At 58.3% G+C, this 46,237-nt stretch carries 36 protein-coding genes and 3 pseudogenes; 21 read left to right on the top strand and 18 right to left on the bottom strand.

Annotation, left to right across the window (positions count from 1 at the left end; genetic code table 11):
* Window positions 1–364: 364 nt before the first annotated feature.
* Window positions 365–1,075 carry a hypothetical protein gene (locus tag E7T06_RS16155; RefSeq protein ID WP_136366803.1) on the bottom strand — a complete coding sequence of 237 codons (711 nt, stop codon included), beginning with the start codon at window positions 1,073–1,075 and terminating at the stop codon, window positions 365–367.
* Window positions 1,076–2,085: 1,010 nt separating this feature from the next.
* Here E7T06_RS16155 and E7T06_RS16150 point away from each other — a divergent pair.
* Window positions 2,086–2,589 carry a GyrI-like domain-containing protein gene (locus tag E7T06_RS16150; RefSeq protein WP_136366802.1) on the top strand — a complete coding sequence of 168 codons (504 nt, stop codon included), beginning with the start codon at window positions 2,086–2,088 and terminating at the stop codon, window positions 2,587–2,589.
* 260 nt (window positions 2,590–2,849) lie between these two features.
* Here E7T06_RS16150 and E7T06_RS16145 read toward each other — a convergent pair whose 3' ends face one another.
* On the bottom strand, window positions 2,850–4,079 hold the full coding sequence (locus E7T06_RS16145) for an amidohydrolase family protein (RefSeq protein ID WP_136366801.1): 1,230 nt from the start codon (window positions 4,077–4,079) through the stop codon (window positions 2,850–2,852).
* 97 nt (window positions 4,080–4,176) lie between these two features.
* Here E7T06_RS16145 and E7T06_RS16140 point away from each other — a divergent pair, with 97 nt between their 5' ends.
* Window positions 4,177–4,683: a MarR family winged helix-turn-helix transcriptional regulator gene (locus E7T06_RS16140; protein WP_136366800.1), complete on the top strand. Its 507-nt coding sequence runs from the start codon at window positions 4,177–4,179 to the stop codon at window positions 4,681–4,683.
* Window positions 4,684–5,084: 401 nt separating this feature from the next.
* On the opposite strand, the pseudogene E7T06_RS21905 reads toward E7T06_RS16140, so the two are convergent.
* The 3 genes and pseudogenes from E7T06_RS21905 to E7T06_RS16130 all read right to left on the bottom strand — a co-directional run.
* Window positions 5,085–5,186, bottom strand: a pseudogene (locus tag E7T06_RS21905) (IS6 family transposase); the annotation flags it as partial.
* 92 nt (window positions 5,187–5,278) lie between these two features.
* The gene (locus tag E7T06_RS16135; protein ID WP_136366799.1) at window positions 5,279–6,112 is read right to left on the bottom strand and encodes an ergot alkaloid biosynthesis protein; all 834 of its coding nucleotides are present in this window, start codon (window positions 6,110–6,112) and stop codon (window positions 5,279–5,281) included.
* Complete coding sequence (locus E7T06_RS16130) at window positions 6,109–6,549, bottom strand: nuclear transport factor 2 family protein (RefSeq protein ID WP_136366798.1); 441 nt, start codon at window positions 6,547–6,549, stop codon at window positions 6,109–6,111. The genes E7T06_RS16135 and E7T06_RS16130 overlap by 4 nt, the downstream gene beginning before the upstream one ends.
* A 151-nt stretch (window positions 6,550–6,700) precedes the next feature.
* On the opposite strand from E7T06_RS16130, the gene E7T06_RS16125 reads away from it, so the two are divergent.
* From E7T06_RS16125 to E7T06_RS16085, 8 genes are all read left to right on the top strand, one after another.
* Window positions 6,701–7,342: a TetR/AcrR family transcriptional regulator gene (locus tag E7T06_RS16125; protein ID WP_168733590.1), complete on the top strand. Its 642-nt coding sequence runs from the start codon at window positions 6,701–6,703 to the stop codon at window positions 7,340–7,342.
* A 214-nt stretch (window positions 7,343–7,556) separates the two neighbouring features.
* Window positions 7,557–7,736 carry a hypothetical protein gene (locus E7T06_RS21900; protein WP_240741113.1) on the top strand — a complete coding sequence of 60 codons (180 nt, stop codon included), beginning with the start codon at window positions 7,557–7,559 and terminating at the stop codon, window positions 7,734–7,736.
* A 256-nt stretch (window positions 7,737–7,992) separates the two neighbouring features.
* Entirely contained in the window at window positions 7,993–8,169 is a 177-nt protein-coding gene (locus E7T06_RS16115) for an HU family DNA-binding protein (RefSeq protein WP_346763216.1), read from the top strand.
* 325 nt (window positions 8,170–8,494) lie between these two features.
* Entirely contained in the window at window positions 8,495–8,755 is a 261-nt protein-coding gene (locus E7T06_RS16105) for a response regulator transcription factor (RefSeq protein ID WP_136366794.1), read from the top strand.
* A 350-nt stretch (window positions 8,756–9,105) separates the two neighbouring features.
* Complete coding sequence (locus tag E7T06_RS16100; RefSeq protein ID WP_136366793.1) at window positions 9,106–11,451, top strand: UvrD-helicase domain-containing protein; 2,346 nt, start codon at window positions 9,106–9,108, stop codon at window positions 11,449–11,451.
* 380 nt (window positions 11,452–11,831) lie between these two features.
* Window positions 11,832–12,944 (top strand): Ig-like domain-containing protein, encoded by a 1,113-nt coding sequence (locus E7T06_RS16095; protein WP_136366792.1) that lies wholly within the window; start codon window positions 11,832–11,834, stop codon window positions 12,942–12,944.
* Entirely contained in the window at window positions 12,941–14,992 is a 2,052-nt protein-coding gene (locus tag E7T06_RS21895; RefSeq protein ID WP_240741112.1) for a S8 family serine peptidase, read from the top strand. Before E7T06_RS16095 ends, E7T06_RS21895 begins: the two co-directional genes overlap by 4 nt.
* Before the next feature lie 71 nt (window positions 14,993–15,063).
* Window positions 15,064–16,290 carry a secretin N-terminal domain-containing protein gene (locus tag E7T06_RS16085; protein WP_136366791.1) on the top strand — a complete coding sequence of 409 codons (1,227 nt, stop codon included), beginning with the start codon at window positions 15,064–15,066 and terminating at the stop codon, window positions 16,288–16,290.
* A gap of 333 nt (window positions 16,291–16,623) precedes the next feature.
* Here the strand turns inward: E7T06_RS16085 and E7T06_RS16080 are convergent, their stop codons facing one another.
* Together E7T06_RS16080 and E7T06_RS16075 are read right to left on the bottom strand one after the other, a co-directional pair.
* Complete coding sequence (locus E7T06_RS16080; RefSeq protein WP_136366790.1) at window positions 16,624–17,070, bottom strand: hypothetical protein; 447 nt, start codon at window positions 17,068–17,070, stop codon at window positions 16,624–16,626.
* 6 nt (window positions 17,071–17,076) lie between these two features.
* Complete coding sequence (locus E7T06_RS16075) at window positions 17,077–24,507, bottom strand: polymorphic toxin-type HINT domain-containing protein (protein WP_240741115.1); 7,431 nt, start codon at window positions 24,505–24,507, stop codon at window positions 17,077–17,079.
* Window positions 24,508–24,951: 444 nt separating this feature from the next.
* On the opposite strand from E7T06_RS16075, the gene E7T06_RS22110 reads away from it, so the two are divergent.
* Complete coding sequence (locus E7T06_RS22110) at window positions 24,952–25,077, top strand: hypothetical protein (RefSeq protein ID WP_276605579.1); 126 nt, start codon at window positions 24,952–24,954, stop codon at window positions 25,075–25,077.
* A 6-nt stretch (window positions 25,078–25,083) separates the two neighbouring features.
* On the opposite strand, the gene E7T06_RS16070 is transcribed toward E7T06_RS22110, so the two are convergent.
* The gene (locus tag E7T06_RS16070) at window positions 25,084–26,277 is read right to left on the bottom strand and encodes a transposase (RefSeq protein ID WP_136366788.1); all 1,194 of its coding nucleotides are present in this window, start codon (window positions 26,275–26,277) and stop codon (window positions 25,084–25,086) included.
* Between the two features lie 142 nt (window positions 26,278–26,419).
* Here E7T06_RS16070 and E7T06_RS16065 point away from each other — a divergent pair, with 142 nt between their 5' ends.
* Window positions 26,420–26,743, top strand: coding sequence for a hypothetical protein (locus E7T06_RS16065; RefSeq protein WP_136366787.1), 324 nt, complete (start codon window positions 26,420–26,422; stop codon window positions 26,741–26,743).
* A gap of 25 nt (window positions 26,744–26,768) precedes the next feature.
* Window positions 26,769–27,203, top strand: a complete 435-nt coding sequence (locus E7T06_RS16060) for a hypothetical protein (protein WP_136366786.1) — start codon at window positions 26,769–26,771, stop codon at window positions 27,201–27,203.
* Between the two features lie 98 nt (window positions 27,204–27,301).
* On the opposite strand, the gene E7T06_RS16055 is transcribed toward E7T06_RS16060, so the two are convergent.
* From E7T06_RS16055 to E7T06_RS16045, 3 genes are all read right to left on the bottom strand, one after another.
* A complete protein-coding gene (locus tag E7T06_RS16055; protein WP_240741111.1) occupies window positions 27,302–28,306 on the bottom strand; it encodes an IS110 family transposase in 1,005 nt (334 codons plus the stop codon).
* A 355-nt stretch (window positions 28,307–28,661) separates the two neighbouring features.
* On the bottom strand, window positions 28,662–30,050 hold the full coding sequence (locus tag E7T06_RS16050; RefSeq protein WP_136366785.1) for an ISKra4 family transposase: 1,389 nt from the start codon (window positions 30,048–30,050) through the stop codon (window positions 28,662–28,664).
* A complete protein-coding gene (locus E7T06_RS16045; RefSeq protein WP_136366784.1) occupies window positions 30,019–30,687 on the bottom strand; it encodes a plasmid pRiA4b ORF-3 family protein in 669 nt (222 codons plus the stop codon). The genes E7T06_RS16050 and E7T06_RS16045 overlap by 32 nt, the downstream gene beginning before the upstream one ends.
* Window positions 30,688–31,037: 350 nt before the next feature.
* Between E7T06_RS16045 and E7T06_RS16040 the strand changes: the two genes are divergently transcribed.
* The 6 genes from E7T06_RS16040 to E7T06_RS16015 all read left to right on the top strand — a co-directional run bounded on the left by E7T06_RS16040 (window position 31,038) and on the right by E7T06_RS16015 (window position 36,636).
* Window positions 31,038–31,508, top strand: a complete 471-nt coding sequence (locus tag E7T06_RS16040; protein WP_136366783.1) for a site-specific integrase — start codon at window positions 31,038–31,040, stop codon at window positions 31,506–31,508.
* A 470-nt stretch (window positions 31,509–31,978) separates the two neighbouring features.
* Window positions 31,979–32,338: an HU family DNA-binding protein gene (locus E7T06_RS16035; protein WP_136366782.1), complete on the top strand. Its 360-nt coding sequence runs from the start codon at window positions 31,979–31,981 to the stop codon at window positions 32,336–32,338.
* Between the two features lie 102 nt (window positions 32,339–32,440).
* Window positions 32,441–32,641: a DUF2945 domain-containing protein gene (locus E7T06_RS16030; RefSeq protein ID WP_136366781.1), complete on the top strand. Its 201-nt coding sequence runs from the start codon at window positions 32,441–32,443 to the stop codon at window positions 32,639–32,641.
* Between the two features lie 396 nt (window positions 32,642–33,037).
* Window positions 33,038–34,969: a bifunctional diguanylate cyclase/phosphodiesterase gene (locus E7T06_RS16025; protein ID WP_136366780.1), complete on the top strand. Its 1,932-nt coding sequence runs from the start codon at window positions 33,038–33,040 to the stop codon at window positions 34,967–34,969.
* Window positions 34,970–35,063: 94 nt separating this feature from the next.
* Window positions 35,064–35,918 carry a hypothetical protein gene (locus E7T06_RS16020; RefSeq protein ID WP_136366779.1) on the top strand — a complete coding sequence of 285 codons (855 nt, stop codon included), beginning with the start codon at window positions 35,064–35,066 and terminating at the stop codon, window positions 35,916–35,918.
* Between the two features lie 64 nt (window positions 35,919–35,982).
* Complete coding sequence (locus E7T06_RS16015) at window positions 35,983–36,636, top strand: hypothetical protein (protein ID WP_136366778.1); 654 nt, start codon at window positions 35,983–35,985, stop codon at window positions 36,634–36,636.
* Window positions 36,637–37,245: 609 nt separating this feature from the next.
* Here E7T06_RS16015 and E7T06_RS21305 read toward each other — a convergent pair.
* Window positions 37,246–37,413: a hypothetical protein gene (locus tag E7T06_RS21305; protein ID WP_168733588.1), complete on the bottom strand. Its 168-nt coding sequence runs from the start codon at window positions 37,411–37,413 to the stop codon at window positions 37,246–37,248.
* Between the two features lie 373 nt (window positions 37,414–37,786).
* Between E7T06_RS21305 and E7T06_RS16010 the strand changes: the two are divergent.
* Window positions 37,787–38,500, top strand: a pseudogene (locus tag E7T06_RS16010) (IS6 family transposase).
* A 155-nt stretch (window positions 38,501–38,655) separates the two neighbouring features.
* Here the strand turns inward: E7T06_RS16010 and E7T06_RS16005 are convergent.
* The gene (locus E7T06_RS16005) at window positions 38,656–39,399 is read right to left on the bottom strand and encodes a superoxide dismutase (RefSeq protein ID WP_136366777.1); all 744 of its coding nucleotides are present in this window, start codon (window positions 39,397–39,399) and stop codon (window positions 38,656–38,658) included.
* Between the two features lie 498 nt (window positions 39,400–39,897).
* Window positions 39,898–40,971 (bottom strand): alkene reductase, encoded by a 1,074-nt coding sequence (locus tag E7T06_RS16000; RefSeq protein WP_136366776.1) that lies wholly within the window; start codon window positions 40,969–40,971, stop codon window positions 39,898–39,900.
* 127 nt (window positions 40,972–41,098) lie between these two features.
* Between E7T06_RS16000 and E7T06_RS15995 the strand changes: the two genes are divergently transcribed.
* Entirely contained in the window at window positions 41,099–41,446 is a 348-nt protein-coding gene (locus E7T06_RS15995; RefSeq protein ID WP_136366775.1) for a MerR family transcriptional regulator, read from the top strand.
* Window positions 41,447–41,790: 344 nt separating this feature from the next.
* Here the strand turns inward: E7T06_RS15995 and E7T06_RS15990 are convergent.
* From E7T06_RS15990 to E7T06_RS15975, 4 genes and pseudogenes are all read right to left on the bottom strand, one after another.
* Window positions 41,791–42,450: pseudogene (locus E7T06_RS15990) on the bottom strand (IS6 family transposase).
* 384 nt (window positions 42,451–42,834) lie between these two features.
* Entirely contained in the window at window positions 42,835–44,478 is a 1,644-nt protein-coding gene (locus E7T06_RS15985) for a Na+/H+ antiporter (protein ID WP_136366774.1), read from the bottom strand.
* Window positions 44,475–45,488, bottom strand: a complete 1,014-nt coding sequence (locus E7T06_RS15980; protein ID WP_168733587.1) for an NAD(P)H-binding protein — start codon at window positions 45,486–45,488, stop codon at window positions 44,475–44,477. Before E7T06_RS15980 ends, E7T06_RS15985 begins: the two co-directional genes overlap by 4 nt.
* Window positions 45,489–45,519: 31 nt before the next feature.
* A partial coding sequence (locus E7T06_RS15975) for a DUF5131 family protein (RefSeq protein ID WP_136366772.1) occupies window positions 45,520–46,237 on the bottom strand: 718 nt, incomplete at its 5' end.

Here is a 46,237-nt window from a genome sequence, read left to right as displayed (position 1 = left end):
TGACCTCAAGACCCTCAAGGGTGATGGTAGCTTCGACGGCAGAGACAGGAGCGGGGGGCATAGTAGCACTCTACCGTTTCTCTTGCCTAAGTACAATTAGGTAAGAGAACCAATCAACCACCCCCTAAAGCCGCAGGACCGATCAGACTCTCGCTTTACGCGTTTCATCACAATCCCCACTTTGAAGTGTCGCGACCACCAGTTGAATTCACCTGCTTGGAACTGGAGCACAGGCTACCTTCGCGTGAATTGGCGCTGGACCCCACGTATGCACAATCGACTCACCGCCAAGGGTCCGCTGTCACTGGATTGATTCCATCGGCTTCGCTCCATGTACCTTACGCCGTGACCTACCTGAACGGGCTTACTTCGGTGAGGCCTGATCTGTTTGGACGTTATCCACGGTGGGGTCGTCCGACGGAAACAAGCGTGAATGCTGCTGGCTGAAACCGGACCAGGCCCGCTGCTGATGACTGAAGTGGAGCGTATTCGACGCGACGAAAATCAGGCTACATATCACCAGCACCAGCGGCGGCGCGGAGTGAAGCCCAAGCAAAATTCCAGCCGTATAACTGGCGATAAGCACGCTGTTAATCACACCGACCGAACCCGCTGTGGTGAGCAATATCTGCCAGGAATTACTGCGCGCCGATCCCTTTTCGGCCAGCACACCCCAATTGTTATCTCGATCTGACTGTACGAAGTATGGCCGGAAACCGGGTTGCAATTGCAGATACAGATGACGGAGGCGGTTGATGCCCAAGGTATAAAAAGCATCCTCCAGTGCCGACTGGAGGACCCGCAAGTAGGTGGCCAGGCCCAGAAAGATCAGAGTCGGAGTCACCACCAGCGCCGTGATGATGAAAGACTGTCCCAACCGCGTGGCGCTGCCGAGCAGGGAGAGGGCCACAAGCATGCCGGAAATGGACGCCAGGTAAAGAGTGGCGCGGCCGCTGGAGTCAGTGATGGTGGCAGCACGCAGTCCCTGAAGAGCAATATGCTCGGTAACCAGCATGGTGATAGTGCGGGGGTCGTCAAGAGGCATCCCGCCGGGATTGGGTGGTTCGGTGTCCATCAGGGATGCTCCAGTAGAAGACGCGAACTTCGGGTCTGGGGTGCCCAAACCCTTGGAGTTTTAAGGCTCCGTCAAGATCAAGCCGAACCGCATTGCGCAGTTAGCTTCCCCAGACGGAATGCTGATTCCTAAGTTCGTACCGATTCCACAGGATCCAGTTGGAGCGGCATGCTGCTCATATGGCGTTGCCAGGCTTCGAAGTTGAAGAGACGAGGGCACCCTAACGGGAAATTGCGACTATTGCAATGATCATCCTGCTCTGGATAGAGCAAAACAGGCGGCTGGGTAAGGTCACGAATCGAGCATTCTGCGCCGTCCTACCCCTCCTACCTCAGGTCAAGGGAGAACAATCTGACCATTGTATTGTACATGGCTGCGCTGCTCAGATAATTATGTATGACTTGCTATGTACCCAGGCTTCTCTCATCATTGCCCAGGCAGCAGAGCATGGCTGTTTTCGTTTTCGTTAGTCTCATCAATCTCCAGAAAGTCCAGTGGTGGGAATAACGTAGGAGCACCGTCATCTCACAGCGTCCGGTAGAGGGATGGTGCTGACAACCTGACCTTGGTATCTCAAGTTGGTGGAGAAAAAACTCCTCAAAGGAGGTGGGGGGAGGCTGTCAGCGGGACTAACCTGTAAGGTTCGGTACAGCTCCCAGGCCAAGTGCCTCTTGAATGCGCGGAGTGCAGCTCATTCGTTGTTCTCTCTTGCTCCTTTTTCGCCACGCATGTCCTGGTGCGCTCCTCACAGCGCAGACGAATGGCGTGCCTCAGCGTAGATCGAGGCTGAACCCCAGGTGTGCGAAACTGACTTACCCTCAGTGAATCGCACCTCACCCACGCGTTATGGCACAGACTGCAGCAATGTCCGGGAAACAGCCTGATGCTTAGGAGTAAGACATACCTGTGGTATATACAGACCGAACGCCATCAGTCGCGAGAGCGATTCGTTGGCGCCGCACCCGGTCACTCGTGGGTGGGCATACCACCTATTGAACAGGGGGTAAACCATGATGACTCATATCCACCACGAAGACGTAAAGGTGCTGCACCTTCCACCTCAACCCACCCTGAGCATCCGGGAAACTGTGCCGCTCCTGGCCCTGGGCGAGGCCCGAGGCCGGATGCTCCGTGTACTGGCCGACGTGCTGACCCGGCGCGGTATCCGGCCAGTTGGGTCACCAGTCGTGCGGTATCACACCTTCAATGAAGTCGAGACGGACCTCGAACTCGCTGTACCCTTTAACGAGCCTCAAGCGGGCGAGGATCCGGTGGTTTCTGGGGAGCTTCCCGGTGGCCCCGTCGCCACGACCTGGCACCTCGGCCCACACGATACGCTGGGGAACACCTACACCCGGCTGAAGGCCTGGTGTCAGGCTCAGTCACGTGAACCGGGAGGCACGGCCTGGGAGATCTACACCTGGATTGACCTGCTGACGTCGGCTGACCCCGGGGGCCGGCCCGCCCCCTCAACATGGTGGACACAACTCGTTCAGCCCCTTACGCACAGATGATCTCGGTCGCGCCTCTGTGAGATGCTCATTGTGAGCAGCCATCTTAAATCTCAAGTCAAAAAGTAACAGATCTTGTGAAAGAGGAACGTCCGACATTAAAATACTGGGTTGTAGACACATGGGTTACAACGTCCACGTCCTTACCTGTGAACGTCATCAAAGAAGATCATCGGTGTGGTGTATCGACAGTCGGTCAAGACGGCGCTCACGTATTATCTTGCGTTGGGTCGCTGCTGAAGATAGAGGAGCTTAGGCTGGGTTTAGGATCGCGATGCGAGGCGAACCCCGCGACGCCAGACATCTCGAATCGACAGAGTATCGGAGATGGTGGTAGTGGGATCACCCTCGACCAGCAACAGGTCGGCTCGCGCACCGGCAATAATCCGGCCCCTATCGGTCAAGCCGAATCGGCGTGCCGGCACGGAGGTTGCAGCACGTAGAGCTTCGACCGGGGTCAGGCCAGCTTTGACGAGCAGCTGCAACTCATGATGAACGCTCGCGCCATGGGCGAGCCCGCCTAGAAACGGCAGCGGTACTGAGACGTCGGTGCCGACTAAAATATCTACACCGGCCCGATGCAAGGCCAGCACAGTCGCCATCACTTCATCCAGATTGCCCTGCGGGTATTTGGCAAAACTGCCGCAGAGGGTGCCCATCCACTCGGGGCTCAACCGCGAACTCACCCGTGGATCGGCGGCCAGTTCCGCACCGGTATTGCCAATGATTGAGGAATTTAGGCAGAGGCAGGGCGTCACGAAAACTCCAGAAGCTACAATGGCCGCCACGATTTCTGGTGTGTGCGGTACGTCCATGAACACGTGTGCCAGCCCGTTCATTCCAGCATCGACAGCCTGCAATGATGTACTCGCGGTGAGAACGTGGGCAATCGCCATCTTGCCGTGGCGGTGCGCTGCTTCTACCGCCGCGACGATGATGTCCTGACTTGGCATTGGCAGGCCGGGGGCACCGAGCACCGTGCCTTCCTCTATCATGATTTTGATGTAATCCGCGCCATTAGCGACCTGCCGGTCTACGAACGCTACCGCCTCAGGCGGGGTAGACACTGCCTGCGGTTCATGCGCATGGCGTTCAATATCCTCGGCGCTGACGCCAGGGGGTGGCCCGTCACCAGGAAAGAGTTCGTGTGGGTGGCCGTCTGGGGCAGTGATGGCTAAGCCGCTGGAGCGCACGTCCGCGATGTCGTCACGTCCGGCGAGTTGCTCACGTCCGGCGCTGGTCCAAGAACCCTGCATCTCTAGTTCTGTAGTGACGCCGAAGGTCAGCGCGGCCCGCAGACCATCCACCGAAGTATGAACATGGGCATCGATGAGGCCGGGCAGCAGTGTGGCACCACGGGCATCAATAATGGTCGATCCGGCAGGCACTGGACCACCCACGGCACTAATTTGATCACCGTCTATAACGACCGTTTGGTCTTGAATGAGCTGCTCGCCGTCGAAAATTCGCGCGTTGATGATCGTGGTAATCATAGTGTCCTCCTGACTGAACAGAGGCAACGAGAGTCGCTGCAGTTGCTTGCAATATAGCATGTAGTTTCGTATATGCAAGTATGTGTAAGATGGTCTTATGTCGAACGATCAAGACAACGGAATGAATGACGCCCTGCTGGACGAAGTTGGAGCAGCTTTCTCGCGGCTGCGGCGACGGACGACCCAAGTTCCGGTAAACCCACCTGTGTCCCGAAAGGATTTATCGCGTAATTTGGTCATCAATCTCGTCGACGATGCTGGCGGTACCCTAACGGTGAGCCGCCTGGCGGAGCAACTGTCTATTGACGTTTCAGTGGCCAGCCGGATGGTGTCCGATGGCATTTCCAACGGGTACCTCATGCGGCTGGCCTCGCAACATGACGGCAGGCAAAGTGTCATTCAGCTCACACCAGACGGATATGCTCTACGGAACCGCTTTCGGAGCCAACAGCGCCAAGCCTTTGAATACATCACTCGAGACTGGCCAGCAAGTGAACGACTCGAATTTGCCCGCCTGCTCCTTAAGTATTCACAGGCCACGGACCAACTGAGCAGTCCAGATGGGTCTGTCAGCTCGCCCGCTATAACGGGAACGAGTGACTGATCGCAAGCTTCACTGCTACCAATTATTGGGAGTCCGTTGACTTCAGCAAGCGGTGAGATGAATACGACGTTTTGCTTGTATCCATCTCGTTGGGCCAACCTTCTCCACTCCTAGAAACAAGGCTGCCAAGACCCATAGGGTGGCAAGTCAACCGTGATCTTGCTCAGGTTTTGTGGTTTTGCTTTTGATACCGCTGACTTATTCAGGCAACTTGTGCGAGAAGGCGTGTGAAGGCAGACACACGAGTTTGGGCGCGGGGACGCCCGTTCAGATGATCCGCGACTTGAAGCAAGTTGAGCGCTGGGGCGGTACAAAATGTTGTAGACGCGTCTTGGCCAGCCCGCAAGAACTTGACCGGCATGCGCCGATCACCCGGACACCGACGGAGATAGTCATTCCTAAACGTCTTGATGCTTGAGGGAAAAGCGGTGATAACGCCAAACCGCATGCTGGATGATGGTCATCGGGAATCGGTGGCGATACGGCTTGGAGTCAGTCGCAACGGGTCAGCCTCACCTTAACCTGATCAAGGCCATACAACCGGTCGAGACGCTGGAATATATATGGGGAAGCTTGGCAGTGATGTGGCTACGGTTCAACGCCACACACTGGCATGACGCGCGGCAAAGGTCTCGAACGACACTGGTTCGCGTCCGGTCACGGATGCAACGACACTGGTCGTGCGGTTCTCAGCACCAGTTGCGATAGCACGGTCAAGGCCTGCCAGCATCCTCGCAAACCCGGGCGGCACGCCCCCTACCTCGAAGCGTGCGGCCTGAGCCGCCTCGCTCAGCCGGATATGCTGCACACTCCGCCCCCGCGCTAAGCCAATGATGGCTGCAGCCTGGTCATAGCTGATGGCCGCCGAACCCGTCAGCAGCAGGTCGGTATTGGGCGCCTGTTCATTCGTTAAAACGCTGAACGCCGTTTCTGCGATGTCGGCGGCGGTGATAAATGGAACTTGGCCATCATCAGTCGCGGAAAAGATCACGTTTTCGTTGACGATAGTCTGCTGATGTGGCCCTTCTGAAAAGTTTTCCATGAACCATGATGGGCGCAGCACCGCCCACTCGGGTGCACGGCGCCGCAGCAGCGCGTGCACGGCGCCCATGGCAGGGCCGCCCTCATCAATGAGCGACGAGCTGAGCAGCACGAAGCGCCGCACCCCCTGGCTCAACGCGCGTTCGATAAAGGGCTCCATCACGTCAATCGGGGTCTGGGAGCCGGTCGGCGCTACCAGATAGATCCGGTCCACCTCGGCCAGTGCCTTGTCATGCCCCTGATCGTCATGCCAGTCAAATGCGACACTCCCGGGTTGCGCGGCTGTACGACTGGCGCTCCTGGTGGCCCAACCTGCTTGATCCAGCCGACGGAGCAAAGGTGTGGCGGTTTTGCCGGTTCCGCCTGTCACGAGAATCCGGCCGCTCATGCGAGTTCTCCTTGGCCCAGTGCCGCACTGCCGCCCATCGCTTGGATGACGACCAGTGGGTTCCAGTAATCGCGGTACACCTTCACCTTGCCGCTCTCCAGCGTGATCACGGCAATGTACTGCATCTCCACCTGGAGACCCGTGAGGAGAGCGGTGGATTCGGCCGCAAACTCCACCACCATCACGTCGCCGCTGTGGTACGTCGCCTGTGGGATAATCCGCCGGATCGCAATCCGCTCGGGGTAGGGCCGGATGTACTCAGCGATGGCGGCCTTGCCCTCGACGCGGGTTGGCATTCCAAAAGGGGCGTAGGGAAATTCCATTACCCCGTCGTCGTGAAACATCTCGATCCACGGTTGGACATCGCCATGTTTGAGAGCGTCGAGGGCATGAAACAAAAGTTGTTCTGCGAGGTGGTTGGTGTTAAGTTCGGTCATTTTGATCTCCTCTGAGAGAATGTTGAGCTTTGGTGATGCTCTTGGTGCATTGAGGTAGAAGTTCGATTTGCTACGGAACGAGACGGTAGCGTTCCGCACCTTATCAGCGTTCGTAAAGGAGTGCAACGCCCAGTCGCCGCTAGAATGGGTTGTGACCTCTGCCCGTTCTGTTCAACAACCCCCACGTGGGGGCGCGCTGCTGCGTCCAGATCGAACCCGGGCCATCTGGCGTGCCGCCATTATTGAACTGGCCCGCGTTGGGTATGACCAGCTGTCCATGGATTCGGTTGCCAAACGCGCCGGTGTGGGGAAGGCTGCGCTGTACCGGCGCTGGCCAAGCAAGGAAGCCATGGTCATCGCCCTCATCTCAGAAATTGAGATCGAAATCGTTGTTGCAGCTGATCTCGGCTCCTTGCAGGCCGACGTGCGCGATTACCTCTCCAAGGCCTTCAAGTTGTTGCGACGCCCTTTGGCCGCCCGGATCCTCCCCGATCTCTACGCCGAGACCAGCCGGGATACAGCGCTCGCGGCAGCGATCCGGATCCATGTCCAGCAGCGCAAGCGGGAGAGCGTTCAGATGCTGTTAGCGCGCGCTGTATCCCGCGGTGAACTCTCGTTCACACCTGATTATGAACTTGCCTTCGACCTCTTGGTCGGACCAATTTACTGGCGTGCCCTGATCACCAAGAGTCCGACCAGTGGGACGGATCTGGAACAACTGGCGGCCGCAACAACAGCGGCGCTCAAAGCGTGGGCGCCTCCAGTCCCAGCCCAGAACCAGAATCTGAAGTAACTCAAGTGCAACGAGAAGAAGAAAGCAGAAGTGCTCCCCCGGTTCCCCGGGAGTGCACCTCAGTTTGAAGAAAGATGTTGACCTTTCTGCGATAATTCCTGCTCCTGTCATAGAAAGGTTGTGTGGCCTTGACTAGCGTCACGGCAAGCCGAGAGCTGGGGCAATTTGAACCTCAAACCGCAACAGCTGCACCGGTTGACCACGTCAGGAACGCTTGTTTCTTCTCACTGCGGCGGAAACACTCTTGCTGCAAGGCCTCACTGCTCAGTACCTGATTCAGGACAGCCATTGGCTGCAAGCAGGCGAAACGGTGCTGGTCCACGCGGCGGGCGGCATGGGACTACTGCTGGTGCAACTGGCCTGGGGTGCAGGAGCACGGGGCATGTTGCCCTGACCTCCAGCCCCACCAAGGCGGAGGCGGCGCGTCAAGGGGGCGCGGCAGAGGTGTACCTGTACAGCGACGACTGGGCGGCCCAGTTGCGTTCCACTGGCAGAGTCAATGTCGCTTTCGATGTTGTAGGGACGACCTCGATGCAGGGTTTTGAAGCCGTAAGAACAAGCGGGCGCGCGGTGTTTTACGGCATCGGGGGCGGATTCCCACCAGCCGATGGACACGTTGCAGACCCTGACCGGGGGCGCTGCTAGAGATTGTGGTGGAAGCCTCAACGCACGGGAAGAGCGTGAGTTTGCCAGAGTTGGGTTCCTTTAGTGCGAATGCGACGCCGGCGCGCACGGGGATGAATTCGAGCACGCTGGAGCGGATACAGATTCCGGCGGGACAAAAAGTTGCGTCTAAGGTTGCCTCGACCTTGAAAAGCAGTCTGTAGATCCAGCAGCCCCCGGGCCGGACGTAATCTGGCTGGATCTCAACATGCCGGGGATCAACGGTCTGGAGGTCTTGAGCGTGCTTAAGGCCCAAGAGCCCTTCGGGTACATTCCAGTGACCATGTTGTTGACGTCACAGGACCAACATGACATCCAACAGGTCTACCAGCAGCGGGCGAGTGCCTACGTCATGAAGCCGTGAGATTCGAGGACTTTTTGCAGCAGGTGGAGAGTGTTGTGGCGTTCTGGGACAGAGCTCAGCTGGTGACTCAGCGCTGAAGGGGGAGCTGCATAGCGTCAGCTGGTCAGGTCGTGTACGGTGCCGGGATGACGACATGGCCCGTTGAGCTGGCAATTGAGCCAGGTTCAGCGCGGCACGTGCTGGTGATTGAGGACAACATACATGACGCCCTCCTCCTGGAAACCGCTTTGGAGGAGGTGGCGGCTGAGATCCAAGTCACCCGAGTCATAGGTGGCCCGGCAGCTTTACGCGTATTTGAAACTTTTTCCCTGCCCCAGTTGGTGGTGCTTGACCTGCATTTACCGGGCGAACAGAGTGGAGACATCTTGCAGGCGCTGCGCACCTAGGGCGGTGACGCGCTGCAGGTGGTGTGCTGGAGTCGTTGAGGTGGCGGTGATGTGGACGCACGGGGCTGAGCATGATGTGAAAAAACCTGTGGGCTTAACGGGTTTTTTCGCGTTGGCCGAGCACTTGTTGACACTGTACAAGTTGGTTCTGTGTTCGATCACCTGCTGTACCAGTTCAGGGGCCAAGCCGGTGTGTGCACTCACGGCCGTGCCCCTATTCTTTGGGGGTGAACTCAACACTGGCCCTGTCTCAAGGGGAGAATGGTGGAGTGGGCCAGCGTGTGGTTGACGCAGATTTGGCATGCTAGAAGGCAGGTGGTGAGGAGCAGTTCACGGCCAACGAGGAGGCCATGACTAATTTGTCTGTCCGACGAGGCCGACTGCAGGTTCGCACACCCAGCGCCCGTGCCATTCCGGCGCACTTCACCGTGCAACAACGCACCTTCGTCGAAGCGGTTCGTGACACCACACAGCATCTCGTCTTGCGGGCCACTGCTGGGAGTGGCAAAACGACGACGCTGGCGGAAGCCGCCTGGCATTTGGACGCGTCGCGCCGTACGGTATACTTCGCGTACAACAAGCATTCCGTCATGGATGTGGGGCCGCGTCTGCCGCCTCGGGTCTGGGCCAGTACTTTGCATGCATATGGGCGGCGACTCTTGTGTCAGGCCCGGAATGCCCAACTGGACGTGGATGAGGACAAGAGTCTGCGACTGGCCGGACTGGTGTATGAGGGTGAGCGGGTAGAACGGCGTCTGGTGCGGGCAGCCGGACGGTTGTGGGATCTGGCGCGCGAGTATGGTCTGGGTGCCGGAGCGCACGAGGATGACCTAACGGCCTTGGCGGTGAGTGCAGAGTGGCCGGAGGAACAGGGCGTGCCGGCGATGCGGCGGGTGCTGGCGGGCTTCCGGCAGTTGAGTCTGCGAGATTGGCAGAAAGGCGGCCTACCGGACTTTACCGACTTCCTATGGTTGCCGCTGGAATTGGGGTTAGGCTCCGGCATCTTGGGGGCGGCCTTGGTGGATGAAGCGCAGGATCTGACACCCCTGCGCCAGCAGGTTGTCCTTCATCTGCTGGGGTTAAGGGATGATACGGCGGCAATCCCTGGCCGGTTGATTGCGGTGGGGGATCCTGAGCAAGCGATTTACACCTACGCTGGAGCAGATCCATGCGGCTTGTGGCGATTGGCCGAACGACTAAAAGCCCAAGAGTTGCCGCTGAGTGTGTCATTTCGCTGCCCGTCTGCGCACGTTGCTTTAGCTCGGAATGCCAGTTCGTTTATTCAGGCGGCCCCCAAAGCCCAAGTGGGCACGGTGGAACATCTGCCCGCAGAGACGGCGACGTTTGCGCGTGGGGACGTGATCCTTTCTCGCTTGAATGCCCCCTTGATTCGCATGGCCCTGAGCCTGATGACCCGGGAGGTGAGCGTGAATATTCGGGGGCGGGATCTGGCCGCCCGACTGGAGACGGCGACTCAAGAAGCTTTTCCCCAGCCCTTTACCGGAGATGAGGTGCGTGACCGGGTTAATGTGGTGTACGAGCGGCGGGCCAAACCGCTGACCAACCGGGTCAAGGAAGGAGATCTGGCCGCTAAGAAGGCTCTTGGGGAACTCAAGGACTTGTGCGCGTGTTTGCGCTTACTGGCGACCCGAGCGACGAAACTGGCGGGGGGCTGGGCGGATGTGGCAGCCGTGTCTGCCGTGTTGCAAGGGCTGTATCATGAGGATGCCGATGTCCTGCTCTCGACGGTGCACCGAGCCAAAGGATTGGAGTGGGAGCGGGTGACGGTGTTGTACCCGGAGTTGATGCCGTCCCCGCATGGAGATCCAGAAGAGGAGCGGTGCGTGCTGTTTGTGTGTTTGACGCGGAGTAAGGGCGTGTTGCGGTTGGCGTATGGCAAGGAAGCGTGGGCGAATGGGTGGCGCTTGAAGCCTGGCCCGGAGGTGACTCCACCCGTGACTGTAGAGGCAGAGGTGCTCTGGCATCCAGTGATCGAGGCAGTGGCTGGGCGAAAGAATGCACCAGCGCTCCCAGTCGTAGAGGAGATGAGCATGCCTGTGGGCCTCGAAGATGGGGGAACTCAGTCTCCAGGGGTCGTCGAGCCCGCCGCCCCTGTTGCAGTGGCCTCGCCCGTGCTGCCTATTCGCCCTCGTGAAATGCCTCGACCTGACCGGGAGCAGGCGGCGCTGGTCGCGCACGCCCAACGGGTGCGCGCTTCTCAGGTTCCTGCGGTGGTGGAGGATGGGCGCCCCTTGGCCTTGTTTGGAGGTTCGGATGTCCTCGGAGTAGTGGCCTTACGTGAGCGGCTGGACGTGCTCCTCGATGAGTCCCGGCCGGCCTTGCGGGAGTGGGCAACAGGATCCTTAACCTTGCTCCGAACCGTGCTGAGCACGACTGTGCAGCTGGAGCTTCCGGTCTTACTGAGAGTAGAACGCGCAGCAAATCGGGCACGCCTCGCGGTGCCGTTGATGCAGCCGCTGACGAAAAAGCAGGTCGCGCTGGTGGTGTTCACAGAGAGCATTGCGCGGCTTCGTCCGGCGGAGCTGAAGCGTCGGGGCGACCGGGCGTGGCGGGTCCTGTGGCAGGGGGAGGAACGAGTGTTTGACCCACGGACGGGGGAGCTGCTGGGCACCCTATTCACACCGGAAGCCTTGCATCTGCACTTGGACGAGGTGAACAGAGGCGGCAGATCATGACCGAACGACTGCTCTGTTGATCGGTCTAAATTGGAGTGAACCCAAAGTACAGATTCTCCGTCATTTTTGATGACGGCCAATCAAACACCCCTGGGCACAAGGTGTCGGACAAGCAGAAGTCGGTCGACGCGGGCAGTGATCACGGCAGTTGATCCCGCAGGACACGTGATAGACGCGGCATCTCGGAAACCTTCTGAGGAATGATGAAACTGGTATTCCCTGTTGATAGTGCGTTGCTGCTCAGTCTTTGAGGCGACCATCAAACGTGACGCAGAGCCTGTCAGCTGGGGGCAGTCCAAGTTTGCGAGCCCCCCTAAGAGTGGATCCTTTCCTGCTTGGTTTGCGGCACATTTTTTCTAGTGATCCTGCACAATGTCCTCATGCGCTGCGCCCTTGCTGCCACTTTGCTTTTGAGTCTGGTACTCACGGCTTGTCAGGGCGATGGCCCACCGCCCAGTGTCGCCCTCATCACACCCACCAATGACGCTACCGTCAGCGGCACCGCCGCCATACAAGTCACCCTGGGTGAGAAAGATACGAATAGCGAAGTGCGCGTCTACGCCCGCCTGCGCGACTCCACCGAGACCGGCCGCCTGATCGGCACGGTCAATACTTCCCCCTCGATCGTCTCTTGGAACACCACCGCCATGCCCAACGGCGATGACCTGGAGATCTACGCTTCGGCCACCCGCAGCAACGTCACCGGTACCAGCGCTCCCGTCCGTGTACGTGTTCAGAACGCCAGTGCACCGACCCTGGCTTACTTGGTGGCTTACAACCTGCCCGCGGGACTGACTGGTTTGTCTGTGAAAGCCCAACTGCCGGCGGGCGTGGATCCTCAGGCCATTCGGGCGGGGGTCGGCGTGACCTCCACTCCAGAACCCCAGCCCTCCTTGAAGCCTCAAGCCACAGACGGGCGACAACTGGCCGTGGAATGGGCTTGGAATCCGGCCGATGGCGCCAGCGGCTACCGCGTCCTGCAGGCCAGCGGTTCTGTAGCTGGCCCGTATGAGGTCGTTCGCAGTCCCGCCGCTTCCGCGGGCAGTGTGGCCCTGGAGAAGTACTCGCGCCTGCTGAGCGACGTCAACGTCGGCGACAAGATCTACGGCTCAGTGCGCAGCATCCTGGGCGTGGGCACAGAATCGGCCATGTCCAACGCGGGCCGGGCCATTTTTCTCGATGCCCAGCAGGTGGCCAGTCCCGCGCAAAACCAGGTGGTGCCCGATGGCCGTCCGATCCTGACCTGGACGGCACTCTCGGGGGCCGACGGCTACCTCTACTTCGTCTGCGACCGTCCTTGTGCTGAGAACGGCTCCAAGCGGTTGTGGACAAACTATCCCTACACGACTTCCAGCCGCAGCGCCGCCTTTCCCTCGGCTCAAGCCGCGCTGCCCAAAGGCACTTACCACTGGTGGGTGGCTGGCACACGGTCAACTGGGGGCAAACTCGTGTCCCTGAGCTACAGCGAGTCCCGCCAATTGGTGGTGCCTTGAAGTCCTGGCGCGTTGGACTGCTCCCGGCCTTGTTGTTGGTGTCGGCCTGTAGTCAAGAAACCAAGAGCACGCCAGAGACCTACCTGCTCACCACCGTCTTGCCGTCTCCAGCCACGCCCGGCAGTGAAGTCACCGTTTACGGCCGCTTGCCCGCAGGCAGCCGCGGCGTGAGGTTCGGGGAACAGACCGTCACCGGTACCAGTGTGCGGGACGGCATCCAGGTCACCCTTCCGGCAGACCTGGTGGCGGGTCTCACTACCGTGACCGTGCCCGGCGTCACCGGGAGCAGCGTCTCACTCGATGTTGTGCCCCGACTCGACCGGGTGACCCTGACCGGGACCGACGTGCGGATAGAGGGCGCCGGCTGGGGTGGAAAGACGGAGAACGTCCTGATCGAGGTCAACGGCCAACGCTTGGTGCCTCAAGGGGGAGTGGTTCTGACGGCACCCGTCAATCCAGCCCTCGGGGATCCGAACGGCACCGCCAGCGACCTCTACGGGGTCTTCAATGTGCGGGTCGTCGTGGGGGAGCGGGCCAGCGAGACGGTAGCCGTCAGGAAAGAAGCTGGAACTGTGACCGGGCAAGTGGTAAGACCTTTGGGAGGACAGGCATTGATGGTTCAAGCCGTGCCTGCACCACGACCCCCTCAACCCAGTGCCACTCTGCTCATTCCGCTGGCTGCTGAAATTCCAGTCACTGGGTTGCGAAACACGCGGGTGCTGGCTGCTTTGGGCATCGTGCGGGCCCACTATGCGAGTATACAAGCCGCCCAGGCTGCGCTCCAAGTTTTGTCTGCCTCTGGTCTTCACGCTGAGTATGACGCTGCTCTCTCTGTGCAGAGCGAGAAGATGATGGTGACGGGAGTGAATGCGCTCCAGCCTCAAGCCCTCAGTCCTCGGCAGTGGTTCTGGCCCCGTTTGGGCATTCCCGAGGCCTGGACACGCTCGCAGGGAGCTGGCATTACAGTGGCCGTGATCGATACGGGGGTGGCCCTCACCCACCCAGATTTGCAGGCCAATCTCTGGCCCGGACGTGACTATGTCGATGGAGACAAGACCCCGAGTGATGTCGGCGGCCACGGCACCCATGTCTCCGGCTTGATCGCGGCCAACGGCTTGGTCAGTGGTGCGGCCCCGCAAGCCCATCTCTTACCGGTGCGTGTGATTGGCCCGGCTGGCGGGACCACCAGCGATCTGGCCCGGGGTCTGATCTGGGCCGCGGGGCTGGATGAGACCGATCCCAATCCGCATCCGGCACAAGTCATCAACCTGTCCTTGGGAACACCCGAGTACAGCGACGTCTTGACCCAGGCGGTGAAGCGGGTGCTGGACGCCGGGGTGATCGTCGTGGCGGCCAATGGAAACGATGGGGGGCTGCCGTACTCACCGGCCAACATTCCCGGCGTGATCGCAGTGACGTCCATGGGTGGCCCAGAGACGCTGTATCAACCGTCCTATGCCAACCGGGGGCCAGGCACCCGAATTGCCGCGTATGGCGGTGACCTGAACGCCGATCAAGATCGCGACGGCGAAAAAGACGGCATCCTGTCGACCGATCTGGATGGGGGTGGGAAGCCGGGCTACGCCCTGCGGCAGGGTACCAGCATGGCCGCGCCGCAAGTCAGCGGGATTGCGGCGTTGTTGCTCAGTCAGGGGGCGCCCGCCCGTACGGTCAAAGCCTTGCTTGAAGGACAGGCGACCGATCTCGGCGTGGCGGGGATGGACTTGAATACCGGCTGGGGCCTCGTGAATGCCTTGGCGGTGAAGGCGGATGCTCCTCAGACCTATGCCGTCGCTCTGAATACGAATAACCGGGTCATCACCTACACGCGCACGTTGGACAACAAATTTGCCCTGCATAGCCTGCCCCCAGGTCAAGCGGTGCAGGTTGTGGCCGCCACCGATTTGGATGGCGACGGCATCGTGGGGGAAGCCGGGGAACTGCGCAGTGCCGCACAGCCCATCACCGTTACCCCTGGTGGACAGGCCACCGCCACCTTGACCCTCGCGCCAGCAGATGGAACGGGAGCCCTCACGCTGCCGAAGTAATCCTCCCGTTGCCCATCCTCTCTTCTGCTGGGGGCTCTGTCCCTCCGCTGCTCTGTCTTTCAAGGATCCCCATGTTTCGACGTTCTCTGACCCTCGCCTTGCTTCTCAACCTTTCTGCTGCCCTTGCCGCACCCACCCCTGTGACGGTGATCCGGGCGGGCGACACCATCGTCATTCAAGGCAGCGAGCAACTCCGCTACCAGACCGATCCGCTAACCCGCCGTCTGGTCTTGCCCGATGTCGTCTTGGCTCCTGGCGCGACCATTCCTGAGGGCCTGAGCTGGCAGAAGGCCGATGGCACCATCCAGTTCGTTATTCCCGACGGCACAACCTATGCCTTGAGTCCCGATGGCCGTAGCCTGATCCTGACGCCTCCCCTGCGGCAGGCGGTCTCGCCCATTCCCCAAGATGAACGTGCGCCCATCGTGTATCCGCTGAGCTTTGCTGATCCCAGCACGGTGGCGGGCCTGCTGCAAAGCCTGTATCCCGGCACCCGAGTCGTGATTGACCAGCGGCAACGCACCCTGATCGTCGTCGCCAACCCAGCGGATCGCTCCATGCTCTTGGCCTTGCTCAAGCAACTGGATGCCAGTCGCCCACAAGTGCAGTTTGAGGCGGAGATTTTGGAGGTCAACCGGGACACCACCGACAGCCTCGGCATTCAGTACGACTCGATCTTCACCTTCAAGCTGGCCGAAGGAGAAGGCGGCGGCCTACTGAATCTGGGAGCCTTCGGGCGCAGTCCCTTGAGCCTAAGTCTGGGGATCAATTTGCTGAAGACCAATGGGGCAGCGCGAGTGTTGGCTCGGCCCCGGATTACGACCATTGACGGCCTCGAAGCCCGCATCAACTCCACCCAAACAACCCCCGTCGTGACGGCGACGAGCAATGGCGGCACCAGCGTGCAGAGCATTACGACGGGGATCACCTTGCGACTGACGCCGAAAGTGGCTCCGGATGGCACGGTGGAGACGAGTCTGACGATTAGCGTAAGTGTACCGACGGGAACGACGAGTCAGGGCGTACCGCAGTTCAGTACGCGGGAAGCAACAACAACGGTGCGGGTGGGGAACGGAGAACCGATTGCGATTGGGGGACTACTGGAAGACCGGACAGTGACGGGGACGCAGAAGGTGCCGTTTTTGGGAGACATTCCAGTGTTGGGTAAGCTGTTCAGCACGACACGGACGGATACGAGACGCAGTGACCTAATTATTGTGGTGACGCCCCGACTAGTGATGAGTCCCAATGAAGCGCCGACGACGCAGATTCCAGGGGAGGGCTTAAAGCTGCCTTGATTAAAGAAGAGAAAAGGAAGAACCGCCCCACCATCTATGGGGCGGCTTTCAGGTTCCGACTAGGCACTGAATTTTCGTAAGGTTACCATGTTTGGCTTTCTGCTCTTGTTCTGGCGTTCCGGGGGTAATCGCGGATCGCTTGGGCCATACCCATGTGAGCTTTACCATGCAGGTCTACACCCACTTGGATGACGAGGTGCGCCGAACCTTGCGGAGCTGCTTGAATCCAGGAAAGGAGGCTAACGGCGGAGTAGCACCTCAGTAGCACCGCAGACCAAAACAAGGGGGCCGCTCCAATAGCTAGAGCGGCCCCCTTATTACGGATTTTATATGTCAAATTTTGGAGGACAGGATTAAATCTATTACCTTAGGTAGTATGGGTAGCATACGGGGTTTTGGAATAACCATTTCATCTAAATCATAGGTGAGAGTTGTGATTATGTTTTGATTTAAAGAGTTATAATTATTGACCAATTCGATAACACGATTAAATAAGTCCAATATTTTATCTTCGTCGGTTTTTATGCTTTGATTGAAGCTTGGCAGGCATATGCCATGACTGAAGAATGCATGCCTATCGCCGCTAAAAATCACAGGTTTGCTTTGATCAGCCCCGAACATTTCGAGAGCAGTAAATTGATTAGCGAGACACGCTACGCCATCTTTACACATAATCTCTCTAACATCATCCAGGACAGATAATCCTTCTCGACTTGCCGAAATACTTCCATGAATCATTAGAGATTCATCTCTGTCTATCAAAATCAATTTAGCCTTCATCATCACCTATGGGCATACAGTTGCGAGAATTTTATTGATATCTGTGATTGGCTTCAAAGCATTTAATGCCTTATCTTTTACAAGAGCATACCTTAGACCGCCGTCGATGTCGGATACCACACCCAACTCCATACTAATCTTATTTGGATTTGTAACAGTAGTAGCTACCACTCGTGTATAAGGATCACCACCTATACCTGCCATCCCTTTTGCAAATTTCAAAGCATCCTCATAGGACAGAGCAAATTGTTTCCCTTCATAACCCATGCCATAAATCGTCTGAAATTTTCCGGTTCTCACGATTGATTGATATTCACCCTCGCTAACAGCCCGATAAAGGGTAAGAGGTTTAGGGGCATCAGCATTATGAACCAGCCACCCTTGATCCCCCACATAATACGTATGTGCTTCACTGACGGTAAGGTTAAACATCTCCTGCGTCTGCTGGAGCGTGATGACGTTGGCAATGGTGCCGAGGGTGCCGTCCGCCTGCTTGATCTTGTCGCCAATCTTCAGGTGACCTGCACCCACCCAGTTTGAATTCAGGTCAGCGTGGCCTTCGGGGGCCGGACGATGGGATGCATCGACGTTCTTCGACAGGTAGAACGGATGCTCCGGCGTCGTCTCAATGTACTCCGTCTTATTGCCCTGCTCCGGGTCTTGGATGGCCAAGTATGTAATGTCTGGATCGATGTTCTTATGAACTGCAGTGATGGGGTAGTACCCGTTCTCACCTGTCTGCTCGTTGAAGGCGAGAACAGGGGTACCAATAGTGAGAGCACCGATGGCGACCAAGCCGGACAGGCTGCGGACAGGCGTGGAGGGTGCGAATGAGTTGAGATTACAACCGATACCTAAAGAATTCATCTCTTCAAGCATGATAGGTGCCATTACCTGTCTACCTCGAGATGAAGATGGTAGAGTGTATTTGGATCCGGTATTATATCTACCTGTCCTATTGGATAACATGTCTATAGCCATTTTACTTAGAATATCACTTAAGGTAGATCTTCCACCATTCGATAACACTTTTAAATCTATATAAGCATGCTGCATTTCATTAGAAGCCATATCTGATTTAAATTTCCACGTAGGCTTACTTTCTCTAGAACCCGTCCCGGTCATGTGGAGAGCATATTTATAGTATTGGTTCATAGCATGACCATATTTAGACACCTGAGCCATCTCTTTGAAGGAATCTCTACTAATCTGACGATTCCTTATGCCCTCTGATATATCTTTGTACATCTGAATGCGTAATGTTGGAGGCAAATCTTCTACAAATGAGGTGATAGCCGTCCAATCTTCGTAGACGCTGTTCGCTCCCACAGTTCCTAAGCCAACCGCAAGCGATTTAGATTGTTGCTGCGCTTCTTGCCTCGCCGCGTCTGCTTGTTTACCTAGAGCTTCATCTTCAGCTGCTCTGGTTTCAGCTCCCCAATCCACGAGATTTTGCAATACTGATTTGTTTTTATTCCACACATACAAAGTTTGGACGTTATAAGCATAGATGGCATCCTTAAAACCAAGCCCATCATTAAAATCAGCTGAGACCTCTTGAATGAAGACTGGATTGGAGGAAGATTCCTCTGTCTTGGCTTGAGCTAAGCCACCTACTCCCAACTGCACATTGATTTTGCTTTCGGGTGCAGGGTTCACAGCCTGCGGCTTCTTCGGGTCTACTTTTACTGGGGCGTCTTTGGCCTGCACGTCCCCAGCTTTGATCTGACTCGGATCGGGCAAATTGATGCTCGAGAGACTTCCAGTGGTCACTTCCAGCGGATTGATATTCAGCACACTGCTCAGCGGCTTAATCGGGGCATCCAAGGATTCGACACTGGCTTTAACGATGGCAAAGGGCATGGTGCCAGTCCAAACGGTATTATCGGAGTAGCCGTTCGCAAGGCTGTAGGTCGCATCGCGGACTCGGATACTGAGGGAGCCGTACGTGTAACTGGGAATTTGACACTGCGTGCCATTCCCTGTGCACTTATACACAAAGTTCCCCGCCTGTTGGAGAATCAATTGGATTTCGCCGTTGACAAAATGGGCGCTACTCCAATCCCGCCAGACCCCATGTTCACGGTACCAATACGGATCATTTTGTTCTTCAATTTGTCCCGTACTACTCAATACCTGTTGACCAAAAGGGTCATAGCGGAAATCGTTGTAACGATTGCCAACACCGTAACACTGGTAGTTGATGGCGCCACTACAAAAATACGTACTGCGTGCATTATTGCTGCGATTGTCGAACTGGCTGACCCTGTTGTCGGCATCGTATCGTTTGATATACCCGCTGGCTTCACCACCACTTACAGCCAAACGGTTGCCACGCGAATCTAAAGTGTAAGTCGAGGTGAGATACTGATAGTTTGGAGACTCCGGTATAGGACTGAATTTACTTTCAGAGGCGACTGACCCGTTCGAATTATAACTCGCTTGATAAACTTGCGTTTGAACAGGGTACTCAGGCTGGGAGTTTGGATGGGTCCCTTGGCTATCAATTAAATTGCCGTAAACATTGTAGCTATTTGTGGTGGTAGTCACTGGAGTGCCCGTCACCGAACTGGAATGGGTGGTCGTGTACGGCACACCAACCAACGTGCTCCCATTCGAAAACACCGTACTGTTGGTTTTGGTTTGACCGTCTTGAGTTGTGACGTTTTTGGCAGTCAACCCGCCGACCGTTGGGGTGATCACCGAGCGGTAGACCTCACTGCCGCGGATGACACTGTTGGTAATGGTGCCATCAATGCCATAGGTCGTATTGATTTCAGCGTAGGCCCCATTGGTGCTCCGTACCAGTAATTCCCGGCCTCGCTGGTCATATTCCGTGAACTTGTAGGTGCGGTAGCTTCCGTACTGAGTTCCGTCGCCGGCCCAAGCGTACTCACGCTGTCCATCTTGGTAATACGAGTAGGTGATGCTCTTGGTTTCCGTAGTGCCGATGACATCTTGCTGTGGAGGAGTGCCGTTGATCAGAACAGCAGGCAGAGTAGGATTTTGATCAGTAATGACCACTTTCTCCAATTGATCCCGCTCAGTGTAAGTGGCCGTACTGGTCGATACACTGGCTGCCAACACGACGCCGTTGGCCCCCCCGTAGTTCGCTGTTAGCACGTTGCCCGGCACTTGACCCCGGTGGCGAACCTGAATATTGCGCGTTTGAGCAGTTTCCTTGTTCGTTGGGCTGTAGGTGTACACAAATTGGTTCTGAACGAGGTTGCCATCTAAAAACGCTTCGCCACCGGCATCGCTGGGTGTATCCCAACTATTTAACAGGTTGCTGTTGGCATCAAATTTCCAGAGGCTCCAATAATTGGTGTACCCCGTGGCCGCTCCGTTGGCGTACTGCTGCGGCTTATAAATGCCTGGGTTGCCCCAAAATTGGCGGAAGTGACGGTTGCCCAGCCCGTTCACAAAGGTGTGTCGGGTGTATTCCCAACTCTTATTGGCGCCGTAAGAGACCTCACCGATTTGAAGGCCGCGGGCGTAATACCACTTGAAGGTAATGTTGCCCGCCGAGTTGGTCATTCGGGTATCCGAAGGCTCCGTAATATCTGGTGTGGTGGTCAAGCTGCCGACATAGTCGTAGCTCGTTTCTGCGGTCATCGGCCCATCCAGACGATAGGTGCGGTGCTTCCAATTGGTTGAAGTCGCGTCGCCTACCCTTGGACGGCTCTCAGAAATCACTTTACCCAGCGAGTTGGACTTGTACTCTGTGATTAAGCCGCGCTCGTTCTGATAACTAAGGTTACCTGCCTTGTCATAACGGTAAGTGGTGACGAGACCGTTCGATAGGCCTGCCACCTGACTGTCGGTTGTGCTCCCGCTTCGAGCATGCTCCTTTTTTTCGGTGAGGCGACCTGCCCAGTCATACTTGTAGGTGGTGACAAAGCGATTGGCGTCCGTGCTGCTCAAGACCTTGCCCGCGTGGTTGTAGGTCTGAATGATGCTGGCAGACTGATCCGGAGGCAAGGTCGTTTGAGTGGGTCGGCCCTGGGCGTTGTACACGTAATCCGTTCGTGCACCAGACTCCGGACCCGCTGCCGTATTCATGTGGGCCCGGTAGATACGGGCCGGGAGCGAACGACTCCCGTAGTGGCGGTACTCGGTACGGGTATGGGTGCCACTGGGTGAGGTCACATTCACACTGCCATGCTGGGCGGTGGTTCCTGTGTTGTTGTCCGGCTCCCAGACACCGGACAGAAGGCCGTCTGGGGTGTAAGTAAACACGTGGGTGACGTTATTGAGTTCGTTCACCTGGGACTGTACGCCAAATGGATTGTATGTGGTGCGTTTGCTGTTCCCGCGGCCATCGACTTGCTGAACCTGCCGGCCTAAGCCGTCGTACGCAGTGCGTGTCGTCACCCCATCGAAGCCCATGTGCACATACCCTTTGCCAGGCTCATCACCGTTCCACACTTCACGGGTGATGCTGGTGACGTTGCTACTGTTGTCGTAGGTCAACTTGGTATCGTACCCGTCAGCATCTGTCTTCTTCACGGGACGGTCAAAAGCGTCGTACTCCGTGGTGGTCCAGGCCCACGCTCCATTGGCTGAGGACATGTTCTGTGGCGTGATGGTCGCGCCGGACATCAATGTTCCGGTCACGGTCTGGCGGTCGAACTCATCATAGCCGTATTCCGCGTAAGGGCGGCGGGCATCGCTGTACGGACCCCCGACGGTGACCAAGGCCGGATCAAGTTTCCGAATCAGGTTGCCTGCCGTGTCATAGTTGAAGTAGGTGCTCCGGTCACTGTCACTGCTGTTCATGACCAAGCGGTTGTCAGTGATTTTGATAGGGCGATCGAAGGCGTCGTAGTAGGTGCGAACCGACCCTTCAGGGTAGAACACGGCATATTCCCGGCTCGCTGAATCCACATCGCGGTAGATCGTGACCTCATTGGAACCGATGTCTTTAATGATCTCACCGTGAATCTGACCGTCGGTGTGGTATCTCACGCGGCGGTAGGCGCCATCCGGATGGGTGGTCTTGACCACGCGGTCAAGCGTGTCATACACCAGCGTGGTCGTGAAGCCATCGACGGTCGAGGTCACAGCGCGTCCGTAGGTGTCGTACCCCAAGTCGGTCGTGTGATGGACTGTGCTCACTGTCGTGTCACTTCCCTCGCCCGCCTGAACCTTGTTGACTCGGCCAAAGTTAGCGGAAGTGCTGGTCTCGTCGTAGGTGTAGGCCGTGAGGCGGCGCACGCCACCCCCTTCCGTGGGATGTCCCTCAGAAGATGCCTTCAATTCTCCAGTCGCGTAATAGGTCCACGTTTTGTTTTCTTCCCACGCATTGCTGATATTGGGGCCGAGTTGCGAGAGCACCCGGCGCCAGACCTTGTTGCCGAACCCATCGAAAGCCTCGAAAGTCACAAGGAGCCGCTTCGATGGAGTGGCGCCGTCCCAATTTCCCACAAAAGCGTCTGTGGCGTACTGATAAGTCGTGTTCCCTAATTCATCGTAGTGGTAGACGAACGTTTGAGAGTCGATGTTGAGACCGGTCACCGTTTTGCTGTAGACGAGGTCGCCGTAGCTCCTGACCATGCGGGTAGAAGTCCAGTCGCCCCGGCCACCAGCGTCTGGAACAGGAACCCAATTGCTCAGCGCCTCTGGGTTACTCCAGTTATAGCCGTAGGTGACGGCGCGGTAATCACTGGTGTCTGCCCCTTTACGGAGTCGGGTCGCGGTAACGCGGGCCAAGCCATCTATTTCAGTGATGAATTGGCGCCGAGGAGTAGCACTGCTATCCAGGTAACGCTTCTCCTCGATCTTCTTTACCGCCGTGAAACTCTGTCCTGCCACATTGGCAACGTCGAACGGCGTGTACTCAATCCGTCGCTCATCGGTGCCGTACGCCACCGACGTCTCACTGAGGAGATCATTGGCCCGGCCCGCATGACTCGGGGTTGCGGCGATGGTCTCTTTCGTGAGCCGGTTGTCGGCGTTGTAGTCGTAATTGGTTTTGCGAAGGATGGGGCCTCCGTCACTGAGGTACTCCACCCACTGGGTTCTGTTTCCGCGCGTGTCAAACCAGAACTCCTGAGGGGGGCCTTTGGCCGGCTTGATGTAGCGAATCTGATTGAGGACGCTATAGTAAAAGTCTTGCCCATACGTCCGAATGTGGGGGGCTTCCGTTGCGGAGGCACTGAAGACGGGGTTGATGTCTTTGACCGTGATGGTGCGGAGGCGGTTGTCGGTCGTGAAGTGATAGACCTTCTGCTTCTCATTTTGAGTCACTGTGACTTTCGCGCCACCGGCAGGACTGCCGCTTTCGTACAAGAAGGTGGTGTCCGGCTCGCCCAAAGTGTTGATGCTCGACACGCGGTTATAAGCGTCGTAGGTGTAGGTCGTGGTTTTCCACCCCTTGCCTTGCTGCTGGCCTTCACTGCCGTCGGCCAGGACAGGGCGTTTGACCTTGTCCAAGAGAAGTTCCCCGTTGGCTCCTGGCTTGTAATCCAGGTCAAACCAACGCCCAATTGCCTGGTTCTGAGCATTGTAGGTTCGGAAGACCATGTATTCGACAACCCGTTGACTGCCTAAAAGGCCGTAGGTGTATTCAACTCGTCGCCGCCAAGTACTGGCATCGTTTTCGTTCTGGAGCAAGATATTGATGGCCGTGACTGTTCCGGTGTTGCCATCCCACTCATAGGTGGTGGTGCGGCCCCAGTAGTCCCGAACTTTCGCGAGTTGTCCGTTGCCGGCCGCTGTGTAGGTGAATTCGGTGCGGGGAGCGGTGCTGCCTTCAGCGTCACTCGTTGGTTGCCCCGCGACCCCCCAGTACTGTTCGTGGGGAGTCTGCTGATAGTCAGCGTATTGCCCATCGCGCCAGAAAGTGGTGCGGTTGCCATCATGGTCGTAGTAATGAACCACCATTTGTCCATTCGGCAACCGGTACTGGATAAGCCAGGTTTCGGGCGTTTCGATGCCTGTTTGCAGCTTGGAAATAAAGGAAGTCGTTGTCGCCCGGACACCGGCGTACCGCTGATTGATCCAGCTGGGTGCAGCAGCGATCTCCGTGCTGGTGGCGCGCCTGTAAAGTTGAGATCCGCCGTCTCCCACCCCCATGGCCCATTCCTGAGGTGCAGCAGTGACGGTTGGATTGAAGCCCATCAGGCGCAGGACGCCCTTGACGTTAAAGCTGCCGGACAGACTGGTGTTCGGGCTGGTAGCACCACCGACCACGGTGTTGGTGGTGGTGGAGGCTTTGGTGTTGGTGTTGTTGCGGGTGAGCTGGCCTAGGTCCACATAGGCGTTGCCGGTCGCCACATTGATGGCGTCAGCGACTTCTCCGAAGCCGGGATCGCCAAACGCGGTGGCCGGAATCGGAATATTGGTCACCCCTGGCCCGACGAAGGCGAACAGTTGAGGGGCCGCTGCCACCAGCGCTCCCGGCACATAGCTGAGCGTGAGAAACAGAACGGCCATCACGGCACTCGCCGCGCGTCTCCGCCGTTCGCCTGACCATGAGACAGATGGGGCTGACCTGAGGACGCGCGTCATGCCCTCACCTGTACCACATTATGTGGAAGGAACAACGCTAACTTGCCCTGCTTGAGCTTGAAAGTCTTAAGATTAGATTAAGGAATAGATCCAAACTCTTTGAGGTTTGACTGTCCCAACCCGCTGGTCTTAAGCCATGCACTTTTATCTCTAGGTCGCGGCAACATTCCTGATCAGAATGAGCTGTCCGGCCAGTCCGGGTCAGCGAGCTAGTATGCACTTTTGGTCGTTCGAGACCGTGCTCTAGATCTGGCTGATCCGGGCGCTTTCTTGCAGACTGCATCCTAGACAAGGCTCCGAGCCTGCAGATAAGAGACAGTCCAAGCAAAGCAGAATTGGCCTGACCACCCCACTTTTCGAGAGGTTTTTATGGTTGTGATGGGTATCGATATCGGCAAAGACGTGTTTTTTGCCCATCTGCGGGCCGCTGAAGGCGACCCATCGTTGACACCTCATGCCCTGCCTAACGTTGACAATACGGTGCTGATCGCCTGACAGATTTTATGAGGGAGACCGAAAAATGATTTGCCAGCCGACTTCAAGCGTTGCCGTCGGGTGAACCTGAGGGCGTGTTCGTCTTAGCGGCTCAGGATCGGGCCCCCCCTGAAGTGTCAAATTGGAGAAGATGGTTTGACCTCGGCTCAAGGCATATTGAACAGCCCGCAGACCAATTTTCAAGTAACTCAACGCTCGTTGCCAGTGGGGATCGACGACACGTTGATCCCCACGCTGCACCATCTGGATTCCCTCCGAGACCAGCAGCAAGGTTGCGACCGAGAGTACCAGAATCAACCGTTCTAGGCTGTTGGCATCTCGTATCTTGGAGTCCTCCAAGCCAAACAACCCGCTTTTCTCGTCGAGAAAGCCTTCCTCGATCTGAAAGCGTTCGCCGTATTCGGCAAAGGTCTCCACGCTCGTTGGTTCGTCACTGACGACCTGCCACTGCTCTGGCCCGTCCGATGGACGGGCCAGAGCCACGTGAACTGGGCCGAAGTGTCGCCCTGTCAAGGTGATGTTCTGGAAGCAACGGGTCTCTCGTGGCGCCAGGCGGATCTCACTGACCTTGCAGAGTCGCTGCCCATCCGGGGCAGCGAGAATCAGGCTGGATTTGATTCGAATACGGTAGTGCCAGCCGCAGATCTGCAGCCAGCCCATCAATTCCGTATCGCAAAAGCCTCGGTCCGCCAACAGGCGAACCTGACAGATCCCGAGGAAATCGAGGAGACCCTTCACCTCAGCGAGGACGGGAAGGAGGTGGGCGGTACTGACCTGGGCGCTGGAATGTTCAAGGACATGCGAGACGAGCGGCACCGCTCGTCCTCGGAAGAGCACAGAGACACGGATCAGGCAGAACTTCTCGAAGAGCACGCTGGTATCCAGAGCCAGAACGAGAGTGTGTCCTCCCCAGTCGCGGAGAGCCCGGGTGACAAGTGGGCCGTACATGCTGACGGGGTCAATGGCTGGGTTCTCCAGCCATCTCCGAACTCGGCGTTCTGTGCTCTGAGCGAAAGTCGCATGGGAGTGAATGTGAGGAAGCCAGGCAGAGAGCGAGGCCCTTTGGGAAAGCACCAAGCCAGTGACCATCCAGGCGAGGGTGCGGGCATTGCGGGTATCGTTCCAGAGGGAATGCTCAAGATGTGCGAGCACGGCTTGATACATTCGGGGGGCGTCCCCTCGGGTGCTTTCGGTTTTCACAAGCAGAAAGTGTCCCCTACCGGAGACGCTTTCTCATATTTTCTGTCAGGCGATCAGCCCAATTGGCTGAATAGTTCATCAAATATTAATACAATCTACTGAGCAGTTGACATAGCCTGAACCATATTCAAGGATAACGTAAATGCAAATCAAATTTTTGGGGAATATCAACAGACTCATTGCTGCTGCTGCAATGCTCATTCTTTTTGGAATAACGGCATCGGCGAGCAACAATGAAATTGCTGTGTATAAGGATAATCATGTGGTGGTCGTCAACTATATTCCTGGCCCTATGCCTGTACCTACAGGAAGAGGCACAAAAACAGTGTATGATTGTGGTGTTGTAACAAACGGCATCTTCTATTCTGGCTACAGGATCATCACAACAACCTTTTGGTCTGATGGCGGCATTACCGAATCTTCCTCTGGTTGTTTTGTTAGTCAGCCCCCACCCGTTACAGGGTGAGGTTTAAATAAAAAGGATAAATTAGATGAAAAAATTGCTAATCTCTCTTGTGCTAGCAGCGCCTTTTATTTCTGGCGGGCAAAATAATTCTCTGGCCTCGGCATCCTATGTTGAAAATCCAAGTTTATTTACGGCCATAGCCACATTTGAGGAAGCGCGAATGATTGATTGTCCACCTCAAAATGTTGTGGGTTCATTTGAGCGCATATGTTTCATGATTCCCAATGTGATCGACGATCAGGTGCGGGCAAAGTTGGAGAGTCAGTTCAAGAAGCAACTGGCCTATCCTTGGGTGGCAGCGGGTGGAGTGGCCGGAGGGCCAGTGGCCGGAGGGCCGAAAATCTTTCTCAATGCGTGGCTTACGGGTTCGCGGCGCTACCCTATACAGTTGTCCACCGCTGCATCGGGTGCTGATGCCATTCTGGTCTTGGGGCTGCTGGGCAGTGCGGGGGGACGCTAGCACGGTGAAGCTCTGCCCATGGCTCTGCTGAGGGTCGCATCGACGTTTGGTCATTGGATTTGGAACCACAGGAGCAGACCAGACTCACATCTTGCAGTTTAGAGGGAGAGAGCCTGACGGCCTGAACCTGGTATGTCAAGTCGGCGGGGGAAAAGATCCTTAGAGGGGGCTGGGATGGGGCCGCCAACATGGCTGGCCTGCAATGTTCGGTACAACTCGCGAGCCAGGTGGGTCTTGAGTGCTCGAAGTGCCGCTCGTTTCGTTTTTCCCTCTTGTTCCTTCTTGGCCACGAATGTTTTGGTCCGTTCGTCACAGCGCAGGCGCGTCAAAGCCATCAGATGGAGCACCCTGTTGAGCTGTCGGTTGCCACCGACGTTCACGCACCAGCGCGTATTTTTCCCACTTCCCCGCTCGACTGGTGCCGCGCCGCAATCACTCGCAAAGTGATGGACGGTCTCAAACCGCTGGATGTCACCCATTTCGGCCAGTACGGTACCGGCCAGCACCACGCCGATCCCCTGCACCGTTAACAGGGTGGGGGCGACCTGAGCGACCAGGGTGGCCATGGCGTGTTCCAGCTCTTTCAACGCTGCTTCGAGAGAGGTCAGCACGGCCTGAAGGGCCGTGCTCAACGAGGCGGTCGTCGTGTCTGGGAGCGCTTCGAGCATCATCTGATTGGCCTTGCGCTGCTGGGCGAGTTTGTCCCGTGTGCGGGACAACTCTTGCAAGCGGGTGCGTTGCGTGCTGAGCTGGTAGGGCGGAAGTTCTGGATTGGCCAGCAGGACTCGAGCGACGTTCTCGGCATCGACCAGGTCGTTCTTTTTCTTCCCCCGCCGTGCACGGTACTGACTGGTCAGGCTGGGATGAATGTGATACACCACCTGATTCCTGGCGAACAGCAGGGCCAGCAGGGGAGCCACATACCGGTTGCCTGCGCCTTCAATGGCCCAGCAGTGGTCTTCGAACTGCACAGACCACAGCCACAACTGGTGGAGACCGTCGGCGTCGTTCTTGACGTTGAGGCTGTCAAGAACGACGCCCCGAGAATCGAGAGCAACGGCGGTATGGGTCGTTGGGTGGGGATCAAGTCCAAGAATGATCATGGCGTCCTCCAGCAGAACTTTGGCCTCTCACCACCACCCGCGCAGGTCTGTTCTGGATTGGGCCCTGGGGCAGCCTGGGATCAAGCGAAGAGCGGTGATGGAGCGCCGTTGAGGAAGAGAACGCGCAATTCAGGCCAAGGCGATTTCCGCAGACAGAAAGAGGGCGACGCTCTCTCCTCACCTCATTCTGGACATACAGACAGATTTTATGAGGGAGAGCGAAATCTGAGCACCCGGCCGCCTTCCAGAGCGTTGACAGCGCTGACGTGTGATTTCTTGCGATGTGCGGGAGGTGCCGGATCGGCGCCCCCCTGGAGGGTCACCCGACTGAACAGAGGCCACCAAAATCCAGGGGCTAGACCGCTGTTCTGAAGGCCGGGTACCACTGGCGAAACAGGTCTTCAAGTTCATTGTTGAGTACCCGTGTTCTGATCTGAAGCAGGAGATAAGCTCCCCGCGGTGTCCAGTTCATCGACTGCTTCTTGACGAACCGCTTGCTGATCACCTGATTGACCGTGGACTCGACGAAGCCCGTCGAAATACGCTCGCCAGCCCGGTACCGCTCACCGTAGTTCACCATGTACGCTTTGTTGTTGCCAATGTAGCCAATCATCTCCACCACGTACTTCTCCATCTTCCGGAGGCAAACGAGCTCCGCTCGGGATCTGTCCAGCACGCTGGACAGATCCGTTTCTAGGTCGCCAAGTTCCTGACAGCCTTGGCCCACATGACCGTGCCAGAGGTGATGTTTAGCCCGCTCTAACCGCTCAGGAACGTCCTTCAGTGCCTCAATGTCCTTGGGAAGGCCCTTAGCCATCTGACCGAGCACCGTCAATCGCATGGTCACGTGAAACCAATCCAGCACGTGTTCGGCATTCGGACTGAGGTACAGCTGAAGATTCCGGACGTTGTCGCCCCCGTCGGACATGAACGTCACGGTCTGGTTTTGCTGTAGACCTTGCGAGCGCAGCACCTCGAACAGCCGTCGGCCCGGCTTCTGGTCATGGGTCGTGACGAAGGCAAATGTTTTGCTGCTGGGCTGATCCTCAAGTTGATCGCGCCCAAACGCCAGGATGCTCTTCCCGGCAATGACTTCGAACCAGCCCTTCCCCTTGGCCCGAACGAAGCCGCCTTCAATGCCAACTGTCAGTGGGCCGTTTGGCATGGGGAGTGCATCCCACTCCTGCTGACAACCGTCGACGAAGAACGTTTTCTCCTCGCCCAGGGCTTCTTCGGCTCGCTGAGCCACCCGGTGCACATGCTTCCGAACGGTCTCAGCATTCAAGGTCTTGCCCATGGGCAAGACGTCTTCCAGCAAATTGACGGTGGCCCCGTAGGACACCATCGACGCCCATTTCGTCTGCAGAAACAAGAGTTCTGGTGTGGTGTGTTCTGGCATGAGACTGGACAAGGGACTGAAGGTGCCGCTTTGGGTCGCACACGCGCAGCGCCACCAGCGTGGACTGTTCACTGGAACATCGCCGTACACCGTGTGCAGCAGGACATGATGGTGGCCTTTGACGCGCCGCTGGACGCCACATTCCGGACATGGACGGACGTTTTCGAGCTGACGGCTGACCTGCTCTTCGATCAGCACGGCCTGTAAACGGCCCAGCAAGGTTTTCCCTTCTTCCAAGGTGAGTCCGAGCGTCTCGAAGCTCAGAGCTCCCCGTTCAAACTCGCCCAGCTCGTGAACCTCTTCCTGGTCGCCCTCAACCAACGTCACTTGCACTCTGATCTGCATGTTCCACCTCTCGAAGCTGCCGATTCACGGCGGCACGGTTAAACTGGTTCGGGGCGAAGCGCTGCCGATTCCGGCAGCGCTCGAAGGCGTCCAGAACGTCTTCGTCTTCGCGTAGAACGCTCGCGTCCTGTCCATCCACCACACGGAGAACCGCTTCACTGAGCAGCCGCAGGTCGTCCATCGCCTCCCATGAAAGAAGCTCTTCCACTCCCTGCCGGTGGCCCTCGGGGCCACCGCAGTCCTCGGGTGGACACGAATGTTGACCGGCGACGCAGACCGGATACTTCTTCTTTGGATCAAGCGGGAGAACGCGTTCTAGGCGCAGATCGTGCTCCCAGAAATCCCCGAAGTCATATTCGTATCGGAAGCGCTCCCCGGCGCGCAGCTTGAATCCGTCGAGCCGAACCTGCTGCGGATTCGTGCTGAACATGATTCCGCCCTCGTAGGAAGTACCGTAGTCGCGCCCGTGAATCCGGAACTTGTGGAGGTGAACATCCTCCCAGCCCAGGGCTACTTGCACCACCTGATGCAGCAGGGCGATGCTGGTGTCACTCCTGACCAGCACCCGCCGCCAGACGGTCGGCTCGACCTCGCGCAGGACGATGTTGAGCTGATAGATCACCACCTCGGCTGCCATAGACCAGCGTACCCTATGGGCGTTCCGGTCAGGAGTTCGCCAAAGGGCAGAAAGACGCAATGATTCACCCCCATAGCGCCCTGCACATGGATCTGATCTCCACCAAAAGCGAGGGATTGCATGCCGTCATCCGAGAAGGCGAAATCTCAAGTGGTCGCGCAGCTTGTTCGACTGGCTCGCAAAGAGCACCTGAGCTACGAGGAATTCAGCTCCATCTGCCGGCAAGCCCGAAAGAAATTAGAACTCCACAAACCCAAGCGGGAGCAGCGACTACCCCATCTGCTCACGTCCGAGGAACTCGGACGCTTCTTCCGAGCTGTGCGTGAGGGGGCCGCGTCGAGCATGAGATCATGCTTAAACTGCTGTTCTTCACAGCGGTTCGGGTCGGTGAGTTGGTGAACATCAAAGTGGCCGACCTAGACCTCGCCAAGTGCAAGATCTTCGTCGACCAAGGCAAGGGGAGTAAGGATCGTTACATCCTGTTTCCGCAGACGTTCGGTCTTGTCCTTCGGGCACACCTCGCGGCCTATCCACAGCAGGTTCATCTGTTCGAGACGCAGCGGTGCGGACCGTATACAGTCCGCCGGGTACAGCAGATCGTGCAGCGCTACCGAGAAGCCGCCGGGCTGAGCGCCGCAGTGCATCCCCATCTCTTCCGCCACCAGATGCTGACCTTTCTGACGGGCCAGAAGTTGTCAGATGCCCAGATCCAACTGCTCAGTGGCCATGCCAGCAAGAAGAGTTTAGAAATCTACCAGCATCTGTCGTTGGATGCCGTGGACGCTGCCTACCAGCAAGCCGTCCGCTTACTTGACCTCTAGCCCCCGGATTTTGGTGGACTCACGGTATAGCGTTGGAAGCCACACCAGCACTGGGGCCTCCGCTGCAGCTTTAGGCCCGGCTGGCCAACTGGAGGCGGCAGAGGGGGAGGAGTGGAGAGAATGGAGCGCTGTTCAATACAAGCTCAGGAGATGGAGAAGAGGGTAAGTGTTATTTGAGTAATAAAGTGGATGCTTGATCCCTTTCCCGTTCTCACGTTGAGATGTGGCGTGCTCAGGCCGAGGCAGAAGCATAGCGTAAATAGTGTCAAGGATCACGAGATGGCACTGACACTGCAAACTGCAGCATCGACCACACCGCTTTGTTACTCCACAAATAAGTCCTCTCCATTAACACCATTCCACCCTCCCCCGTCGCCCTCCTCTCCCCCACTCACACCCGTATGTTGACTCATCTCCACAAAGCCGCAATAGTCCTTGCTTTTCACCGTTCCAGGCGGCACACTCGCACCATGACGAAGAAAACAGCGAAAACCCCAGCAAAAAAGCCTACTGCTAAAGCGGCACCTGCCCCTCAGGCCGAGATCGCACAGAGCACCAAGCTTGGCAAGACCCAACTTGTTGACTTGATGGCAGACCAAACCAACTTGACCAAGAAGCAGAGCGACGACGTCTTCAGCGGCCTGCTTGACCTGATCGTGGAGGCCTTGAAGGCTGGGAAAACGGTTGGCCTGCCTGGTCTAGGCACCCTGAGCGTCAAAAACACGGCCGCCCGCACTGGCGTACGCCCCGGCACCAGCGATAAAATTCAGATTCCCGCCGGGAAGAAAGTCACCTTCAAAGTCGCCACCACCCTCAAAAGCAGCCTCTAACCTCAACATGCACGCGGGGGCTCTGTGCCCCCAAGAACGTCTGATACGAACCGACAAGCTTCCCGTCTATCACTCGACACTGTACCGCCATAGGAGGCAAGCATGGCATTCCACATCGGAGACCAGGTGAAGTGGCACAGCCACGGCGGCGAAGCGCACGGCAAAATCGTGCGCGTGGCCCATGAGGACGGCGAGGTGAACGGCTTCCACTACCGGGCCACTCCGGAAGACCCCCGGTACATTGTGGAATTGGAGGACGGCAAGCAAGCCGCGCATACCGAGGCAGCCCTCTCATTGGGCTAATTCAGATACGAACCCTCAGCCACCGCAAACGCGGGGGGATCTCCCGTCTGTCTCCTTCTTGATACTGAAAAGACCACTCTCCAGCGCTTCAATTTTATATGGGAAGGAGGTTTACTCACTGTTGTTGCTCTCTTCGACAGCATGTGCTGCCTGGGTTCTATCGAAGTGAATGTGGACTGACTCATCTCGTTTTATAATTTTGGAGAAAAGACTGTACACGATATCTATAAATAGGTGTAAAACTACGCGTGTTTCAAATGGATCTCTAGCCAACCTATAGATAACTTTCGAATCAAGGACTTATTTTTCATATGATCTTGGATTGACTTGACAAAATCGTTGAAAACTCTGTGAAAGGTTTTTGAGAGAGCGGTGAGGTTATACTCCACTCCAGGTATGTTGCCGCCCACAACTCAAGTAGATCAGAAGTCGGCACCGGAGATCGAATGGCGTCGGCCACTGCTGTTCGCATTTCCAGCTGCAGCCCTGGCCTTCCTGATTGGCCTCTTGTTCGATGTACCGAGTGGCCAGGGCACCCTCTACGACCAGATCAGCTACCCGCTGGCGTTGATGCTCCTGCTTGGCTTTTCGGTCGCGCTCTGGCGGCGACCAATACTCATCAACACTACTGTGACCGGCTTGGTCTTCGCTATGAGCGCCTTGTTTCTGGGCAAGCTCGTCTTCATTTTGTTCTTGATGCCCCAGACCCAGCACGTCCAGCTGGAGATGACCGAAACCTTTTTCTGGATTCCCGCACTGCAGGTGCTCTCGTTCTTTATTCCTCACCTGCGCAGTGCCCGGAATGCCTCCATCATCTTTTTCGCGCTTTTTTCCCTTGTCACCCTGGTATACTTGATCAAAGCAGCGTTTGATGGGACATCCCAGGGGATCGTGTATGCCCTCCTCGAACTCAACCTTGCCAATGTGGTGCTGTTCAGTGTGACGAACCGGTTCATCGGGTTCAAGGAAAAATATGTCCGCTCCGCGTCGGAATACGACACCATGCGGCAACTGCTGGGAACCGATCTGCTCACGGGCCTCCCGAACCGCCAGCGGCTGGATGAGGTGATCAAAAGCGCGACTGCAGAGCAGCGTCCCTTCGCGCTGCTGTTTATTGATCTCGACGGCTTCAAGCTTATCAATGACACCCTAGGCCACATCGTCGGTGACCTGGCCCTACAAGAAGCGGCGCGACGTCTGCAACACCCCAGTGACCCCCATCTCTTTGCCGCTCGGTTGAGCGGCGATGAGTTCATCGTGCTCGCTTTCACCGAGCCAACAGACGCACAGACCACAGCCAAGGCACTGCTGAGCTCTTTGTCTCATCCGATCTTGGCAGAAGGACACATCGTGTCCCTCACCGCCAGTATCGGCATCAGCCTGTACCCGGAGGATGCCAGCGATACCCAGGAGCTCATTCAGCACGCGGACGCCGCCATGTACACCGTGAAGAGCTACGGCAAGAACGGCGTCCGCAGGTATGAGAAAGCTACGGATTCGGCCATCGAACGCCTGAAACAGGTCGAGCGGGCGCTAACTCAGGCCATGACCAACGGGGAGCTCTCCGTGATGTACCAGCCGATCTGTTCCCTACAAGACGGCGTGGTGCGGAAGCTGGAGACCCTGCTGCGTTGGACACACCCCACCCTGGGTTCCATTTCCGCGACGGAATTTATTCCTATTGCGGAGAACAACGGACAGATCATCCCGCTGGGCACTTGGGCTCTGCGCGCGGCCTGTCACCAAGCCCGACGCTGGAATGACATTACGGGGTTGCCTATAATCGTGTCTGTCAATGTCTCCCCCCTGCAATTCGCTCAGGCCAATTTCGTTGATGTCGTCCGGGAAGCGCTGCAGGAGGCTGACCTCCCCGCCTCCTCTCTGGAGATTGAACTCACAGAAGGTGCCGTCATGCGCCGGATTGACATGGTGAAGGCCTACCTGCGCGAGTTGCAGGCGCTCGGGGTGAAGATTGCTATTGATGACTTCGGCACCGGCTACTCTTCCCTGGCCTATCTCCGGGATCTGCCCATCAACTGCATCAAGATCGACCAGTCCTTTATTCGTGACCTGAGTACCCCGAGGCGCGCACCTCAATTTGCGCTGGCACTGATTGAAGCGGTGATCGGGATTGCCGATACCCTGGATCTACAGGTCGTGGCTGAAGGCATTGAGACCCGTAAACAGCTGGACATGCTGCGCGACTTGGGATGTGATCTCGGGCAAGGCTATTACCTGTCACGGCCGTTGGCCGAAGACGCGGCGCTGGAGGCGTTTGTGGCGCCCGCCCTGTTTGCGCCTAGGGCCATGCAGAGTCCCCTGAACTAACACAACTCTTACAAGTGATGAAGATGAAGAAATGATGGACTTCATGAAGCTCTTCGTGTAGTCTTCCTCTACTCCGTACCGGAGCAGGAGGCACATGCTCGACCAGACCCACCGGTTCTCACCCGCCCCATTCACTGAGGTGGACGTCACCCAACTCCTGCAACGCATCTGCGTCCGGCCCCCCTATTTCGCTTTAGACACCCTGCGTCTAGAAGGTGACCTCTTTCGCGCCACCGCTGTCGCTCAACGGCACATGTCCAACGAAGCAGGCGCGATGCAGGCCTGCGAGATCAGCCGTCATGCTGCGATCTGTGGGCTGTGCGCCGCCGCTTTGGCGTTCAACGACGACGACCGCCGCTACTACCTCGCGCGGGATGCGGTCTACACCGGCTACGCCAACCCCACACCCTACGGCGCCACAGTCAGCTTCGAGGCTCGAGTTGTCGAGCAGAACAAGCGGCACGCCACAGCAGAAATTACCGTCACAGCGGGCGGAGCAGACCTCGCTTTCCTGCGAGTCACCTACACCATCTTGGGTGACTCATCGTTCAAGCGCCTGTTCCGATCCAAGTATTCGACGGGTTTTACTGCGCTGGCAGGGGATCGGATGCCCGATCCCCCGACGGGCCAATTCAGCAGCGCCGGTCAGACAGAGGTGTTGACCCTCGACAAGGTGCCGGAAGAGGCCTGTGCCGGTCATTTTGAACACTACCCAGCGATGCCGGTGGCGGTGCTGATGGGTCAGCTGGGCTTGGTCGCTGGACGGCTGCACGGCACTCCTTACCGGGTTGAGGCCGCCACGATGACGGCCATGGATTTTTGCTGGGCGGGAGAATCAGCCCGCTTTGAAGTCACGCCGCTGACCGCTCTAGGGGCCTACAGTTGCACCGCGTACGCTTCGGATGAAGTGGTCAGCGAAATGTCGTTAAATCTTGCACCAGTGGAATAGACATTCACGACAACGAGGGACTGATAGGTGGGAAGGCGCAGCCCGACTCGCAGTAAGGTAAAGCGTGCCATTCGACGTTCACCAACACATCTTCAACGCTCGCGGCGAGCTGGACGATGACGCCCGCCTCGCCTACCAACAGGCCCTCATCACACAATTCCACACCTCGCCCGAAGGGCAAGCTTATTTCGAAGGAAACGACGCCCCAAGTACTTGGACTGATGTCTTCCTCACGTACGCCGCTACGCACGGTGGCGCTACACCCCCGCAGATGACTGTGGCTGACTTTGACCACGTCCTCCTCGACATCTTCCCGCGTCAAGTCTCTACCACAGCTGACAGTGCCCCGGACATTGTCGCTGAACTTCAGGCCTTCTGGCGCTTCCTCAGCCGCGAGTACGCTCTGCCTCTGGCACCCGAGATCCTCGAGTTTCTCGACGGTGAGGCGGTCGAGTTGCTGACTCAGGAACTTGACAACCCCGAACATTTTGGGCCTGCCAAAAGGATGATGATGCTCGGTCTGGAGCGCGGCTTCGACTTGACCACCGAGGCGGGCATCCATGCCTGGATGCAGACCTATAACGCTGAGCTCGCTCAGGGGCGAGGCATCCCGATTCCTCTTCGTGGAGAACGCACGGCTGCCGCCAGCAAGGCACACGCCAAGATGCGGCGGAACATGGCCAAGGCCAGCCGCAAAAAGAACCGAAAAAAGAAATAACCAAGAACAACGCAAACTCGCCAAATTGAGGGTTAGTCGGTCAAATCCTAGAAATTGATTGAGTGACCAGCCCCATCATCGCCGTATTAAGCCCAATGTGGCTGTTGTTTTGACCTGTTCGGAGCTTAATTCGAAGCCGATGAGTTGGCATTCGGTGTGAGTGCAGTCGGATATGTTCTGAATGGGTAGCCTTTATTCCTGATCAGCTCTGGCCAGTCTGAGTGTCGTTCGCAGCCGACAGAGCAGTCATATTCACCAGCGGGTCGCAGAGGATCCTTGGTGAGGTTGCCCTTCAGCGTGGTTCAGGTATAGCGTTGCAAGCTCGCCTTTGCAGTGGAAGTTGGGCTGTTCTCAGCTTTAGCCTCAGCGTTGGCTGAGCAAGATGGTGGAAGCAGGGATGACGCGGGGATACTACATTGCTGTACCATCGTTACTCCTCTAATAACTTTATCAACGTGGAAGACATACGTGGCGCCCACGGAGCCACCCCTCGCTCTCCCCTGCCCCCGCAACAAAGGCCACCAGCGTTCCCCGCTGCCCCGCAAACACCATCGCCGCCCGGTCTAAGACTTCCCCACTCAGTACCTGCCCGTGCTGCACTGGCACGTACTATCCCGCCCGAGACGCCCCACTCCCTGGCACGTGGAGCAGTCGCCCCGCGTCCACCAGAGTCGTGAGAATCCCTTCCGCCTCCCGCCCCACCACTTGCCGGGCTTCCACCCGTATCAATCGTCCTGCCAAGACCGCCCGCTCCAGTAGCAGTTCTGCTGCATCCATACACTTGCTCCTTTGCCATAGGGCTTCCTCTACAGATCAAACGAACAAGGTCGGGGGTCTCCCCCCGGCCACGCCTTTGGTTTGCTTTAATCCGCTGCGTTCTCTTCTATCTCTGCGCCTTGGAGCGCCAACGCATGCCGTCGCCGTCCGGGCAATTGAAACTCCGCCCGCACCAAGCCCCACCCACGAAATAAGATCAGCGAGCGGTACTCGAACTCACGCTCCGCCGGCTCCTTGACCTCTTCCGCATCCGTTTTCTTCGCGCCCGGCTGTACTTAATCGCTGCCGGCAACTTCATCTTCTGCGAATCCACCGGCTTCAGCACTCGTTGCGGTTATGTGGCCTTAACTGGGTTAGGGTAGGCTGATCCGCTGTGACCAACCCTCAGCCCTACTGCCACCGATTCAGGGTGACGGTCAGCCAGCATGCCGTTTGGCTGTATCACCACTTTCCCCTCAGTGACCGTGACGTGCAGGAATCGCTCCACCAGCGCGGCCCAACAGGTCAGCCACGAAACCCTCCGCGGGTGATAGATCCAGTTCGGACCCCTCTTCGGAGAAGAACTGCGCCACCGAGAACCCCGGCGGGGTTCTCGGTGGTCCTTGATTGAGGTCTGTACCAGCGTAGATGGTGTTTGCCACTGGCTCTGGAGAGCGGTAGACGAGTACGGCTCCGTGCTCGACATCATGCTCGAGCGGCAACGTGATACTGAGGCCGCACAAACCTTCCTGACTCGCCTCTTGGGTGAATACGATGTCCCAGAGATCATTCATACCGGGTCAGGTGCGGAGTTATAGAGCTGCGATCCGGGAGATTCCGAGCCTCGTCGATGTCAATCACCGGCAGGTGATCTCCACAGCCCGCTGCAACAACTTGATTGAACACTCCCACCGTCCTACACGGTGCCAGGAGTGACATCAACAGGGATTCAAACGGAGGAAACGTGCGCAGGAATTTCTGAGCCTGCACGCGCAAACCTCTGAACCTCCACCATCATTCCCGCACCAGCGTTTCCGCCACGACCAGACGAAAGAATCAAAGACAAGCATTCCAGATGTGGTCAACGGCCGCGTCAGGGGTGGCCTGAATCTTAGGCCACCCCTGCTCTCAGCCTGCCATCACCCCTATGAAGGCCACACACAACCCGAGAGAGTGCTACCCAGCAGGACGAAGAATGGAGCGGTCGAGAAATAAGGTCTCCCGACCGCTCCATTCGGAGAACGGCTCCAGCTGAGCGGCAGATCAAGGGCGCGTGCGAACCACCTCGTACGGGACATCATCGCTCGGCTTGGTGAAGAAGTGCGAGCTGACGACGTACAGGTTGCCGCCGGGGCCAAGATCGGCGGTGGTGGGGATGACGAAATGGTCGTCAGTGATCGTCCGGATGTGCTGGGCCGTGCTGCCGTCCGCCGAGAGCCGGAGTTCGGCGATGCTGTTGACGTTGTGCTGCACCACCCAGAGGGTGTGGCCGCGCAGGAGGAGACCGTCGGCCCCAACCACATCCGTACCCTCGATCTTGATCCGGGTGGTCTTCCCGCTGGGCACGTCCACCCGGTACAGCACGCTGCCCACGCCGTCAGGATCGTTGGTCTGCGCGACGATGAGGGTGTTGGCGTCGAGCGTGACGATCCCGTTGGCGTTGAAGACGCCCTCACCCGGTTTCGCCAGGCGGAAGTCGCCGCTGAGGGGGATCTCACGCGGTGTGCCGGTGGTGCGGCCATGCAGCGGCAGGGCGTAGAGGACGGCCCGCTGCGAGTCGGTGAAATAGGCCGTTCCTGCGGCGACCGTGATGTCGTTGATCAGCCCCGCGTCCGTGACGTCGTACACCGCCACCCGCTTGCCGGTCTGGCGGTCGTAGATTCTCAGCTCGCCAGACGAGGCGCCCGCGACCAGCAGCAGCGAACCGGCGACCTCGACCCCCAGCGCGGACTCGCCGTCGGGCTCGACCAGCGGTCTGACCTGACCCGAAGGCAGGTCGATGCTCACGACTCTGCCGTCCGCGAAGGAGCCGACGTAGGCCGTGTTGCCCCTCACCGCAATCCCTTCGGGCTGGAACCCCAGGTCGCCCGCAACGGCGTTATTGGGCAGCCGGATTGTCCGGGGCAAGGGTGAGGTGGCGACGGCAGATGACACAAGGGCGATGGAGAGGACGACGGCCGTGAGCAGGCGGCGCAGTGAGCCGGGGGCGTTTTGGTCGGTCAGTGGAACAATGGAACTTATGCTGGGTTCTCCTTACAGATGAACGGGAGAGCTTGGTGGACGGGAGAGCTCGGCTCGTCATGAGCGGAGTGCAGTCGAGTGAACGCTGTGTGCTTGCGGGCGGTCATCAGAGTGAGAGCGGAACCGGGCCGCGAACCGCAGGGCACGGTGGGCATGCCCCGGGCATCTGGTGACAGCCCGCAGGCGACGGACAGACACGGGAACAGCTCTCCAGTTGGTCGAACCCGATTCCGAACACAAAATGAAATCAGGTCAGTGAGGGGATCAGTGCTGGTGGCTGGTGTAATTGAGATAGCCCTGGTCGCCGCCCGCGTAGTAGGTCTCCGAGTCCGCTGGGGTCAGTGGCAGGTTGGCCCGCAGCCGTTCGACAAGATCAGGGTTGGCAAGGTAAGCCCGGCCAAAGGCGATCAGGTCGGCCCCCTGGGCCAGCCAGTGGTCGCCGGTGGCCCGGTCCGTGGCGGTGGCCCCCGGATCCATCAGGTTCGACGGATTCACGATCAAGGTGCCTGGCCAGACCCGGCGCAGGGTCAGCAGCAGGTCGTCGTTCGCTGTGGCGGTCAGGTGGACGTAGGCCAGTCCCAGCGGCGCGAGTTCGCTCAGGAGGGCGGTGTACAGCTCGGAGACATGCTCCTCCTCGATCTCCCAAATGTGCGCGCCCGGCGAGAGCCGCAGGCCGAGCCGATCCGCGCCGATGGCCGCCGCCACCGCCTGAACCACCTCGACGGCGAAGCGGATGCGTCCGGCCACTGACCCGCCGTAGCGGTCGGTGCGGAGATTGACGTTGGAGGACAGGAACTGCTGGATCAGGTAGCCGTTCGCTCCATGCAGCTCCACCCCGTCAAAGCCTGCGTCGATGGCGCGGCGGGCGGCTTCGGCGTAGCCCTGCACTTCGCCCGCAACTTCCGCCGTGCTCAGCTCGCGGGGCACCGGTGCGGGCACCATCCCGGCGCTGGTGTAGAGCTGTGCGCTGAGGGCGACCGGCGACGGCGCAACCGGGGTGTGGCCGGAAATGTTCGGGTGTCCCACTCGGCCCGCATGCTGAAGCTGCGCGAAGATGCGCCCTCCATTGGCGTGAACGGCGGCGGTGACCGGGCGCCAAGCAGCCACCTGGTCGTCCCGGTATAGACCCGGCGTGTTGGGGTTGGACTGGCCCTGCGGGTTGGGCCAGTTGCCCTCGGAGACGATCAGGCCAGCGCTGGCCCGCTGGGCGTAGTAGTGAGCGACGGCTGCAGTCGGCAGACCATCGGCGGTGGCGCGGGCACGGGTCATCGGGGCCATCACGATCCGGTTGGGAAGGGTAAGGGATCCTAGGGGAAGGCGGTCAAACAGGGTGGTCATGGATACTCCTCTGGGCAGGCGGACGCCTGGGTTGGGCCGCTTGGCTCGACAGGCTCTGCCACAGATGCTACTCTATACCCTGACACTAACGTCAGAGGCAAGGGCCACTGACCACCGGAGGTTGATCATGCGAATAGGGAAAGTGGCCGAGCAATCGGGCGTCAGCGTGCGGTCGCTGCGCTATTACGAAGAGCAGGGGCTGCTGCACAGTACGCGTAGCGAGAGCGGACAGCGCCTGTACGGAATGGGCGCCACCGAGCGGGTCGTCCTGATCCAGCGGCTGTATGCGGCTGGGTTGTCCAGCAAAACCATCCTCGAATTGCTGCCGTGCATCGAGGCACCTGTCGAGCAATATACCCCGCTGGTCGCGGCCCGCCTGACCCAGGAGCGCGACCGCATCAACACCCAGATTAGCGAACTCATGCAGACCCGCGATAAGCTTGAACACGTGATCACCACGGCTGTCGGCGCGTAGCTGGCACCTACAGGTGCCCCATTATGCGAGCGAAACGTGGTCCGTCGATCGCTTAATCAATCGGCGCAGGGTGGCTGAACAGGCAGCACGGATCCTAATGGGCTTGACCTAGCGAAGATGCGGATCTGTGCCATCTGCGATGAGAGATGCCTTCTTCGATGTGCCAGACGTCAGAAGAGGTATTCATTGTCAACAAGCAATGGCGAACAGCAGCTATTGCTGGCCAGTCGCATGACGCCGCCCAGTTCCGCGAAGGTCATTTTGTCTAGTTTCTGCTGGAGTGCAGCGGGTTGTGTTGCCTTAATTGGCGTGATGGCAGGCTGAGGGCAGGGGTTGCCTGAGATTCAGGCAACCCCTGCCGCGACCGTTGACCAAGGCTGGAATGCTTGTCGTTGATTCTTTCGTCTGGTCTGGGCGGAAACGCTGGTGGAGGTTCAAGGGTTCGCCCGCAGGTTCAGAAACTCCTGCGTGCGTTCCTTCCCCTTGAATCCCTGTTGTTGTCGTTCCTGACGCCTTATTAATCGGTGAGAGTGTTCAATCAGATTGTTACAGCGTGCAGCGGAGACCACCTCCTGGTGGTCAACCTGAATCAGGCTTGAAAGCTCCCGGATTGCAGCACCATAGCTCCGAAATTGGTCGGTGTGAATGGCCTCTGGGACATGGTATTCGCTCAAGAGAGTGGTCAGTAAGGTTTTCGCGGCGTCAGTATCGCGGTGCCGTTGAAGCATGATGACGAGTACGAAATCGTGCTCGTCAATGGCCCTCCAAAGCCAGTGTCTCACTCCGTCCACTGTGGTCCAGACCTGGTCCAGATGCCACCGGGAAACCCGGCGGGTTTCCCGGTGACGCAGTTCCTGAGCAAAGAGGGATCCAAATTTGATGCACCATTCACGCACCGTCTTGTGGCTAACCTCAATACCCCGCTGGTGAAACAATTCTTGAACGTCTCAATAGCTGAGGGAAAAGCGGTGGTACAGCCAAACCGCGTGCTGGATGATGATCATCGGAAATCGGTGGCGTTACGGCTTGGCGTCGTTCACGGACAGTCAGCCTAACCCAACCCGGTTAAGGCAACACAACCCTCTCTTCTTCCTTTCGCCTTAGCCAACACCCTTTCGCACGGAGGGGCGGTACAAGGCCCCTCTCCTTGATGGCGACCGGGCGTATCTGAACGTATCGAGCCGTTCACAGCACAGTGCTTACAGAGATGACATGGACATGTGGTTGCAGATACTCAGGCTAAGAAGCACTCAACACCACCTAAGGTTTTGATACGAACGATGGCCGGGGGATACCGCTTGGTGGGGCTGATGATGCTCATATCTAGCTGCTGAGTCTCCTAAAATAGAGAATGGGGATGACAGCTGCTGTTCCTTCCGTACCAATTTTCAGCCGCCCAACTGCGCCTCCTCCAGATCCAGGTCGCGCTGGACGCGGCGAAAGGCCTCGTCCGAGATGTGGTTGTCATCCCTCATTCGCAGCAGAGCGGCGCGCTGAGCCTGCACCAGTTCGCCGATCAAGCGCTGGTAGTCCAGGGCACGCACTGTCCAAGCTCGCCCCTCGTCGTCGGCCTCCGGGCCAGGGGTCTGCGACTGGGCCAGAAAGCGGGTGCGGCGATTGTTGTACATCTCGCGCACCCGACCGGCGGTCTCAGCCCGCACCCACACCTCTGATTCCAGTTCCCCGAGCCGGGTCAGGGCGGCCTGGGCCGCTTCCACCCTCGCGGATAGTTCCTCGCGTTCAGCCAAACCGTCGGCCGTAAGGCCCAGCCGGCGGATGATGAGCGGCAGACTAAGGCCCTGAACAACCAGCGTGGCCAGGATGACGCTGAAGGTCAGGAAGAGAATCAGGTCACGACCGGGGAAAGTCTCGCCGGCCCCGGTGGTCAGCGGCAGAGCGAGCGCGGCAGCGAGCGACACCACCCCGCGCATCCCGGCCCAGGAGACCACAGCAACGTTGCGCAGGGGCGGATAGGGGTCGAGGTCACGTGGGCCACGGAACAACGCGTGCGGTACGTACGAGGCCAGGATGACCCAGAGTACGCGGATCAACAGCACGGTCAGGCAGACCACAGTGGCAGAGAGCATGAGGTTAGCCGGGGTGTACCTGCCGAGCCCCGCCGTGATGGCTGGTAACTGAAGCCCGATCAGGATGAAGGCAAGGCCGTTGAGCACGAAGGTCAGCACGTCCCATAGAGCGTTGAGCTTGAGCCGGGAGGCGCTTGACATCGCCAGCGGGATATTCCGGCCCACGTACAGGCCCGCCACGACGGCCGCCAGAACGCCGGAAAAGTATGGCTCGCCCGGAAGGCCCAGGAAACCGTGCCACACGAAGCCCGGCCCCTGCTCTGCCGTCACGTAGGCCAGGAAGGGAGCCAACAGGGTCACCACGGCCTCGACCGGGGCGTCGTCCAGTGCCCTCAGCACCCGGATGGTCAGCCAGCCAGACACCACACCCACCAGGAGGCCGCCCACGGCCCCGACGAGTACCTGTACCCCAGCAGCCAGCGGGGAAAAGGCCACCGTGCCAGCCGCCACGCCTACCGCGATCCGGTAAGCTACGATGCCCGTGGCGTCGTTGACCAAACTTTCCCCCTCCAGGACGGTTACGATCCGGCTGGGCACGCCGAGCCGTTGCGCGATGGTGGTCGCAGCGATAGCGTCAGTGGGGGAAACGACCGCGCCGAGCACGAAGGCTGCTGCCCACGGCAGGCCGGCGACCAGGTGCGCCACGACGGCCACGGCTACGGTGGTGACCAGCACCAGCCCGATGGCGAGCATGCCGATCGCCCGCGCATTGTCCCGCAGATCCCGCCACGAGGCTCCATACGCCCCGGCGAACAGGAGCGGAGGCAGGAACAACAGAAAGATGACATCTGGTTTGAGCGCTACGCGCGGCAGACCCGGCACGAATGCGAGCGCCAACCCACCGAGCACAAGCAGAACCGGGTAGGGGATGCGGAGGCGGCTGGCGGCAGTCGCCAGGGCAGCCACCGCCGCCATCAGACCGAAGACCAGCGCGATCTCGTTCATGGTCGTGACCTCAGGCCGGTGGCCAGGGCGCTAGACGTCAGATTAACCATCCAGTTCCACCGCCGCGAACAACACGTTGACGCCCAGGCTGCCGTACGGTCTCCAGGCGGCGGCGATGTCGGTGACCTCTCGCGCCGCCAGGCATCGACTTCATAGTTCGGGCGCATGTCGATCATACTGGCAAGTACCGGATCTGCAGCGCCCATCTGCACGGTGCCCCAGCGAACCTCCTCAGCGCAGTGCACTAGAGAGGCCAGTCGGAGGATCGCCTCACACCACTCGCGGAAGCGGGTGAGTAGGGCGGGCGACCGGGCGACGCCGTGGCCCTGCACCTCAGCATCAGCCCCGTCCTGCGGCAGCGTGGTCTCTCGACGCTCCCCGGCGCTGATGGGCTCGAAGTGAACTGGACGTTCCAGCACCTCCGACATGTGATCGGGGGTCAGCGCGTCGACACCGACCAGCAGTACACTCTGTCGCCCTGTCCAGCCGGTGTCAAGCAGCAGGTCGACCGCCACGCGGTTCACATCCACCGCTGCAAGGATGGGCAGCAGGTGGTCGGCGGCTTGAGGCAGTCGGAACAGGCCCTGGACAGTGAGAGATTCGATCTGCTCCAGCAATTCCGCCACCACGAGAGGCACGCAGAGGCAACGGGCGTGGACGTTCATATCCCCGTTCAGGTCGTCCATCCCAGACGGTGAACCGGTGCCGTGGTTGACCGTGACCACGCGCTGCACACCCTGAGAGCCGAAAGCCCTTCGGGCCGCTTGGGCAGCGTCTGCATCCGCCTGGGAGGCTGCGGACGGCAGCCAGAACACGCTGTCCGCTCCCTGGAGCGCGGTCTTGAGGGCGTCAAGGTCATCGGGTGAACCCTGGATTACCTCGGCGCGTTGGGCGGTCTTAGGGTCAATGTGTTCTGGATCGGGCACGAGCGCTCGGAGCAGCGCGCTACGAGCCAGGAGCAGGTCGATAATCGGTCGGCCCAGGGGGCCAGTGGGCGTGACGACAATCATAACGACCTCCACAGGAATATGACGGAGGCGCTCAGGATGCACACAACTCGGCGCTGAGGGGCAAAGGCTCAGCATACAGATGTCCGCGAGCGGCCTGAGAGCCCATGACCAGCGTCTCATTCCAGAGTCGGCCTTCCAGCTCACGGCCAACCGAACCCCGTGTCGTGCCACCCCACTCCTCGAAGTAGAACGGAACGCGGGCGGCGACACACTGATCCCGGATGCTGGTGGCCCACTGGAGCTGCATCGGGCGGTGTTCATGGCCAGATTCTCCAGCGACGATCACCCAGACGATGTTGGCCACGTTCAGGTGGTCAAGCGGCCCCAGCAGGGGTTCGCATGACACGCACTTGAGCGGTGCCGGACTGGCCCGCAGCTGGTCAATGCGCAACGCGACCCGCTCGTCCTCGACCGAAGTGCCAAACAAGAGGTTGGTCGGCCAGTCCAGTTGATCCATGAGCTTCCAGGTTCGGCCAGGGCGTTTGGTCAGCAACTGATAGGTGTGCCTGGGCGTGTCGTTCATGACCCTGAAGACGTCCTGGATGAATTCCACTGGCACGTCCGGGTGAAACAGGTCGCCCATTGACGTGACAAAGATCAACTGGGGGCTTCGCCAGCTGGAGAGCAGTTTCAAGGTGTTGGGATGGAGCGACACGCCGAAGCCTAGCCCCGAGGTATCTGGGTTGCCGTTGGTCTGATACGGACTCCGATTAGTTGGTTGATAGAGGCCACCAGTGGAAGAGGGTGTG

Origin of the sequence: Deinococcus sp. Arct2-2 (genome assembly GCF_004801315.1) — a bacterium.
GTDB lineage: Bacteria > Deinococcota > Deinococci > Deinococcales > Deinococcaceae > Deinococcus.
This window is presented reverse-complemented; position numbering and strand designations above follow the sequence as displayed.

What these genes read in the sequence shown, in the direction of transcription:
- E7T06_RS16050 (WP_136366785.1), bottom strand. Translation starts at nt 30,050, where the DNA reads ATGCAGATCAGAGTGCAAGTGACGTTGGTTGAGGGCGACCAGGAAGAG.
- E7T06_RS16060 (WP_136366786.1), top strand. Translation starts at nt 26,769, where the DNA reads ATGAAAAAATTGCTAATCTCTCTTGTGCTAGCAGCGCCTTTTATTTCT.
- E7T06_RS16130 (WP_136366798.1), bottom strand. Translation starts at nt 6,549, where the DNA reads ATGACCGAACTTAACACCAACCACCTCGCAGAACAACTTTTGTTTCAT.
- E7T06_RS16055 (WP_240741111.1), bottom strand. Translation starts at nt 28,306, where the DNA reads ATGATCATTCTTGGACTTGATCCCCACCCAACGACCCATACCGCCGTT.
- E7T06_RS16155 (WP_136366803.1), bottom strand. Translation starts at nt 1,075, where the DNA reads ATGGACACCGAACCACCCAATCCCGGCGGGATGCCTCTTGACGACCCC.
- E7T06_RS16150 (WP_136366802.1), top strand. Translation starts at nt 2,086, where the DNA reads ATGATGACTCATATCCACCACGAAGACGTAAAGGTGCTGCACCTTCCA.
- E7T06_RS15980 (WP_168733587.1), bottom strand. Translation starts at nt 45,488, where the DNA reads ATGATTGTCGTCACGCCCACTGGCCCCCTGGGCCGACCGATTATCGAC.
- E7T06_RS16000 (WP_136366776.1), bottom strand. Translation starts at nt 40,971, where the DNA reads ATGACCACCCTGTTTGACCGCCTTCCCCTAGGATCCCTTACCCTTCCC.
- E7T06_RS16030 (WP_136366781.1), top strand. Translation starts at nt 32,441, where the DNA reads ATGGCATTCCACATCGGAGACCAGGTGAAGTGGCACAGCCACGGCGGC.
- E7T06_RS16100 (WP_136366793.1), top strand. Translation starts at nt 9,106, where the DNA reads ATGACTAATTTGTCTGTCCGACGAGGCCGACTGCAGGTTCGCACACCC.
- E7T06_RS16065 (WP_136366787.1), top strand. Translation starts at nt 26,420, where the DNA reads ATGCAAATCAAATTTTTGGGGAATATCAACAGACTCATTGCTGCTGCT.
- E7T06_RS16105 (WP_136366794.1), top strand. Translation starts at nt 8,495, where the DNA reads ATGACGACATGGCCCGTTGAGCTGGCAATTGAGCCAGGTTCAGCGCGG.
- E7T06_RS16045 (WP_136366784.1), bottom strand. Translation starts at nt 30,687, where the DNA reads ATGGCAGCCGAGGTGGTGATCTATCAGCTCAACATCGTCCTGCGCGAG.
- E7T06_RS16025 (WP_136366780.1), top strand. Translation starts at nt 33,038, where the DNA reads ATGTTGCCGCCCACAACTCAAGTAGATCAGAAGTCGGCACCGGAGATC.
- E7T06_RS21305 (WP_168733588.1), bottom strand. Translation starts at nt 37,413, where the DNA reads ATGGATGCAGCAGAACTGCTACTGGAGCGGGCGGTCTTGGCAGGACGA.
- E7T06_RS16095 (WP_136366792.1), top strand. Translation starts at nt 11,832, where the DNA reads ATGCGCTGCGCCCTTGCTGCCACTTTGCTTTTGAGTCTGGTACTCACG.
- E7T06_RS15995 (WP_136366775.1), top strand. Translation starts at nt 41,099, where the DNA reads ATGCGAATAGGGAAAGTGGCCGAGCAATCGGGCGTCAGCGTGCGGTCG.
- E7T06_RS16040 (WP_136366783.1), top strand. Translation starts at nt 31,038, where the DNA reads ATGCTTAAACTGCTGTTCTTCACAGCGGTTCGGGTCGGTGAGTTGGTG.
- E7T06_RS16075 (WP_240741115.1), bottom strand. Translation starts at nt 24,507, where the DNA reads ATGGCCGTTCTGTTTCTCACGCTCAGCTATGTGCCGGGAGCGCTGGTG.
- E7T06_RS15985 (WP_136366774.1), bottom strand. Translation starts at nt 44,478, where the DNA reads ATGAACGAGATCGCGCTGGTCTTCGGTCTGATGGCGGCGGTGGCTGCC.
- E7T06_RS16080 (WP_136366790.1), bottom strand. Translation starts at nt 17,070, where the DNA reads ATGAAGGCTAAATTGATTTTGATAGACAGAGATGAATCTCTAATGATT.
- E7T06_RS16020 (WP_136366779.1), top strand. Translation starts at nt 35,064, where the DNA reads ATGCTCGACCAGACCCACCGGTTCTCACCCGCCCCATTCACTGAGGTG.
- E7T06_RS22110 (WP_276605579.1), top strand. Translation starts at nt 24,952, where the DNA reads ATGGTTGTGATGGGTATCGATATCGGCAAAGACGTGTTTTTTGCCCAT.
- E7T06_RS16145 (WP_136366801.1), bottom strand. Translation starts at nt 4,079, where the DNA reads ATGATTACCACGATCATCAACGCGCGAATTTTCGACGGCGAGCAGCTC.
- E7T06_RS16085 (WP_136366791.1), top strand. Translation starts at nt 15,064, where the DNA reads ATGTTTCGACGTTCTCTGACCCTCGCCTTGCTTCTCAACCTTTCTGCT.
- E7T06_RS16135 (WP_136366799.1), bottom strand. Translation starts at nt 6,112, where the DNA reads ATGAGCGGCCGGATTCTCGTGACAGGCGGAACCGGCAAAACCGCCACA.
- E7T06_RS16035 (WP_136366782.1), top strand. Translation starts at nt 31,979, where the DNA reads ATGACGAAGAAAACAGCGAAAACCCCAGCAAAAAAGCCTACTGCTAAA.
- E7T06_RS16140 (WP_136366800.1), top strand. Translation starts at nt 4,177, where the DNA reads ATGTCGAACGATCAAGACAACGGAATGAATGACGCCCTGCTGGACGAA.